Below are 55374 nucleotides of genomic sequence, written 5' to 3' on the forward strand. Positions count from 1 at the left end.
GGGCCGATCTGATCGGCGACTACGCCAAGCTGCTGCCGCTGCTGCTGTTCAACAAGCTGTTCGGCTGCCCGGCGGACATCGGCGACACCGTCACCGCCGCCGTGTCGGCGATCTTCGACGGCACGGACGCGGTGCGCGCCAACGAGGAACTGACCGCGTCCCTCATGGCGTTGATCGCGCTGAAGCGCCGGCGTCCCGACGACGACGTCACCTCGTGGCTGATCCAGCACCCCGCCGGGCTGACCGACGAGGAACTCAAGGACCAGCTCGTGCTGCTGATGGGCGCCGGCATCGAGCCGGAGCGCAGCCTCATCGGCAGTTCGCTGATGCTGCTGCTGTCCGGGGCGGCGGGCCGGGAGAGCGGCATGCCGATCGAGGAGGCGCTGGACCACGTGCTGTGGAACCAGACCCCGATCGCCAACTACGCCACGCACTACCCGGTGCGGGACGTGGACCTCGGCGGTCATGTGGCCGAGGCCAACACCCCGGTCGTCATCTCCTTCGCGGGCGCCAACGCCGATCCCGCGCTGGCGGAGGCACGCCGCGCGCACAGCAAGGGCGCCCATCTGGCGTGGGGCGCGGGCCCGCACGCCTGCCCCGCGAAGGACCCGGCGCAGGTCATCGCGACCACCGCGATCGAGCGGCTGCTCAACGCGCTGCCCGACCTGACGCTCGCCGTGCCGGAGAAGGAACTGGAGTGGCGGCCCGGGCCGTTCCACCGGGCGCTGGTGAAGCTGCCCGTGACGTTCGTCCCCACGCCGGCCACCCGGACGGCGACCGCGATGCGCGAGCGGGTCGCCGCGACGCCCGAGACCGCGCATCCCGCGGCCGTGCCCTCGTCCGAGCCCGCCCGGCAGACCCCGGCCCGCAAGAAGGGGTTCTGGAGCAGCTTCCTCGACGTCTTCCGGGTATGACGGCACGCCGGATCGCAAGAGCACGGCATGTGACAGGTGCAACACTCAACGACACATGACCCACATGGATGGAAGGGTAGGTTCCGGCGGTAAACGGTAACGTTCAGTCAAAGGAGCAGTACGTGGCCGCCGTTGGCGACATAAGCAGCACCACCAGTGAACGCCGGGCCGTCATCTCCCTCCTCCGGCACCTTCGTTCGCCGGAAGGGCAGGCCGACCCCCTGCCCGTGTGGGAAGGGCTGCGCTCCCTGGGGGACGTGGTGCGCGCCCCCTGGGGCGCCTACTTCGTCACCTCGTTCGAGGCATGCAGCCAGGTCCTGCGCTCCAGGAACTGGCTGGTGCCGGACTTCGCCTGGCAGGAGCGGCAGCCCGACCCGCGCCGCTGGCAGGAGCTCGCCACCCAGGAGCTCACGGGCACCCTGTCCCGCATCAACGCCCCGTCGCACACCTGCCAGCGCCGCGCCCTGGGCAACCCCTTCGACCGCGCCACCCTGGAGGGCATGCGTCCGACGGTCTCGCGGCTCGTCTCCGGTCTGCTGGACGATCTGGAGAAGCGCCTGCGTGCGGACGGCGAGGCCGACTTCGTGCAGACGGTCGCCGAACTGCTCCCCGTCCGCACGGTCGGCCAGTGGCTGGGCATCCCCGAGGAGCACCACGCGCACATCCTGGACTTCGCCCACCGGCAGGCGTACGCGCAGGAGCTGTTCCCCACGAAGGAGCAGCTGGCGCTCGCGGGGCAGGCCACGATGGAGATGCGGGAATTCTTCGGCGAGCTGATCCGCGACCGGCGGGCGCACCCCGGCGACGATGTCCTCACCGGCTGGATCCGCCACTGGGACGCCCACTTCGCGGACGACCCGGACGCCGCGGCGCGGGTGATCTATCACTTGACCATGTTCATCACCATCGCCTCGCTGGAGACCAGCGCGGTGCTGCTGACCAACGCGGTGCGGTTCGCGACGGAGGAACCCGCCCGCGCGGAGTGGCTGCGGGCGCACCCCGAGCACATCGACGACCTGATCGAGGAGACGCTGCGCTACGACCCCCCGGTGTGGCTCAACTCCCATGTGGCCGCCGACGACACGATCCTGGCCGGCACCCCGCTCGCCAAGGACACCACCGTGCACATCCTGTACGGGGCGGCGGCCCACGACCCGCGGCGCAACCCGGACCCGCACGTCTTCGACATCCTGCGCGACGGCGGCCACATCACCTTCGGCAGCGGCCCGCACTTCTGCCTCGGCGCCCCTCTCGCCCGGTTCGAGGCGCGGGAGGCGGTCGCCCAGATCCTGGAGCGCTTCCCCACCCTCCGCCCGGCCGGACCCCCCTCCTACGACAACTCCCGTCTCGTCTTCCGTCGCATCACGTCCCTGAAGGTGACCGCATGACCGCATCGCCCCTCGCCGAACTCCCCGCCGAACAGGTACTCAAGACCGTGCGCACCTACCGGCAGGGGCCTGTGCTCACGGTCGAACTCAACCTCCCCGAGGAGGGGAACGCGGTCGGCGACGCCATGCTCGACGACCTCCTGACCGTCCTCGACCACCAGGACCCGGGCGTACGGGTCCTGGTGCTGTCCGCGGCGGGCGACGCGTTCTGCCTCGGCGGCGACCGGCGCGAGTTCCCGCAGCACCTGGACGCCGATCCCACCGGTGACGGCATCCGCGTCTCCGGCAAGAAGGCGCTGCGGGTGTGCGAGGCCCTCACCGCCAACCCCGCCGTCACCATCGCCCGCGTCCAGGGCCGGGCGGTCGGCGCGGGCGTGGGTCTGCTGCTCGCCTGCGACCTGCGGGTGGGCGTGGACACGGCCACCTTCCGGCTGCCCGAGCTGGCCCTGGGCGTGCCGCCCGCGTGGGGCGGGCTGCTCCCCCGGCTGATCAGCGAGGTGGGCGTGGCGCGGGTGCGGGAACTGATCCTCACCGCGCGGGTCTTCGACGCCCAGGAGGCCCTGGACCTGTCCGTACTGCACAAGGTGGTGCCGGCGGACGCGCTCGACGACGCCGTCACGGCGTGGGCGAAGCCCGTGCTGCGGCGGCCGGCGTCGGCGGTGCGGGTCACCAAGGCGATGCTCGGCTCCCTCGCCGCCCCGACCCGGCTCGCCGACGTCTCGCTGTTCGACCCGGAACTGCTGACGGCGGTCCTCACCGGGCAGCGCGCCGCGGGCACCGCCCGCTGACCTGAGGGACACCGGGCGGCGGCACCCGCCTCGGTGAGCGCCGCCGGGGCCGGGGGCGCCCGCAGGAGAGGCGGCGCGCCGGGCGGGCCGCCCGCCCGGCGCTCGGTGCCCGTGCCCGCCTCGGCGCCGGCCGGCGCCCCGGCCGGCGCCGCTGCTGTCACCGCGCACCCGTGAACCCGGCCGACGAGCGGGGGACCGGCCGTCCCGGGACCGGTCCGCGCGCCGCGTCGGCCGAGCGCGGTGACGTGCGCCGCCCCGACGCCGGCCGCCGGCGGCGCGGTGGCGAAGGCCTTGCCGGACCGCGCCGGCCGCCGGTCACGAGCGCGCGGGCTCCCGTGGCCCCGGTCGTGATGCCTGCTCCTCGCTCCCCTGTGCGACGTGGGCGAGCGGAGGCGGGGACGATCACGTCGTCTGCGAGAATGGGCGGCGTTCACGGGGCGCCCGGCAAGGGGCGCCCGTCGTCGGTCCTGGAGCGTTCACGGTGTCGCCACAGCACGGAACCCGTTCGTCCGCGCACGGCGGGGGGCGGCCCCGGCGGCCCGCACGGACGGCGCCCCGCCCGGAGCGGGAACCGGCCGTCGTGAGGAGCGAGGAGCTGCGCGCCGACTGCTCGGCCTGCTTCGGCCTGTGCTGCGTGGCCCTGCCGTTCGCCCGTTCCGCCGACTTCGCCGAGGACAAGCCCGCCGGGCGGCCCTGCGGTCATCTGCGTGACGACTTCGGCTGCGGCATCCACGCCCGGCTGCGCGACGAGGGCTATCAGGGCTGCACGGTCTTCGACTGCTTCGGCGCCGGGCAGAAGGTCTCGCAGGTCACCTTCGGCGGCGCCGACTGGCGGCGGGACCCCGGGTCGGCGCCCGCGATGTTCGCGGTGTTCCCCGTCATGCGGCAGCTCCACGAACTGCTCGCGTACACCGCCGAGGCGCTGGGTCTCCCGGCGGCCCGTCCCGTGCACCGGGAACTGCGTCGGGCGCTGGCGCGGATCGAGGAACTGACCCGGGGCACCGCCGAGTCGGTCGTCGCGCTCGACGTGAACGCGCTGCGCGGGGAGGTCAACCCGCTGCTGCTGCGGGCCAGTGAGCTGACCCGGGCCCGGGTGCCGGGCCGCAGGAGGGACCACCGCGGCGCCGACCTGACGGGCGCGCGGCTCCCCGGGGCCGATCTGCGCGGGGCGAGTCTGCGCGGGGCGCTGCTGATCGGCGCCGACCTCGCCGGGGCGGACCTGCGCGAGGCGGATCTGACCGGCGCCGACCTGCGCGGCGCGGACCTGTCCGGGGCCGACCTCACCGGGGCCCTGTTCCTCACCCAGGTCCAGGTGAGCGCGGCGCGGGGCGACGCGGCGACGACGCTGCCGCCGTCGCTGGGCCGCCCCGCCCACTGGGCGCGCGAGGGGTCAGCCGGCGTCGTCGACGCGTAGCCGGACCTGCCGCTCCAGCCTGCGCAGACTGTCGTCGAGGGCACCGGTCACCTGCTCCTCGCCCGGATCGTGGCTGTCCTCGAAGAAGGAGAGGTGCACGGTCACCTCGCTGACTCCGTTGTCGATGCCGGCGACCTGGAGCCAGCCGGCGTAGCCGCCCCGCTCCCGTGTGCCCCACTCGATGCGCATCTGGTCCCGCTGGGCCCGCAGGAGGGCTGAGGTGTCCTCGTCGGTGCGGTCCTCGTGCACGGTCACGGCGGGCAACCGCCCGGCGCGCACATGCAGTTCCCCGGGCAGCCAGTCACCCATCTGGTCGACGTTCGCCGCCTGGTCGAAAACCCGCTCGGGCGGGGCCGGCATGGTGTGCGAGCGCTCGTACTCGGTCATCGGTGCACCGTCCTCGGTCGGTCACGGGCGTCCGGGGCCGGCCCACGGGGGTGGGCCGGCCCCGGCGCGCGGGTCATTCGTCGCCGAAGACGGCCTTCTGCACCTCGTTCGGACCGTCGAACCGCTCGGTCCCCGTCTCCGACAGCTTCTTCACGAGGTTGTCGTCGGCGCCGTTGCCCTTCGCCACCGAGACGAGATCGTCCTTGGCGGCCGGGTAGTCGGCGCCCTTGAGTGCCTTCTGCAGGTCGATCGGGCTGAGGTCGGCCATGGCGAGCCTCCCGTGGTGCTACCGGCGCGGCGTGTCCGCGCGGGGACCGGGCGAGTACCCACCGCCCGGCGAGCCGATTCCCCGTCCCCGCAGGTCCGGCCCGGACGACCGGCCGCCCCGCCCGTACGGGAGGACACCGATGACCTCCCCCGTGCGCCGGGGCCCACCTCGTACACGCCCCACCCGGGGGCACGACCCGGGAGACGAGGACCTCGCCCTGGGCGACGGCCGCTCCTCCGCCTCGACCCGGTTCCTCGCGGAGGGCCCCACGGGCTGACGGACTCGCGTGGTCGCGGACGGCCACGGGTGCGACGCTGGGGTGGTCAGGTTCCGGACGAACAGCCTGGAGGGAGACCGATGGGACGGGACGTCCCGGCGCTCACCTTCACCCGCGAGGACCGCCGCCGCTACCGGATCAAGATGCAGCAGTGCCTCGACGCGCTGGCGCAGATGCTGCGCGAGTCGCGTTTCGAGGCCGAGCGGCCCCAGGTGGGGCTGGAGATCGAGCTGAACCTGGTCGACGACCGCGCCGAGCCCGCCATGCGCAACACCGACGTGCTGGAGGCGATCGCGGACCCGGCCTGGGACACCGAGCTGGGACGGTTCAACCTCGAGATCAACATCGCGCCCCGGCAGCTCACCGAGGGCGGTCCCGACGCCTGGGAGTCCGAGATCCGCTCCGCCCTCAACCACGCGGAGCAACGCGCCCGCTCCGTCGGCGCGCACCTGATCATGACGGGCATCCTCCCCACCCTGCGGCACGAGGACGTCGGGGAGGGCGCCCTGTCGGAGAACCCGCGCTACCGGCTGCTCAACGACCAGATCTTCGCGGCGCGCGGCGAGGACCTGCACATCGAGGTGACCGGCATCGACCGGCTGCGCACCTACGCGGACACCATCACCCCGGAGGCCGCCTGCACCAGCACGCAGTTCCACCTCCAGGTCGCCCCGGAGGACTTCGCGGCGTACTGGAACGCGGCCCAGGCGATCGCCGGGGTGCAGGTCGCGCTCGCGGCCAACTCGCCCTTCCTGTTCGGCAAGGAACTCTGGCACGAGACGCGTGTCCCGCTGTTCGAGCAGGCCACCGACACTCGCCCCGAGGAGATCAAGGTGCAGGGGGTGCGGCCCCGCGTGTGGTTCGGTGAGCGGTGGATCACCAGCGTGTTCGACCTCTTCGAGGAGAACCTGCGTTATTTCCCCGCCCTCCTCCCCCTGTGTGACGACCAGGACCCCGCGGAGACCCTGCTGCGCGGCGACGTCCCGGACCTCGGCGAGCTGACCCTTCACAACGGCACCATCTACCGCTGGAACCGCCCGGTGTACGCCGTCTCCCGCGACAAGCCGCACGTCCGGGTGGAGAACCGGGTGCTGCCCGCCGGGCCGACCGTCGCCGACACGCTCGCCAACGGCGCCTTCTACTACGGCCTCACCCGCGGCCTGGTGGAGGAGGAGCGGCCGGTGTGGTCGCGGATGTCCTTCTCCGCCGCCGAGGACAACCTGCGGACGGCGGCCCGCTACGGCATCGACGCGCGGCTGTACTGGCCGGGCATGGGCGAGGTGCCGGCGGCGGAGCTGGTCCTGCGGCGGCTGCTGCCGCTGGCGCACCGGGGTCTGGAGCTCTCCGGCATGGACGACGCCTGGCGGGAGCCGCTGCTCGGCATCATCGAGCAGCGGTGTGTGACGGGACGCAACGGCGCCGTGTGGCAGAAGGAGATGTTCCACCACATCGACGCGACGGCGCACTGCGGGCGTCATGAGGCGCTGCGACGCATGACGCAGCAGTACATCGACTACATGCACCTCAACGCGCCGGTGCACACCTGGCCCGTGGAGTGAGGCGCGCGGGCTACGGGCCTGCCGTCCGCCGCCCCGCGCGCTCCCCTCAGCCGTCGGCGGTACGCCCGAGGAGGTCCGTCACCTGGCGCCGCACCGCCTCCCGCGCCTCCCCGGGCAGACCGCCCAGGGCCGTGCCGTCCAGGGCGTCGAGCACCTCACCGGTGTCCGGCGGCGCGGGGACGCTCTCGCCGACGACCTCGCCACCGCCGCGCACGGCGACGGACAGCCGCCGTCCGCCGTCCTGTCCGGCGTGCACGGCCGTGGCGACGACCAGGGGCGGCGGTCCGCCCGCGTCGCCGGGCGCCTTGTAGTAGGCGCTGGCCAGCGGGCGGCGCCAGCGGATGCCCAGCATCAGAGGGCGCTTGGCCACCACCTCCGCCAGATCCGCCTCGTAGGCGCCGTCCCGGTCCAGGACGGTCGCCCGGGCGTCCAGGACCAGCGCCGGGGGGAGCAGGCACCGCAGGGTGCTGCCCACGATGTTGCCGCCGACGGTGGCCGTCCGGCGCACGGCTCCGGTGCCCACGGAGGCGGCTGCGCGGTGCAACACCTCCGGCACGCGGTCGTCGACCTGGTGCAGCAGCACGGCGGCGCCCAGGGCCTCGCCGTCCACCACGGTGGCCTCGGGCAGCCGGCGCAGGGACATCGCCTGTTCCGGGAAGCCGTCGCGCTGCCACTGGGCCCACACGAGCGTGGCCCCGCCGACGGGCACCGCCCCCTCGGCCAGACACCGCTGGGCTTCGGGCAGGGACGTGGGCAGACGCAACAACACGGCGATCGACCTGCTTTCCGCGGCGGAAGGTGCAACCAGGGCGGGACGTACGGCACTTCACGGAGGAAGGGAGGACCGGTACCGCATTCTCCGCAGCGGCCCGGGGGCGCGTACAGGGCTCACGTGTCACGGGCGTGCTCCGATCAGGGACACCTTGCGCTCGGCCGTGTGTTTGCCCCATGGTTGACGCGCGTCACACGGCTCGTGACTCACCCCGATCTCTCGTACCGAAGCGGAGACCGCATGTTGAAACGCGCACTGCGACTCGTCCTCTCTATTGTCATGCTCATGGCTGGGCTGGCGGTGGGTTCCCTGGCCACCGCCGGGACCGCGCACGCCGACGGCTGCTACACCTGGAACCGCACCCTGTCCCAGGGCGCGTCCGGCGCCGACGTCACCCAGCTCCAGATCCGGCTGAGCGGCTACCCCGGTTACGGCGCCGTGCTGGCCGTCGACGGCGAGTTCGGCCCGGCCACCGCCGCCGCGCTCAAGCGCTTCCAGTCCGCCTACGGCCTGACCGCCGACGGCGTGGCCGGCTCCGCCACCTTCAGCAAGCTGTACGCCCTCCAGGACGACGACTGCACGCCGGTCCACTTCGACTACTCCGAGCTGAACCGCTGCAACTCGACCTGGGCGGGCGGCGCGGTCAGCGCCGCGACGGCGAAGGCGAACGCCCTGCGCACCATGTGGAAGCTGGAGGCACTGCGGCACGCGCTCGGCGACCAGCCGATCCGGGTCACCAGCGGCTTCCGCTCCCAGTCCTGCAACAGCGCGGTGGGCGGCGCGAGCAACAGCCGCCACCTGTACGGCGACGCCGCCGACCTCGGCGCGGGACCGCACTCCCTGTGCACCCTGGCCAAGCAGGCCCGCAACCACGGCTTCAACGGCATCCTCGGCCCCGGCTACCCGGGCCACGACGACCACACGCACGTCGACCACCGCGGCAGCCGCTACTGGTCGGCTCCGACCTGCGGCATCTGAGATCCGCGCGCACGCCCGAGAAGCACCGAGGGGGTCCCGCCCGGGATCCCCCTCACTCTCACGTATCCGTCGGTCGCGTCCCGCCCGGCTCGGCCCGCCGTTCCCGACGGAGGGCCGCGCCCGTCGCGAGAGCGCCCAGCCCCTCCCACGCCGCGACGCCGATGAACGCCTCCGGCGCCCTGCCGGTGCTCACGGCGACCGTGAACACCGTGCAGGTGAGCAGCCGGAAGGGCACCGTCCAGCGGAAGAAGGCCCGCCAGTCCGCGAGTGCGGCCAGGACGTAGTACACGCCCATGTTGAGCGCCGCCATCGACGACGCCGTCACGAACGCGGACGTGTGGTCACCGCTCCCCCGCCCGCCCGGCGCCGTCAGGCCCAGGAGCGACAGCTGAGCGTCCGGCGAGACCAGTCCCACCGCGCCGAGCGCGGCGGCGAGCACGCCGAACACGGCCATGGTCCAGCCCGAGGGCGAGCGGGGCAGGGTCACGGGTTCAGCCCACCGTCCCCTTCCGGTGTGCGGTGCGCGGAGTTGTCGCCGGTCGCGTCCGGGCGCGTGCCGGCCTGCGGGTCGACGACGTCGCGGGCCATGGTGACCACCCGGCGCTGAAGACGTCAACCTCCTGACACGGGTCAGGAGTTCACGACGCTCCGCTTTTGCTCAGAGGGCTGGGAGGGGATCAGGCAGTGGTGCCCCAGGACGTGCGGTGGGCGCAGTTCGCGTCGTGCTCGGTCGCGCACGACGTCCACCAGCGCTCGCAGCACGCCGCCTCCACCTCGGCCCGGGCGACCGCCGCGGCCGCCGCGTCGCGCCAGGCCGCCCGGCGGCCCTCGCGCTCGCGCAGGACGGCGACGGTCCGCCGTTCGTCGGCGATGACGGTCTCGCGGACCACGCCCAGGACGGGGGCGAGAGAGGCGGCGGCCATGGCGAGGGTGGTCCACGCGGGCACCGCCCCCCAGGTGCGCACGGTGCAGAAGGCGAGCCAGAGGGCGACGGCGATGTACATGACGGTGAGAACCCTGCTGCCCCTGCTCATGCTCGTCTCCCCTGCGGTCCGTCGGTCCGATGGGCATCGGATGCCCCGAAAGCGTCCGGGCATGACACCCAGTCGCGGTACGTCCCGGGGTTTCCCGAGTTCGTTGTCGCGTGGGCGCGTCGGCGCGGACGCCGGGGATGCGGACCGGTCGGATCGGGAGTGCGCTAGATTTTGCTCGCCTTTGACCGCGATCCTTCACGATCCCTCACGCTACGGAGCCGGCGCACCCCATGAACGACATCGTCAACGGACTCGGCCGGGCCAGTGCCTACGGTGCACTCGGCCTGCTCCTGCTGGTCCTCGGCATCTTCCTGGTCGACCTGCTGCTGCCGGGCAGGCTCGGCCGGCAGATCTGGCAGGAGCGCAACCGCAACGCGGCCGTGGTGCTCAGCTCCTCGCTGCTCGGCATCGGCGGCATCGTGTTCACCTCGATCTGGACGACGTACGACGACTTCGGCAAGGGCCTGGTGTCCACCGCGGTGTTCGGCGTGCTGGGGCTGGTGATGATGGCCGTGGCGTTCTTCGTGGTGGACCTGGTCACCCCCGGACGCCTGGGCGCCACACTGGTGGAGGTCGAGCCCCACCCGGCGGTGTGGGTGACCGCGTCCTGCAACATCGCCGTGTCCGCCGTCATCTCGGCGTCCATAGCCTGACCGGACCCGCTCCTCCCGTCCACGTGTCACCGCCCGGCCGGCGCCCGGGCGGGGCGCGGCGGCCGGGCGGCGCGCCCGCTGAGGTTCAGCCGCCGGCGCAGGTGAGGGGCGGGGGCGCGCCCGGCCCGCCGGTGACCGTGAAGCCGAAGGTGGCCGAGCCGGCCGGGGCGAGGACGCCGTTCCACTCGGCGTTGCGCACCGTGATCGTGCCCGTGGTGCCGGTGCTGCGGCCGTTCCAGACACTGCCGAGGGACTGCCCCCGGGCGAGCGTCAGCTCGACGGTCCAGCCGCGGAGGGCGGCGGAGCCTGCGTTGCGCACGGTCACCTCGCCCTGGTAGCCGCCGGACCAGCTGTTGACCGTACGGAAGGCCGCGGTGCAGCCGTCGCCCGGCGTGCCGGGGCCTCCGGTGTCGCCGCCCGGCCCGCCGGTGTCGCCGCCGTCGCCCCCGTTCCCACCGGTGTCGCCGCCGTTGCCGCCCCCGCTGGTGCCGCCGTCGGCGAGGACCGGGGTCTGCCAGTCCCGCCAGGCCGACAGGTCGGCGGACTTGGCGGGCGAGATCCGGAACACCCCGGAGGAGCCGCCGGAGTTGAGCAGGAACTTCTGGATGTTCTGCTGGAGCGGGGGGCGCCACTCCGGGCGGGCCGCGCAGTGCGTGCCGTCCTGGACGTCGGACCAGTAGCTGATGTCGCCGCCCGCGCCCAGCGCCTTGTAGACCTCGGCGCCGCCGAGCGCGGCCAGGCTGCCGGACCGGGCGCCCAGCCAGTCGACGTGCGGGTTCTCCATGATCAGAAGGCCGCGCGGGGCGATCATGCCCACGATCTGGTGGGTGTCCACCGGCAGGTTCGCGGGGCTGCCGGTGAAGGAGCCGAACGCGTCGCCCAGCCACGGCTGTTCGGAGTACGCGCTGCTGAGCGGCTGGGCCCCGCTCTCCTGCGGGATGCCGCGGAAGGCGCCGGTGCCCCCGCTGCCCGACTCGATCGGCATGGTGAGGGCGATCCGCTGGTCGAAGGCGCCGGCCACGAAGGCGCCCTTGCCGAACCGGGAGCAGCCGGTGACTCCGGTGGCGTCCGCGCGGAGCACGCTGCCGTCCGCCTGCTCGATGACGTCGATGACGCGGCTGACGCCCCACGACCAGGCCATCAGCAGTCCGGTGGGGCTGGAGGAGCCGTGGAGGGTGTAGAAGGCGCCCTGCTTGGCGGAGCGGGAGGTGCCCTCCCGGCCCAGCGCGTAGGGGTCGAGGGAGATGACGGCCGCGCCCGCGTTCTTGATGGCGGTGGTGTCCGCGCCGAGTCCGCCGAGCACCACGACGGCCGGGAACGGGCCGGTGCCGCTGGGGAGTTCGACCCCGGCGGTGAAGCTTGCGCTCCTGCCCTGGTGGCTGACCCGCACGGTGATGCCGGTACGGGAGACCGTTCCGGTGACGCTGTCGGGCCGGGCGGGCTTGTCCCCGTAGACGTGCCGCTCGGCGAGCTCCCGGATCTCCGCGCGGCGGCACCGCCAGTCCTCGCGGGTCGAGACGCGGGTGCCGTTCGCCTTGAGGAACGGGTCGGGGAGCTTGGCCCGGGAGGTCGTCGAGCCCGACGGGAGGACGGGGCAGTCGGCGCCGTCGTCCTCGACGCCGGGCGCGGCGGCCGCTGCGGGGACGAGCGCGTCAGGGGTGCTCCGTGGTGGGAGAAGCGCGACCAGGGCGAGGGCGACGGCAGCCGCGAGGACGGCAGCCGCCCAGGCCCGGAGCCGGTGTCCGGGCAGGCGCATCGGTACCTCCGAAAGGGGGGTGGGAGCGCTCCCAGACTAGAAATGCCCTCAGGGGCATGACAACAGCGTGGACAGAGGTGCGTGAAGTTGACTGTTTCGAAGCGTCACCGGAAGACACGAACGGCCGCTCGTCTGCGGTGACGCACACGGCCGGACGCGGAAACCGCACGTCCGGACCGGCCTGCCCGACCGAAGATTTCGCCCTGCTCCCGCACGGCACCGGCGCCCGGGGCGGACACCTGACGGGATCCGGCCGGCACCCGGTGGCCGTCAGGCCACCCGGCGCCGTTCCTGCGTCACCGCGCGGGCGGGGGCCTGGGGGACGCGGGTGGCCGTACGGACGCGGTACGTCGTGCGGTTGGGGTCGACGACCGGCTCGCCGAGCGTGATCCGGCCCGCCGCCTGCAGCTCGTCGCACTCGGCGGTGGGCAGCGCGGCGTAGCAGCCGCCTCTGCCGGTGGCCGGGTCGATCGGACGCCAGTAGCTGTACCGGCGGCGGCCGTTGGCGAACACCGTGACGTACGTCGGGGTGCGCGGGTCCGCGATGATACGCAGCACGTCGGCCGCCGTCCCGGGCGACGTGGGCGCGGCGGCCGGGACGGCCGGGGCGGCGGACGCCCGGGCGCGCCGTCGGCGGACGGTCGGCAGGTCGACGAGGGTGTGCGAGCGGTCGACGGTGGCAAGCATCTGAAGGACCTTTCCGGAGCCGGACACGAGACCGTCTACCCAGCACCGAGCCGGAGTTGATCTCCTTTTCCGATCATTGTGCAACCTCACACCGACAACGTGCGACGGTTTTCGGTCGTTCCCGGTCGACGTATCGACATAGTGATGTCATCAGGCATCGGCGAGCGGATCGTGACCCCAGTTCATCAGCGAGTGCCGCCAGCGGGTGTCGGCGACGTCGCCGGAGGGGCGCTGCGCGAGGTGGCGGTGGAGGTAGCCGACGACCTTGCGCATGTGGGCGTAGTCGTCCTCGGTGAGGTCGGCGCGCCTGGCGCGCAGAAGGGTGACGATGCGCCGTCCCGAGGCGTGCCCGGCCGACTCGCCGCCGTCCTTGTGCTGGCCCGCGCTCCGTGACTCGTCCGTCTCGAGCCACTTCTCCAGGTCGTCGGGCTTCATGTTGACCAGCTTCCGGAACTCGTCCCAGGTCTCCCCGTCGTCCGCGGCCACGGCCCTCACTTCCCCTTCTTCCTGAGCGCGGACGGCTTGTGCACCGCGGCCTTGCCGGATGTGTCGCTGCGCACCTCGTACTGCGGCTCCTCCTCGGAGGCCGCGACGGTGCGTCCGGCCGCCTCGGTCCGCTCGGTGATCTTCCGCTCGACCTCGCCCGTCGTCTCGCTGCCGTGGCTGCTCCAGGCGACGTGGTCACCCTCGTGCAGGTCCTCGCCGGACTTCTTGCCGTCCTTCACCATGACCGGCGCCTCCTCCGTGTCGACCGTGGGCCGCTTCCCACCCTGGCGGCAGCGACGGCCGCGCGCATCTCGGGCGGACGGCCGTCCGGGCCGGCCCCGGGGAGGGGGCCGGCCCGGACGGGTGGGGATCGGCGCGCCGGAGGGGCCGGACGGGCCGTGCGGGTCAGACGAGGTCGAACCGGTCGAGGTTCATGACCTTGTCCCACGCCGTGACGAAGTCCCGCACGAACTTCTCCTTGGCGTCGTCGCTCGCGTAGACCTCGGCGAGGGCGCGCAGCTCGGAGTTGGAGCCGAACACCAGGTCGGCGCGGGAGCCGGTCCACTTCACCTCGCCGGTGACGGCGTCGCGGCCCTCGAACGCGGTCCGGTCCTCGGACGTCGGCTTCCACGTGGTGCCCATGTCGAGCAGGTTGACGAAGAAGTCGTTGGTCAGGAGGCCCGGGGTCTCGGTGAACACGCCCTGGGACGACCGCTGGTGGGTGGCGCCGAGGACCCGCAGGCCGCCGACGAGCACCGTCATCTCGGGGGCGCTCAGGCCGAGCAGGTTGGCCTTGTCGACGAGCAGGTACTCGGCCCCCAGCCGGTTGCCCTTGCCCAGGTAGTTGCGGAAGCCGTCGGCGGTCGGCTCGAGCGCGGCGAACGACTCGACGTCCGTCTGCTCCTGCGTGGCGTCGACGCGGCCTGGGGTGAAGGGCACCTCGATGTCGAAGCCGGCGTCCCGCGCGGCCTTCTCCACGGCGGCGACGCCGCCGAGCACCACCAGGTCGGCGAAGGAGACCCGCTTGCCACCGGTCTGCTCGGCGTTGAACGCCTCCTGGACGCCCTCCAGGACGCGGATGACGCCCGTGAGGCGGTCGGGGTCGTTGACCTCCCAGCCGCGCTGCGGCTCCAGGCGGATGCGGCCGCCGTCGGCGCCGCCGCGCTTGTCGCTGCCGCGGAAGGAGGAGGCCGCCGCCCACGCCGTCGACACGAGGTCGGACACGGACACGCCGGCGGCGAGGACGCGTTCCTTCAGCAGGGCGATGTCGGCGGCGTCGACCAGCTCGTGGGCGCGCTCCGGCAGCGGGTCCTGCCACAGCAGCGTCTCCTCCGGGACCTCGGGGCCGAGGTAGAGGGACTTCGGGCCCATGTCGCGGTGGGTGAGCTTGTACCAGGCGCGGGCGAAGGCGTCCGCGAACTCCTCCGGGTTCTCGTGGAACCGGCGGGATATCTGCTCGTAGACCGGGTCGAAGCGCAGCGCCAGGTCGGTCGTGAGCATCGTCGGCGGGTGCTTCTTCGACGGGTCGTGCGCGTCGGGGATGACGGCCTCGGCGTTCTTGGCCACCCACTGCTTGGCGCCGGCCGGGGACTCGGTCAGCTCGTACTCGTACTCGAACAGGTTCTTGAAGAACCCGTCGCTCCACCGGGTCGGCGTGGCGGTCCAGGTGACCTCCAGGCCGGAGGTGATGGTGTCGGCGCCCTTGCCGGTGCCGTAGGTGTTGCGCCAGCCCAGGCCCTGCTCCTCCATGGAGGCGGCCTCGGGGTCGGGGCCGACGTGGTCGGCGGGGCCCGCGCCGTGGGTCTTGCCGACGGTGTGGCCGCCGGCGATCAGGGCGACGGTCTCCTCGTCGTTCATCGCCATCCGGCGGAACGTCTCACGGATGTCGCGGGCCGCGGCGATCGGATCGGGGTTGCCGCCCGGGCCCTCGGGGTTGACGTAGATGAGGCCCATCTGGACGGCGCCGAGCGGGTTCTCCAGCTCCCGGTCGCCGGAGTAGCGCCGGTCGTCGAGCCAGGTGGTCTCGGGACCCCAGTAGACGTCGTCCTCCGGCTCCCACACGTCCTCGCGGCCGCCGCCGAAGCCGAAGGTCTTGAAGCCCATCGTCTCCAGCGCCACGTTGCCCGCGAGGATCAGCAGGTCGGCCCAGGACAGGCTCCGGCCGTACTTCTTCTTCACCGGCCACAGCAGACGGCGTGCCTTGTCGAGGTTGGCGTTGTCCGGCCAGCTGTTGAGCGGGGCGAACCGCTGCTGGCCGGAGCCGGCGCCGCCGCGGCCGTCGCTGATGCGGTAGGTGCCGGCGCTGTGCCAGGCCATGCGGACGATCAGCGGACCGTAGTGTCCGAAGTCGGCCGGCCACCAGTCCTGCGAGGTGGTGAGGGTCTCGGCGATGTCCCGCTTCACCGCCGGCAGGTCGAGCGACCGGAACGCCGCCGCGTAGTCGAAGTCCTCGCCGAGCGGGTTCGCGGCCGGCGGGTTCTTCGCGAGGATCTTCAGGTTCAGACGGTCGGGCCACCACTGACGGTTGCCGCCGCCCTGGGTGGGGTGCGGCGCGCGGCCGTGCGCCACCGGACAGCCGCCTGCCTCCTCCGCCTTGGGATCGGTGACGATCGCGTCATGGTTCTCGGTCATGGAAGTCCTTCCGGGCGAAAAGGGTCCGCGCAGCTCAGCCACTGCGGGAGGGGGAACTTCCGGGGCGCGGGCCCCGGGAGACGGCTTCGGCCTCGTCGGCCCCGAGGCCGTGGCCGTCGGACGCGGTCCGGCAGGGCGCCTCACCGACCGCGCGGTCGATGTCGGCCACGACGCCGCGGGAACGGCACACCAGATGGCGAGGGGCGTTTCCGGCCCGTCCCTCATGGGGAAGGCGCCGCCCGCCGGTGCGGGGCGCCGCACCGGGCCCGCGGCGCTCGGCGCGTGCGGTCGTCGCGGCGACGGTCCCGACGCCGCGACGACCGCGATGGCGGACGGTGCCGGGGAGCGCGACGCGGGCGGCGGTCACGCGAAGCCCCGCACGGGGCGACCCCTCGGCGGTGGTCGAGACGGCCGGGACGCGGTCATGCGCCGAACCTACCGCCGGGAACGCGAACAGTTCCAGAGAACGAACGGATCCAGTCTTGGGACGTGTCCGGTAATGGTCGATGGCTCCCCGCTCGCGCGCCGGGGACACCGCTCACCTCCCCCGACGGCGTCCGGCCGGGGGGAGTTCACCGCAGGACGTCCAGCGCCCCCGGAAGGATCCTCGCCGTGACGGGCAGGGTCGCCTCGACCTCTCCGTCCGTGCCGTACGGCACGGCCCGGTCGGCCTCGATGCGGATCTCCTGGCCGCGCAGGACGCGCACCTGGGGGCGGTGCACGTGGGCGCCGGTGCGCAGTTCGTTCATCAGGGCGAAGAACAGCAGGCGGGGCGCGTCCCGGACCATGACGACGTCCAGCAGGCCGTCGTCCAGCCGGGCGTCCGGGGCGATGAGACGGCCGGATCCGTACGTGCCGGAGTTGGCGGCCACCACGGTGTAGCCCGTGTGGGTGTGTTCCGCACCGTCGACGGTGACCCGGTAGCGGGCCGGACGCCAGGTGGTGACGGCCCGCAGGCCGCCCGCGTAGTAGGACGCCGGACCCCGCAGCAGACGGGAGCGGTTGGCATGCCGGTTGGCGAGCGCGTCCACCCCGGCGTAGACGCTGCCGAGCACGACGGCGCGGTCGTGCGCGGCCGAGGTGACCTCGATGGTGTCGACGGGGCGCGGCTCGGCGTGCAGCAGGAGCGCGGCCAGGTCCTTCGGGTCCTGGGGCAGGCCGAGCGCGCGGGCGAAGTCGTTGCCCCGGCCGGCCGGGACCAGGCCGAGCGTGGCACCGGTGCCGCTGAGGGCGCCGCCGACGCAGCCGGCCATGCCGTCCCCGCCGACGGCCAGCACGGTACGGCCCGACCGCCCGGCGGTGAGCGCCAGTTCCCTGGCGTGGTCCAGACTCCGGCTGTACTCGGTCACCAGTTCCGCGCCCGCCTCGCGCAGATGCCGGGCGACGGCGAGCAGCACGGCGGCGGAACCGGCCGCGCCCGCGGCGGGATTGACGACGGCGGTGAACTGTCGCATCGGGGTGCCTCCGGGGCGGCCGACGGGATGGGGAGGGGGTGCGGGGTGCACTGGCGGGTGCGGTGGCGGGCCGCGGCGCCCCTGGAGGGAGGCGGTGCCACCGGGCAGGGCGGCCCGGACGGGCGGTACGGCAGGCCCTCGGCGGCCCGCACCGCGGTCCGGGAGGCGACCGGTGCCGGTCAGCCGGCCGGCAGCGGGGTGCCGGGGCCGGGCACGCCCGTCGGGTACGGCCGAGGCTCGACGGCGCGCGGCGCGTCGACGCCGAGCGGGCCCGCCTCGCGCGGACGCCGGGCGACGGCGAGCGGCACGGCGACGGAACCGGCCGCGTCCATGGTGGAGTCGACGGCGGGGGTGGCGTGGCGCATCGGGGTGCCTCCGGGACGACGAGGACGGGGAAGGCGCACGGAGCCCGGGCGGGGCGTGGTGACCGGCGGGGCCCCGGCCCGGTGACCCGTCCCGGGCGGTGCCCCCGGCATCACGGTCCGGGCAGGGGCGGCCCGGACCGTGGGTCTGCACCACCGCCCGGGACGGGACCGGCGCCGGTCAGCCGGCCGGCAGCAGGACGCCGGGGTTGAGGATCCCCGCCGGGTCCAGCCGGTTCTTCACCGCGCGCAGCGCGTCGACGCCGAGCGGGCCCGCCTCGCGGAGGTACCAGTCGCGGTGGTCGGTGCCGACGCCGTGGTGGTGGCTGATGGTGCCGCCGGCGGCGAGGATCGCCTCGTTGGCGGCGTGCTTGGCGCGCGTCCAGTGCGCCACCGGGTCCTCCCCCTGCGCGGACACCACCGTGAAGTACAGGGAGGCGCCGTTCTCGTAGACGTGGGAGATGTGGCACATGACCAGCGGCGGGGTGCCGGCCCCGGTGAGGGTGGCGGTGAGGGCGTCGCGGACGGCGGCGTACAGCCCGGGGAGGCGGGACCAGAACGTCGCCGTCTCCAGCGTCTCCACGAAGGCCCCGGCGTCGAGGAGGGCGTCCCGCAGGTACGGCGCGGCGTAGCGGCCGTGGGCCCAGCGCCGGCCGGGCTCCTCGCCGAGGGGGGTGCCGCCGCACTCCCGCAGGACGGCGGCGGCGCGCTCGCGCCGGTACGCCGTGTCCTCCTCGGTGCCCTCGTAGCCGGCGACGGCGGTGCAGCCGTCCGCCCGGAGGCCGCCGGCGCCGATCGCCCCGGGATGGGCGAGGCCGACGAGGGTCTCGGTCTCGTCGGACAGGCGCAGCACGGTGGGGCGGGGTCCGTCCTGGGCGAGCCGGCGCAGGGCGGCGGCGCCCGCGTCGAACGTGGGGAATCTCCAGCCTTCGTAGGCGCGGGTCCGCGGCACGGGGCGGACGCGCACGGTCACCGAGGTGATGACGCCGAAGGCGCCCTCCGAGCCGAGGAGGAGCTGGCGCAGGTCGGGGCCGGCCGCGGAGCGGGGGGCGCGGCCGGTGTCGAGGGTGCCCTCGGGGGTGGCGAGGGTGAGGGAGAGGACCATCTCGTCGAAGCGGCCGTACCCGGCGGAGGCCTGGCCGCTGGAGCGGGTGGCGGCGAAGCCGCCGATGGTGGCCCATTCGTAGGACTGCGGGAAGTGGCCCAGGGTGAAGCCGTGTCCGGCGAGGAGCGCCTCGGCCCGCGGCGCCCTCAGGCCGGGCTGCAGGGTGGCGGTGCGGGAGACCGGGTCGAGGTCGAGCAGGCGGTTCATGCGCCGCAGGTCCAGGGCGACGAAGGGGCCGCGCGCCTTCGGGGAGAGGCCGCCGACGACGGAGGTGCCGCCGCCGAACGGCACGGCGGTCAGGCCGTGTTCCGCGCACAGCCGGAGCACGGCCAGCACCTCGTCGTGCGTGGCGGGCAGCAGGACGGCCGCGGGGAGCGCGGCGGCGAGGTCGCCGGCGCGGATGCGCAGCAGGTCGGGGGTGGACTTGCCGCGGGTGTGCCGGACGCGGGTCTCGGCGTCGGTGCGGACGTGGGCCTCGTCGCCCAGCGCGGCGGCGAGGGCGCGGTGCGCGTCGGGGGCGAGCGGACTCGCGGGGACGGGCAGGTCCTCCAGGGCGACGGGCGCCGTCTGCCACGGCTTGACGCCGAGCAGGTCGCGCAGCAGCCCGGTCACCGCGTCGGGCAGCGGGGCCGCCCGTTCCGGGTCGCCCCAGCCGCTCCAGAGCATGTCCATGTCTGTCGTCCCCACGGGTCGGAAGAGAGCGATGCCGTCGCCCGACGGCCTCACGTGGCGTTACACTGTGACACATGACGCCTAACCGTCACAACAGCTCGGCAGGTTCGGACAACGACGCGGTGCTCGACGCGGTGCGCGACTGCGTGCTGGCCGTCGGGGTGCGCCGCACCACGCTCACCGACGTGGCCCGCCGCGCCGGTGTCTCCCGCATGACGCTGTACCGGCGCTGGCCCGACGTACGGTCCCTGGTCGGCGACCTGATGACCCGGGAGTGGATCGCGGTGGCCACCGGGGCCATGCCCGGGCGCAGAGCGGACGTGTCCGCGCGGGAGCTGCTCACCGAGGGACTCGTCGTCGCGGTGCGGGACTTCGTGGCCCACCCGCTCTTCCGCAAGATCCTCGACGTCGACCCCGAACTGCTCCTCCCCTACGTGCTGGACCGCCGCGGGGCGAGCCAGGAGGCCCTGCTGGAGCTGCTGGCCGGCGTGCTGCGCGAGGGGCACGCCGACGGCTCGGTGCGCGTCGCGCCCGTCGCACGGCAGGCGCGGTCGGTGCTGCTGATCGTGCAGTCCTTCACCCTGTCCCTGCGGACCATGACCGACGAGGACGACCCCGAGCTGACCGCCGAGGCGTTCCTCGGCGAGCTGCGCGGCATCCTGGAGAGGACCCTCACGCCATGACCCCCCTCAGCGGCTCGTCCCTGTCGGCCGCCCGGCGCGCCCGCGAACTGACCGGTTCCGTGAACGGCGACGCCGTGGACGTGCTGGTCGTCGGCCTCGGCGTGACCGGCGCGGGCGCCGCCCTGGACGCCGCGGCGCGCGGACTGCGGGTGGTGGCCGTCGACGCCCACGACCTGGCGTTCGGCACCTCCCGCTTCAGCAGCAAGCTGGTCCACGGCGGGCTCCGCTACCTGGCCTCCGGCCGCCTCGGCGTCGCCCACGAGAGCGCGGTGGAGCGCGGGATCCTGATGGAGCGCACGGCGCCCCATCTGGTCCGCGCACAGCCGTTCGTGCTGCCGCTCACCCCGCTGGTGTCGCACGGTCAGGCGGCCCTGGCGCGGGCCGGTCTCCATGCCGGGGACACCCTGCGGCTGGCGGCGCGCACGGCGCGGGCCACGCTCCCGGCGCCGCGCCGGCTCTCCGGGGTGGAGACCCGCCGTCTCGTGCCCGCGCTGCGGCTCGACGGTCTGCGCGGCGGACTGCTGTCGTGGGACGGGCGGCTCACCGACGACGCCCGGCTGGTGACCGCGCTGGCCCGGACGGCCGCCGCGCGCGGCGCGCGGATCCTCACCCGCGTCCGGGCGCTGGAGCTGACCGCGACCGGTGCGCGGGTCCGGGACGAACGCACCGGCGAGGAGGGCGAGATCCGCGCTTCCGCGGTGATCAACGCCACCGGGGTGTGGGCGGGCGGCCTCGTCGACGGGGTCCGCGTCCGCCCCTCCCGCGGCACCCACCTCGTGCTCCGCGCGGAGAGCCTCGGGCGGCCGGCCGCGGGACTGCACATCCCCGTGCCCGGGGAGACCAACCGCTTCGTCCTGGTCCTCCCCCAGGACGACGGCCGGGTCTACGTCGGCCTCACCGACGAACCCGTGGACGGCGACGTCCCCGACGTCACCGAGGCCCCGGAGACGGACATCGGCTTCCTGCTGGACGTCCTCTGCTCGGTCCTGCGCGTACCGGTGCGCCGCGACGACGTGGTGGGCGCGTTCGCCGGTCTGCGCCCCCTGCTGGACACCGCGCCGGAGCACGCGGACGCGCCGCCGCGGACCGCCGACGTCTCCCGGCGCCACGCGGTGCTGACCTCGTCGGAGGGCGTCGTCACGGTGGTCGGCGGCAAGCTCACCACCTACCGGCGGATGGCCGAGGACGCCGTCGACGCGGCCGTCCGGCTCCGGGGTCTGGCCGCCGGCCCGTCCACCACCGCCTCCCTGCCCCTGGTGGGCGCGGCTCCGCCGCACGCCCTCGCCGGCCTGCCCGCGCCCCGCCGCCTGGTCCGCCGCCACGGCACCGAGGCGCCGGCGGTCCTGGCGCTCGCCGAGCGGGACCCCCGCCTCGCCGGGCCGGTCCTGCCCGGCCACCCGGTCACCGGCGCGGAGGTGCTGTGGGCCGTGCGGCACGAGGGCGCGCTGGACGAGGAGGACGTCCTGGACCGCCGTACCCGCATCGGCCTGGTCCCGGCCGACCGTGCCGCGGCGCTGGACGCGGTGCGCGCACTGCTGGCGGAGGACCTCCCGCGGAGCGCCCGCCGCCCCGCGTGACGGTCGCCGCCGGATCGGCGGCCTCGTTCGTGCCGGTCCGCGAGACGTGCGGCATGCCCGGTGAGAAGTACGGCCTGCTCCGCGAGGCGTGCGACGACGAGGCGCGGCGCACAGCCGGGCCGGGCGGCCGTGTCGCGTCGCGTCGAGGAGCCGGAGAAGCCGCACCGGGCCGCCACGGCCAGGGGCGAGGGCGAGCACCCGGCGCGGGCTTCCCCTTCCTCAGCCGCCGTGCACCCCGACCTCGCGCAGCGAATACCCCCACCGCGTCCCCCGGTCCAGGAACCGCAGGCGGACGTGACGGGCCTCGACGGGGGTGAACACGGCCGTGTCCAGCCCGCCGTCGCCCGCGGTCGTGGACCATGCGGTGCGCCAGTGCGTGCCGTCGGCCGACACGTCGACGCGGTACGAAGTGCCGTACGCGCGTTCCCAGTCGAGGGTGACGCGTCCGACCCGGTGGGTCGCGCCGAGGTCGAGGTCCAGCCACTGGTCGTCGGTCCGGTCGCCGGCCCAGCGGGTGCTCCGGTCGCCGTCCACGGCCCGGGCGGGCGCGTAGTCGGTGAACGGGTTCCACTCGGTGGAGGAGGCCGTCGCCCGGGCGTCCCGGGCGAGGTTCTCCGCCGGGCGGTGCCGTTCGGTGGCGCCCCACGTCCCCAGGTAGGACTCGGCGCCCCGGAAGAGGTCGTCCACCACGTCCTGCCCGCCGACGCGCCGGATGTCCTCGATCCAGTCGGGCACCAGCCCGTAGTGCGCCGCTCCGTCGGTGTTCAGGTCCCAGGTGCGCTGCCCCGTGGTCTGCCGGTCGAGGACGGAGCCGCCGTCGGCGCTGCGGAAGGGGTAGCGGACGGGGTCCGGGGCGTCCGCCCCGCGCGGGGCGGGCCAGCCGCCGACTCCGTTCATGTCGGTGCCGAAGCCGTAGCCGACGCCGTACGCGTCCCGCAGTTCTTCCGTGCGCCCGGCCTCGGCGACGAACCGCTCGGAGCCGTTCATGTACTGGGCGGTGAACCCGCCGAGCCGGTAGAGGCGTTCGGTCCAGTCCAGGTCCATCCAGCTGTGCGAGGAGAGGACGCCCGGGTAGGACGCGGCCTCGAAGAGGTCGAGGACCCGGCCGGCCGCCTTGACGCTCATGTGGTCGATCTCGAGCATCATGGCGCGTCGCATCAGGCCGCGCACGGCGTACTCGCCGAGGTCGGTCAGCCCGCGCACGTTGCACCGCGCGTCCGCGTCGTAGGCCGGGACCTCCACGCCCGCGGGGAGGCGCCGCTCGGCTCCGGGGGCGGCGGCGAGGCCGATGGGGTTGTCGTGCTGCGGGCCGGTGCACGGCTCGGTGCGCCAGAAGGTGCCGGTGGACAGGAACTGCCCGACGTTGACGGCGGTGCCGAGCGCGCCGGAGTCGAAACGCACCCCGCACAGCGCGTTGTCGAACTTGTGGCACAGAAACATGCTGCGCACGCCCAGGTCGTACAGCTCGTCGAGGCCGGCGTCGATGTCGTCCCGGTCGCACTGCGCGACGTCCAGGATCTGCTTGCAGCCGAAGGGCTCCGACATCTCGACGCCGAGCACCACGGCCAGCTTGCCCTGCTCGATCACCTCACGCGCCTGCGCGCTGTCGGTGACGATCCGGAACCATCCCTTGCCCGGCCCGCCGTACATGGCGTCGACGTAATCCTGCATCCGGTGGGTGAGCCGGGCCTGGAGGCGGATGGAGGTCATCTCGTCGCAGCCGCGGTCCTTGAAGAAGTACACCGAGCAGATGACGCCGTTGGTGACGAGGTCGTTGACCAGCACGCGCTGGCCGCCCCGCCAGGCGCGCTCGATCCAGGCGTAGTAGTTCTGCTGGTGGGTCAGCGAGTCGTGCGCGGGCCAGTCGGCGAAGGTGGGCCAGCCGTCCGGGTCGTGGCGGCCGTCACCGCCGTTGGTGAGGAAGTCGAAGACGGCGAGGGAGCCGTCGGGATAGTGCTCGGGACAGTCCTTGAGCGCGTCCGCGATGCCCTTCTCGGAGAACGCCTTGCCGCAGATGAGCCGTCCGCCGAAGGCCTCGTTGGACATGATGTGGTTGTGCGCGTCGACGAATCCGCGCACCCGGCCGGCGGAGTCGGTCCCCTTGAACGGCTCCCCGGTCACACCGATCCGCGAGTCCGGGGCGGGCCTGGCGACCGGGTCCCACCAGGGGCCGTCGGCGGCGGAACTGGAGGTGGGCGTGAGCGCGGCGGCCAGGACGAGGAGGAGCAGCGTCACGACCCCGAGGGGTCGTCCTGTGCGAGAAGTGGTCACCGGCGGGTCCCTCCGTCGACGGAGCGGTCATGACCGGGCTCGCCGTGCGAGGCGTCACGATCCGCGCAGATCCCCCCTCGGGGAGCGTCGCTATTTGTGCGTACGCCGTCAAGACTGTGCGCACGCCCGCGTCCGCCGGCCGGGCGGGGCCACGGCCCTTCCGCCCGTGGCCCCGCCCGTCCGCCGCTACGGCGTGAGCCGCGCGTCCGCCCAGTCGGCGTGGTCGGAGTCGACGCCGTCCCCGCCGTCCAGCACCCGCAGGGTCAACCGCCGTACGCCGGTGACGTCCACGTCGACGCGCAGGGCCGGGCCGGCGCCGCCGAGCACCTCGGTGGTCAGCAGGCTCCGGCCGTCGCCGAGCACCTCGAAGGCCACGGTGCCCTTGCCGCCGACCTCGTCGTCGACCCCGACCACGGCCGCGAACCGCCGGTACCGGCCGTCGAGTCCGACGACCACCTCGCCGGCCGCGTGCGTCCCGAGGCCCTTGTCGTACACCGCGCCCCGCAGGGTGAGCGACCGTCCGTCGGCGAGGTCGCGCTCACCGTTGGACAGGTCGCGCTCGACCGGCCCCCACCCGTTGCGCTCGGTGATGAACGGCAGGTCGCTCACGTAGGTGACGCCCGGCTCCGGCACGAACACCCGCACCGGGCGCTCCACCCGCAGCACCCCGGAGCCCGGCCGGTGGGGCGTGCGGTACTCCGCGCGCACGGTCAGGTCGTAACCGCCTGGCCGCACGTCCGACGGCGCCCGCACGGTCCAGTCGCCCGACAGCTCCTCCCCCGTGGGCAGTCCGGCGGCCGTGGGGTCCTCGCCGTCGACGGCCCAGCCGTCGGGGACGCCGAGCGTCAGCCGGACCTCCGTGGCGGGCCCGGACTCCTCCACCGCGAACCGGCCGGTGACGGCGACGGAGCCTCCCGGGTCCGTCTCGGCGCGCGCCGGACCGGCGGTGAGCGCGGTGAGCGGCAGCCTGGTCACCGGCCGGTCGCAGGTGTCGCGGCCGGGCGTGAACCGGCAGACCTGCGCGGCGAATCCGCCGTGCTCGGCCGTCGGCACGTCCAGGGCGTCCCGGCGGGTGACGAGGTGCCGTTCGCGCAGCAGCCCGCCGTCCTCTCCGTCCCGGACGACCTCCGCCAGCCAGCGCCCGCCGCCCAGGAAGTCCAGCGGCACCCGCTCCGTCCCGGCCGCACCGGCGTGGACGCCGCCCAGGAACCAGCGGTCGCCGTGGCGCCGGGCGAAGGTCGCGCTCTCCCCGGGCCGCCCGGACAGCAGTCGCGTCTCGTCCCACACGGCCGGCACCTGCTCCAGGAACCGGGTCAGCTCCGGCCGCTCCCGGTAGGCGGCGACCGAGCCGGCGAAGTTCTGGAAGCCGGACTCGAAGACCACCGACAGCGCCAGCTCGGCCGCGTCGGAGACGGTCCGGGCGCCGAACTGGAAGCCCATCGGCGTGTAGTCCATCGAGCCGACCACGTTGCGGGTGTACGGCAGCGCCGTCAGCCCCGCCGCGGGCACGGTGCCCTGCTCGGCGCCGTACACCGCCTCCAGGGTCATCACGTGCGGCCAGGTCCGCTGGACGCCCTTGGGCAGGGTCGCGCCGTGGAAGTTGACGAGCAGCCGGTGCCGGGCGGTGTCCCGGAGGACGGCGTCGTACCAGCGGAAGCGCTCCTGGGAGTCGGAGTCCATGAAGTCGATCTTCAGTCCGGCCGCGCCCCACCGCTTCACCCGGGGCAGGAACGCGGCGCGCTCGGCCGCCGTGTCCAGGTCGCTGTAGTGCACCCAGAGCAGGACGTCGACGCCCCGCTGCCGGGCGTACGCGATCAGCTCGGGCATCCAGTCGGTGGTCTTCCAGCCGTCGTCGACCAGGGTGTACGGCCAGCCGTGGGCCGCGGCGAGGTCGACGAAGCGCTGCTGGGCGGCGAGGTCGCGCTGCGCGGCGCCGAAGCCGTCCAGCCAGGACCAGGCGACCTTGCCGGGCCGGATCCACGAGGTGTCCGCGATGCGCGACGGCGGGGCGAGGTCGTCGACGAGGGTGGACTCCGTGACGGTGGCGAGGTCGCCGACGACGGCCGTCCGCCAGGGCGTGGCCAGCGGCCCCCGCGAGGTCACCTCCGGGTCCGCCAGGCGCACCGCGTAGTGCCCGTCGCCCTCGTGGAGCAGCCGGCTCGCGTCGTACCGGCCGTCGACGTCCGACTCGGTGAGCAGGGCGTACGTCTCCCCGGCCCGGAACAGCGCCGGGTAGGCGTAGGCGCCGGCGGCCGCGCCCGCCGCGGTGGCCGGGGCGTACAGGCGCTCGTAGTTGACCGAGTAGGGCGTGAGCCAGGCCCGCGCGGCGGCGGGCGGCCGGAACGCGGACGCCTCCCGCCGCACCGTGACCGTGCCGGGGCCGGGCAGGACGTAGCGGTAGGCGACGCCGTCGGCGGCGACCCGGACCACCAGGCCGAGGCGGGCGCCGTCCCGGCCGGTGAAGGTGAACCGCGTCTCCGTCATGCGCGCGGTGCGGCGGAGCCGTTTGCCGGTGGTCATGACGTACCGCTCGGTCACCTGCCGGGTGTGCCGGGACTCCGCGCGCAGTCCCGAGGTGAGGTCGGCCGCGGAGGTGACGATGCCGAGGGGGGCCGGTTCGAGCACCGTGGTGGCGCCCTTGCGCGCGGTCAGGGTGAGGGTGCCGTCCGCGGGGTCGAGGCGCACGACGGCCGTGACGCCGTCCCGCGGCGCGCCGGGCTGGTGCACGGTCCAGGCACCGCCCCGCCCGGCGGCCTGCGCGGGCGCGGTGAGGGCGGACAGGGCGAGCACGGCGGAGAGCAGCAGGGTGAGGAGGGTGGCGGGGAGCGTCCGGAGCGGGCCGCCTGGCGCTGAGCGCGACGATCTGGGCACGAGGGCCTCCGTCCAGGGGTGACATCGTTGTCGGGCTGAGTCGCGGGACAACCCTTCCCACTCACCCGCTCCTCAACCGCCGTGTGTCACAAGGCGGTTCGACGACGGCTCAATCCCTCTCGGTCTCGTAGTGCAGCGAGATGGAGCGCAGGACGTCGGCGGACGACACGTCGGTGCGGCCCTCGTCGTGGATCTCGGCGAGCTGGACGAAGGCGAAGGTGAGCGCCGAGGTGATCTGCACGATGGCCGGCCCGAGCTTCTCGGTGACGATCTCCGCCACCTCGCGCGCGGTGGCGTCGGCCGGGAGCTGGATGCGCGGCAGCATGTCCTCCAGCAGTCCGGCCACCGCGCTGTCGGCGGTCACGTCGGCCTCCGGGTCCGCGCGCAGCCGGCGCCGCATCTCCAGGGCCTCCGTGAGGATGCCGACGCTCCGCTGCATGATCTCGCGCTGCTCCATGCGGCCAGCCTTCACACCGACTGGCCCGGCCAAACGCGTTCTGCCTATCATCCTGGTGCATGCGGCTTTCCTCCGGTTCGTCCCCTTCGAGGGCGGACCGGGAGTGTCCCCGTCCGAGTGAGTGATCCATGTCCCGCACCGGCTCCAAGGACCACGGCGACGAGCTGCTGACCAGGCTCGGGACGCTGACGGCCCAGGCCCGTGCGGCGGCGGAGGTGCAGCGCTCCCGGGTGGAGCTGGCCGTGGCCCTGCAGCGCGGGATGCTGCCGAGGGGGCTGCCCGCCGCCGACGGCGTACGGCTCGCGGTGCGGTACGTGCCCGCCAACCAGGGCCTCAACGTGGGCGGCGACTGGTACGACGCCTTCACCATGCCCGACGGGCGGATCGGCCTGTCCATCGGCGACGTGCAGGGCCACAACATCGAGGCGGCCGCCTTCATGGGGCAGGTCCGGGTCGGGCTGCGGGCGCTGGCCTCCGTGGACAGCGACCCGGGCGAGCTGCTGGCGCGGACGAACGAGCTGCTGCTGACGCTGAGCTCGGACCTCTTCGCGACCTGCACCTTCCTGCGCCTCGACCCGGAGACCCGGCTGCTGGAGAGCGCCCGCGCCGGTCATCTGCCGTGCGTGTGGGCCACGGCGGACGGGCGGTCCGGCGTGACGGACGACGAGGGCGGTCCGCCGCTGGGCGTGCAGTCCGGCGCGGTGTTCCCGGTGACCCGGTACCGGCTGGACTCCGGCGGGGTGTTCGTGATGGTCACCGACGGGGTCGTGGAGGGTCCGTCGCTGCATCTGGACGAGGGGCTGGAGCAGGTCTCGCGGCTCGCGGGCATCGCGGCGGTGGCGGGCATGGACGCGGACGCGCTCGCCGCCGCCGTGATCAAGGGCGCGACCGAGGTGGGGCACGACGACGACGCGGCGGTGCTGGTGATCGGGCACGACCGGCCGGGCGGTCAGCCATAGGGCCGACAGCCCCGCGCCTCTCACCTCGCCGTCGCGGCCGCCTCGGTGTGTGATGGCAGGTGTGGTGGCTCGCCAGGATCTCCGTACACCGGCCGTCTACGCGCTCCAGACGCTGGCCGTCGCCGCCTGCTGCTACGCCGGAGGCCGCCTCGGGCTGCTGTACGAACTGACCGTCGGCGGTTCGGTGGTGTCCCCCGTCTGGCCGCCGACCGGGGTCGCCGTCGCCTCCCTGCTGCTCTTCGGACCGCGCTGCTGGCCGGGCATCACCCTGGGCGCGCTGCTGGTGCTCGTCCACCTCACGTCGTTGGAGTGGTCGTCGCTGGGCGTGCTCCTCGGCGCCACCGTGGCGCCGCTGTGCGCGTACCTGTTGCTGCGCAGGGCGGGTTTCCGCACCGGCCTCGGCCGATTACGCGACTGCCTCAGCCTGGTGTTCCTCGGCGGGTTCGCCGCCATGCTGATCAGTTCCACGACCGGCACGCTGGTCCTCCTCGGCACGGGTGACCTGCCGGCCGGGCGCTTCTGGCCGGTGTGGCTGGCCTGGTGGGTGGGCGACGCGATGGGGGTGCTGCTCGTCGCCCCGGTGCTGCTGATCCTGCCCCGGATGCGCTCCCCCGTGCACTGGAGGCGCTGGAAGGAGGCGCTGAGCCTGGTGGTGGTCGCGGGCGTCCTCGTGCCGTTCGCCACGCACGGCTCGGCCAGTCTGCTGTTCTCCGTCTACCCGCTGCTGATCTGGGCGGCGCTGCGGTTCGAGCTGCCCGGCAGCGTGCTGTGCGCCCTGTTCGCCTCCCTGATGGCCACGGACGCGGCGACCGAACGGGCGGGCACGTTCGCGCGTCTGTCGGAGCCGCAGATCATGGTCAGTCTGCAGGCGTTCAACGCGGCGGCGGCCCTGACCTCGCTGCTGCTGTCCGCGGTGATCACCGAGCAGCACAACACCCGGCGGTCCGTGGAGCGGGCGTGCCAGGAACTGGTGGAGGTGCTGGAGCATCTGACGGCGGGCGAGTCCGCCCTGCCCGGACGGCCGCAGCGGGAGGAGGACCCCGGCGCGGGCTGAACGCTCGGCGTGCGCGAGCGGCGTGCGCGAGCGGCCGGGCCGACGCGACCCGTTCTCCGACCGCGGGGTGCGGTCCTCCGGTGCGTACGACGACAAGGCGCTCGACGCGGGCTGGAGCGGTTCACCGCCTCACCGCCGGCCGTGCGCGACCTGCCGTACGGCAGCGGCCTCGCCGGGCGGGTCGCGGTCCCGGTGCCGACGCCGCACGCCGAGAACGGCCCGACCGCGTGCGTCGGGCACGAGGCGGCCCGCCGCTACGCGGTGCGGGGCGCGCACCGCTGGCGGTGGCCCGCGCGGACGTTCACCGACGAGCACTCCGTGCCGAGCGACGCCGAGTACGCCGTCTCACCGGCGACACCGGACCGCTGGGTGCGCACGGGGCAGTGGCCGGTCGCCGCGGCCGGTCACCGGGGGCGCCCCGCGTTCGACCGTGTGCACGCCACCGCGTCCTCTACAACCCGGAGTACCGGCCGTCGTCGTGTGCCTGCCGGGCGGACCCCCTCCCGGGCGGCACGTCCCGGCCGGCGACGACGGCCGCGCGGGGGATGGGCTGGAGCCGCGTCCCGGGGGCAGGCATCACCCCCCTGGCCTGCCGGCCCGTCCGGGGCGGTGGTCAGGTGCGCAGGGACGCGGCGTCGCCCATGACGACCACCGGGTGCAGCGCGGGGTCGAGGGCGAGCAGCAGGTCCCGCATGTGCTGTTCCCTCAGGCTCACGCAGCCCTGGGTGGGGCCGTCGTGGTCGACGTGCAGCCAGATGCCGCCGCCCCGGTCGGCGCCCAGCGGCCGGGTCAGGTCCAGCGGGGACGTACCGGGTACGCGGTTGTAGTCGATGGCGACGACGTAGCCGAAGGACCCCTCCAGCGGTTCGCCCTCGAAGCCGGTGCCGCTGACGACGAATCCGTCCGACCGGTCGTAGGGCAGCCGGGTGCCGGGGTCGGGGAGCAGTCCGCCGGCGTCGGAGAGGGTGTAGACGCCGATGGGCGAGCGCAGGTCGCCCGCCCGGTGGTCGTCGGTCCAGCCCTTCAGCGCGTTGCGGGCGGGCCAGGCGGGGCCGGCCTCCCAGCCGGTGCCGGTGTGCCGGTACAGCACGGCCTCGGAGTGGTTGGCGTTCCGGTCGCGTCCGGTGACCACGAGCACCTGGCGTGCGCCGGCCGGGATCCAGGCCCGGGTGCGGGGGCCGAGGCCGGGGATGACGGCGGGCGCCCCGGCGGCCGGGCGGCCCCGCGCGGTGCCGGCCGCTCCGGCCGCCGGGGCGGTCGCGGACGGGTTCTCGCGTGCGGTGCCGCCGGTGGCGGCCGGGTCGTCCCGGACGCCCGTGCCGCTGTCCGTCCCGCACCCGGTGAGGGCGGCGAGGAGGACGAGGACGACGGCCCGCAGCCACACCCCGGTGCGGAGGCGGACGGGTCCGGCGGACGGCCGCCGGGCGGCGCCGGACGCGACGCGGGGCGCACGGTCCGGGCAGTCGATCATTGAAGCCATGCCCTCAGCGTGACTTCGTCTTCCCGTGAACGCCTCGGCTCCCCGCGCGCGTCCGTGCGAAGTCCCTCGTCCGCGCCGCCCGCGACCGGCGCCGCCCGCGGCACGACGCCTCCCGGCAAGGGACCGTACGGGCGACGGGACCGCACCCTCGCGTGGGGTGCGGTCCCGCCGGACGGAGCAACCGGCGTGTGAACGCCTGCCGGCCGGTCACGAAGGTGACGCCCGGTTCGGTCGGCACGTCGCCTTCCGCCGAACCGGTGAGGGTGGCGTGCGTCGGGGTGGCGCCGCCCCGGACCCCGCCCCTGACGGGGATGCCGGCGCCGTCGTCGGACTCGCTGACGGTGACGTCCGGGATCCGCACGTCCGGCAGGGCGCCCCCGCCCGTCGTGGACCGGACGCCGTCGTACGCCGAGCCGTGGAGCACGGTGCCCGGGCGGTCCCGATAGGCGCCCGTGCGCCCGTCGTCGGCGTGGGCTGCCACGAAGGAGTGAATCGTGCAGGAGGCCTCGACGGGTGGCCCCAGTGCCGGACCGGTCCCGTGGGCCGGTGGCTGACCGGGGCTCCCTCCCGCGTCCTCGCCGTCCGCCTCGAGCGCGGACGGCCGGGCCGCGTTCCAGCAGGCGTGGCGGTCGCCCGGACGCGCAGACGCCGTACGTGGCGCTCCGGGACGTCGAGGGGGACGGTGTCGCCGCGGTCGGGGTCGAAGCGGTGGGCGGTGAGCGGAGCCCCCTCGAGTCCCGCGGACGTCAACCGCGCAGCCCTTCGGGAGTGTGCGGAGGAGAAACGGTCAACCCCACCGGCCGTACCATGACTGGCCACCGGCAGACCCCACGACGAAAGGACACCCGCATGTCCGACCACTCGACCGTCGCCACCACCGATCTCACGTCGCAGTACGTCACCCAGGTCGCGAACGACCTCGAGCGCAACGCCAAGGAGCAGGAGCGGGTCAGCGCCGAGATCGCGGAACTCCAGGGGCAGTTGGCCGCGCTCCAGCGCGACCACGCCCTGCTGGTGAAGGTGCGGCAGGCGCTGGACCTGGCGGCCGCGCCCGCGAGTGCCGCGGCGCCTGTCGTTCCTGCGGCGGACGCCGGGGGCGGCGTCGAACCCGCCTCGGTCACCGAGCCCTCGGACGAGCAGCAGGCCGACGAGCCGGCCGAGGAGGCAACCGTGTCCGGCCAGGCCACCGTGCCCGCTCCGCGCAGCCGCAGCGGCCTCGGGTCCGGGGCGGAGAAGCCGAAGCGGGCCCGGAAGAAGGTGCCGGCGGGTACTGCGGCCAGGTCCGGGGACGTCTCCTCGACGAAGGCCGGGGGCACGTCCGCCGACGCGGCGAAGCCCGCCCGTGCCACGTCCGCGCGCAAGCCGGCCACCGCGAAGCCCGCGGGGAAGGCGTCGGCGGTGAAGGCACCGCGCAGGGCGACGGCCTCGGCGAAGGCTTCGGCGCCTGCCAAGGGCGACGCGCCGAAGCTGGTCGACCTCGTCCGTCGGCATCTGGACGAGCAGAACGAGCCGCGCTCGGCGGCGGAGGTCGCCGCGGCGCTGGGCGAGGCGCATCCCGGACGCACCGTCAAGGTGACGGTGGTCCGCTCCACGCTGGAGGGGCTCGTCGCGCGCAACCAGGCCCAGCGCACCAAGCAGGGCACCTCGGTGTTCTACACCGCGCCCGACGGCGGCACGCCGGCCCCGGAGCGGGCGTCGGACGCGCGGTCCTGAGGCCGGCCGGCCTCGTTCACGGGCGCGGGAGCCGTCCTCCGCCCGGACGACCTCCACGGCGCCGTCGTCCACACGCACATCGGTCACCGCCACCGCCCGCTCCGGGTGCGGGGCGTCCGGGCCGACGGCGAGGGACGTCCTGGCGCGGCCCTCCGGTCCGTCGGAGCGCCTCCCCGACCGGGACGGGCGGCCCGGCAGGTGCAGCAGGGCGCTGCCGGGGGTGACCCGACGCCAGGCGGCCATGAGCCGCCTGCCCCGGCGGGCAGTTCGAACGGGACGCTCAGGCGAGGAAGGCCAGCCTTTCGCGTCGGACGGGGTGCAGGAAGCCCTCCCCGGAGACCCAGCGGGCGACCTCGGAGACGGCCGTGTCGGCGAGCCGGCGCCACTCGTTGCCCCGCGAGCCGACGAGGTGCGGGGTGAGCAGGACGTGCTCGCAGTCCCACAACGGGTGGTCGGGCGGCAGGACTTCGGGGTCGGTCACGTCGAGCACGGCGCGGATGCGGCCGGCCACGGCGGCGTCGGTGAGCGCGTCCTGGTCGACGACCGCGCCGCGTGCCGTGTTGATGAGCACGGCGCCGGGCCGCATGGCGCCGATCAGGTCCCGGGAGACCAGTCCGCGGGTCTCGGGCAGCAGCGGGGTGTGCACGCTGACCGTGTCGCCGCGCCGGAACAGTTCCGCGAGTCCGACGGTGCGCACACCGAGCCGCGCGGCCTCGTCGTCGTCGACGTACGGGTCGTGCAGCAGCACCTCGACGTCGTGCGGGCGCAGCAGGTCGATCACCCGGCGGCCGGTGAGGGACGCGGACAGGATGCCGACGGTACGGCGGTGGTTGCCGACCGAGCGGGGGGTGCGCAGCCAGTCGGCGCGGACGCGGGCGGTGCGGTAGTCGCGGGCGCTCTCCAGCACCCGTTTGCCGGTGAGCAGGATCATCGCGAGGGTGTACTCGGCGACCGGCACGGCGTTGGCCGCGGCGGCGGACGACACCTCGACGCCGCGGTCCCAGCAGGCGTCGGTGACATGGCCGCGGACACTGCCGGCGGTGTGCACCACGGCCCGCAGCCGGGGCGCGCTCCGCAGCACGTCGTCGTCCAGGGGCGGACAGCCCCAGCCGGTGACGAGCAGCTCGCGGTCGGCGAGCGCGGCGCGGGCGGCGGGCGTGGTGAGGTCCTCCAGCACCGTCGGGGCGAGGTCGCACAGGGCGGCGAGGGCGGCACGGGTCTCGGGGTCGAGGACGGCCGCGGCGACGTCCGGGGACATGGCGAGGGCGGCGCGGGGACGGGGGCCGGGCGTGGGCTCGGTCATGTGGGGCGGTGACTCCTTGCGTGGGCGTTCACTGCACGACGCCGGCGGTCGGACCGCTGCGCCGGAAGCGCTGGAACGGGCCGAGGGCGAGGACCGGCGGCACCACGGCGAGCAGCGATCCCGTGACGGCCACGGGGCCGTGCTCCGGCGGGGCCGGGGCGGAGCTGCTGCGGGCGTCTCCCTTCCGCTTCCGTGGGCCGCTCAGCGGCCCGCGCTCGCGCGGCTCACTCGAGCACGACGGTGACACCACAGCGTTCGAGGTGCGCGACGACCTCCTCGAAGTAGGAGAGACCGTTCTCGAGGTCGTACACCACGTCCGCGAGTGCACGGCGGGCGACCTCGGAGTCGTGCCACATCAGCGTGAAGGGCGGGACGACGCCGAAACCGCCGCCCAGGCAGTCCCCGAAGGCGTTCCACTCCCGTCCGAAGTAGCGGCCGGGTCCGAGCAGGGCTTCGGCGAGGGCGCAGTGCAGGCCGGGGACGTCCGTGACGAACCGGCCGTCGAGCCGGTGGACTCCTGCGCGAGGAGGTGTCTCACCGGGACGTCCCGCCCCCACTCGGCGTGTTCCTCGACGTGCACTCGCCCCCCGCCTCCTCCCGTGCCGGCCGGTCACGCCTCGCGCGTGCGGATGGTCATGCCCGGTCTGCGGCGGTGGACGGTGAGATAGGTGAGGCCGTCCGGGCCCGCTGCCAGGGCGCGGGTGGATCCGTGGGGCAGCCAGGTCAGGGTGCCGGTGGGCAGGGGGTGTTCGCCGTCCGGGGCGGTGAGCGTGCCGTGGCCGGCGAGGACCAGCAGGAGGACGTCGAGGTCGGGCTCGCGGTGGGTGTCCACCCGGTGACCGGGCGGCAGGCGGACGACGTTGGCGTCGAGCTGACGGCCTGACTCGGCGAGCCGCCACAGCGCGCCGGCGGCCCCGTCGCCGGCGGCGGCCAGTGCGGCCGTGTCGCAGAGGATCCGAGGCAGGGGTGCCTCGCCGTCCGGTGTGCCGGTGTGCTCCGACGTCATGGATCGCCGCCGTCCGTCCCGATTTCCCGGCCGCGCCGGGGGTCACGCGCTTGCTGTCGTGCGGGAACCTAGCACGCGGCCGGGGCCAGGGCGGCGAGCCGGTCCGTCAGGGGGCGGTCGGTGTCCTCGGGACGTTCCTGCCGGCCCCGGTGGCCGCAGCTCTTCAGGATGTGCGAGGCCACCAGGCCGGGCAGCGTGACCGGGAGGACGTCGATCGCGTCGGCCAGTTCACCACCGACGCACAGGGACGGCTGGGCCGGCGGAGCCCCGTCGTACGCGGCGAGGTCTTCCCGATCCCGGTCCGCGGCACGGTGGCGGGCCGGCGCCCCGCTCGACCTCGTGCACTCGGACTCCCCAGAGAGCGGCTCGGGTTCGGTCTCGCCGAGCCACCTGGACAGCCGGTCCGCCGGGAACCGTCGCGGAGGGTTCCGCCCGGCCCGGCGAAGTACGGCGAGGGCGCGCCGGGTGCGGGCATGGTGTCGGCGGACAGGGCCGCGTGGACCCCGGCGAGCCGGCCCCGTACGCCGGGTTCGATCCCGGCCTCGGCGCGGCCCGGTTCCTGGAAGCAGGAGACGTGGAACTCCTCGTCGCCGCCCATCGACGCGAAGGCCGTGCCGGGCCTCGGCCCGCCGCGCGGGGCGTAGGGCACGCTGAGCGTCGCCACCGCGCGGAAGGCGTCCGGCCGTATGAGGGCGGCGTCCGTGGCGACGGACGAGCTCCCGTCGTGGCGGTTCCGCACATCCCGTGCCGCGCACCCGTGTTCCGCCGTCAGCCGCCGAACGCCGCCGCGTTCTCCCTCACCCACCGGGCGAAGGTGCGGGCCGGACTGCCGGTCACCTTCTCCACCGTCGGCAGCACCGTGCGACCGGCTTCCGGCGGATCGGTGCGCATCGTCAGGAAGAACTCGATGTCCTCGTCCGAGTAACCCTCCCGGTGCCACTGCGCGACGATCTCGTCCCGGGACAGCTCGACGTAGCGCACCTCGCGGCCGAGCACCTCGGCGAGGACACGCACCTTGTCGGACGGCGTCAGGGCCTCCGGCCCGGTGAGCCAGTACTCCCGGCCGGCGTGCCCGTCCCGGGTGAGGGCCACGGCGGCGACCGCGGCGATGTCCGCCTCGTGCACCATGGCGCTCCTGGCCTCGGGGAACGCCTCACGGACCACGCCTTCGGTCCTGACCGACTCCGCCCACTCCAGCGCGTTGGACATGAACTCCACCGGTGACAGGCGCGTCCATTCCAGGCCGGCGGCCTCGACCGCCCGCTCCAGCGGGCTCTGCTCCACATCGCCCCCCAGCACGGTCACCCGGCGCACGCCGGCCCGGCGCGCCAGGCCGGCGATCTCCTCGCCGTTGGTCAGCGGGGAGAAGTCCCCGCCGTCGAAGCTGATCAGGTGGGCGGCCGTCACCCCGTCGAACACCCGGGCAAGGCTCGCGGTGTCCGCCAGGTTCCCGGCGACAACCTCCGCACCCGCCGGGAGACCGGCCTTTGCCGGGTCGCGGGTCAGCGCGCGCACCGGGTGGCCGGCCGCGAGCAGCTGCTCCACGAGGGGACGTCCGACATGGCCCGTGGCACCGGTCACGAGAATCGTCATGGGAATCTCCTTCACGTCGTGCCGCCGACGCTAGGAACCCTCGCGGTCACCTCCTGGCCGCGATCGGTGCGAGACTCCCGCCATGCTGGACACCTCGGCGCGGCTGCTGCGTCTGCTCGGTCTGCTGCAGACCCGACGGGACTGGTCGGGTCGGGACCTGTCGGACCGGCTCGGGGTCAGCGCGCGGACCGTGCGGCGCGACATGGACAGACTGCGCACCCTGGGCTACCCGATCGAGGCCGTCGGCGGTGTCGGGGGCGGTTACCGGCTGGGGACGGGCGCCTCGCTGCCCCTGCTGCTCCTCGACGACGAGGAGGCGGTCGCCGTGGCGGTAGGGCTGCGGACGGCCGCGTCGGGCGCCGTCACCGGCATCGCGGAGACCTCGGTCCGGGCCCTGGCCAAACTGGACCAGGTGCTGCCGTCCCGACTGCGCCACCGCGTCAACACGCTCGACGCCGCCCTGGTCACCGTGCCCGTACCGGGCCCCACCGTCGACCCGTCGACGCTCGGCACCATCGCCTCGGCCGTACGGGACCGTCACCGGCTGCGCTTCGACTACGTCTCCCACGACGGCGAGCGCACGGTGCGTGACGTGGAGCCGTACCGGCTGGTGCACGAGGCGCGCCGCTGGTACCTGTTCGCATGGGACACCGGACGGTCGGACTGGCGCCGGTTCCGGGTCGACCGGTTGGAGCTGCGGGTGCCCGCCGGCCCCCGCTTCGGCTCCCGGCCGCTGCCGGCCGAGGATCTGGTGGCGTATCTGTCGGCGGGCCGTACCACCGACCGGTACCGCTACCGGGCCGTGCTGACGATGCGCGGGTCGGCGACGGAGGTGGCCGCCGAGGTGCCGACGACGCTCGGCACGGTGGAGCCGGTCGACGACGCGTCGTGTCTGTTGCGCATCGGCTCCGACAGTCTCGATCATCTGGCGGTGTGGGTGGCCACGTTCGGCTTCGACTTCGTGGTGCACGAACCGCCGGAACTGGTGGAGCGGCTGCGGACGCTGACCGCCCGGCTGCGGCGGGCGGCCTGGCCCGGGGGCGAACCGGTCGAAGCCGGCCGCTGACCGCGATCAGGAGGCCCGCGGTCGCCCTCCGGCGGTGCTCGTGGACGGCGTCGTCCGCTCCCTGCGGGAGATCGAGCGGCGGGGGGCCACGGGCGTCCTCGCCGTGAAGTGCCTCTCCCCGCTCGGCCCGCGCGAGGAGGCGGGGAGGCGGAAGTGACGGGCGAGGGCGCCCGCCCGCCGCGGTGCGCGGCTGCGGACGCCGGACGGTGCGGCGTCCGCGTCGTCCCGGTCGGCGCCGGCTGACCGCCCGGTGCGGGTCGGCCACCCCGTGTCCGCCGTCCGTACCCGCGTGCCGGTCCGTCGTTTCGTCGTTCCGCGCTGTGCAATGATCCTGGCGGGCCCGGGGGTGCGCGTGCGCCGTGGTGTCGTCGGCGGGCTCCGGCACACGAGAGGAATGGACGGACGTGACCGCGCAGGGACCGGACGACGGCGGAGCGCCGCGGGATCGGGAGGACGGCGTGCCGTCCCTGCCGGACGACGTCTGGCAGCGGTTCCTCATGGACAGCGAGCACGCCATCCGCACGTCCGCGCCGAAGGAGCCCTCCGCACGGCAACGGGCGGCGGGGCGGTCCCCGCACCCGGCGCCTCAGGCACCACCGCGGCCGCCCCGCCACGACACCGCGGACGCCGTCGGCGACCTCTGGCACCCCGACGACCCCTGGGAGGGCCCGGCCTGGCGTGAACTCGACGGGCGCGCCCGGCTGCGCCGGGTCGGGCGCGTCGTGGGGACGGCCACCGCGATCGCCCTGGCCCTGGGCGCCTGGTCCCGGCTGTCCACCGGCACCGGCGCCCCTGCCGAGGGGCCCGGCGACACCGTGCTCCAGCAGTCCGAGGAGGCCCCCGTGACGCTGCCCCCGGGGACGTCCGTGCCGGCGGGGCTCACCACCCCGTCGGCCACCGGGATCCAGACCGGCTGACAGGTCCGGCCGACAGGTCCGGCCGAAAGATTCGGCCGACGGACCCGGCCGGCAAGGCCGCCTGACGATCCGGCCGGCACGCCGTCGCCCCGCGCCGTGTGATCACGACGCGGGGCGGACACCGTCCGCTCAGCCGCCCAGCGCCGCCAGGACGACCGCCTCGGCCTCCTCCTGCACCCGGCGCAGGTGTTCGGGGCCCCGGAACGACTCGGCGTAGATCTTGTACACGTCCTCGGTCCCCGACGGGCGGGCCGCGAACCAGGCGTTCTCCGTGGTCACCTTGATGCCGCCGATGGACGCGCCGTTGCCGGGCGCCTCGGTGAGCACCGCGGTGACCGGCTCCCCCGCCAGGGCGGCCGCGGTGACCTGGGCCGGTGAGAGCTTCGCCAGGCGGGCCTTCTCCTCGCGGGTCGCCGGGGCGTCGATCCGCTCGTAGGCGGGCTCCCCGAAGCGCTCGGTCAGTTCGGCGTAGTGCCGGGACGGCGTCTTCCCGGTGACCGCGGTGATCTCGGAGGCGAGCAGCGCCAGGATGATGCCGTCCTTGTCGGTGGTCCACACCGAGCCGTCGCGGCGCAGGAAGGACGCCCCCGCCGACTCCTCGCCGCCGAAGCCGAGCGTCCCGCCGATCAGTCCGTCCACGAACCACTTGAAGCCGACCGGCACTTCGACCAGCTCGCGCTTCAGGTCGGCGGCGACGCGGTCGATCATCGCGGACGACACCAGGGTCTTGCCGACGCCCGCTCCCGAGGGCCACCGCTCGCGGTGCGCGTACAGGTAGCCGATCGCGACGGCGAGATAGTGGTTGGGGTTCATCAGGCCGGCGTCCGGGGTGACGATGCCGTGCCGGTCGGCGTCAGCGTCGTTGCCGGTCGCGATGTCGAAGCGGTCGCGCTGTCCGATGAGGGACGCCATCGCGTGCGGCGACGAGCAGTCCATGCGGATCTTGCCGTCCCAGTCGAGCGTCATGAACCGCCAGGTGGGGTCGGTGAGCGGGTTGACCACCGTGAGGTCCAGCCGGTGCTCCTCGGCGATCCGGCCCCAGTAGGCGACGGACGCGCCGCCCAGCGGGTCGGCGCCGATGCGGACGCCGGCCGCGCGGATCGCGTCCAGGTCCAGCACGTTCGGCAGGTCGGCGACGTACGTGCCGAGGTAGTCGTACCGGCCGGTGCCGGGCGCGGCGAGGGCGCGGGCGTACGGGATGCGGCGGACGTCCTTGAGTCCGCCGCGGATGATCCCGTTGGCGCGTTCCTGGATCCAGCCGGTGGCGTCCGAGCCCGCGGGCCCGCCGCTGGGCGGGTTGTACTTGAACCCCCCGTCGGCGGGCGGGTTGTGGGACGGGGTGACGACGACGCCGTCGGCGAGTCCCGTGCCGCGGCCCCGGTTGTGGGTGAGCACGGCGTGCGAGACGGCCGGGGTGGGGGTGTAGCCGTCGGCGCTGTCGACGAGCACCGTCACGCCGTTGGCGGCGAACACCTCCAGGGCGGTCACCCGCGCCGGTTCGGAGAGGGCGTGGGTGTCCGCGCCGAGGAAGAGCGGTCCGTCGGTGCCCTGTGCGGCGCGGTACTCGCAGATGGCCTGGCTGGTCGCGGCGATGTGGTCCTCGTTGAACGCGGCCGCCAGCGACGAGCCGCGGTGCCCCGAGGTGCCGAACGTGACGCGCTGCCCCGGGTCGTCCGGGTCGGGGCGGAGCGCGTAGTACGCCGTGACCAGCCGAGCGACGTCGACGAGATCCTCAGGGCCGGCCGGACCGCCCGCTCGCTCGTGCTGCATGTGCCCACTCCTCCGCAAAAGGTCGGTTGTCACGCTTGCGGAGACATCTTTCCCCGCCGGGGCGTCGCCGCGCGAACGGGGTCCGCTCCGGCCCCCGGTGCCGTCAGATACGTCCGCCGGTCATCCGGGTCAGGGGCCCGTGGGTGTGACGCTCCGCACGACGGCCCACCGCGTAGGAGGCGGCCGTCAGCGCGGTCAGTCCGGCGGCCGCGCCGGCGGCGACCAGCCTGCGGTTGGCGATGACCGTCCAGGCGGTCTTGGCGCCCGCGGCGACCTGCCCGGAGGCGGTGACGACGGCCCGGCGGCCGGCCTCCACGCCCTTGACGGCGGACTGGGCGGCGCCGTTCGCCGCGCGGGCCGCGCGCTGGGTGCCGGACGCGGCCGCCGACGCGGCGTCGGTCGCCTTGCCCGCGGCGCCGTCGGCGGCGCTCTTCGCGGACCCGGTCGCCTTGTCGGTGGCGTTCGCGGTGGCCGACTTGGCCTTGGACGCCGCGGACCCGGCGGTCGAGGTCTTCCGGTTCGTGTTCTTGTTCTGTTCGGTCATGGACACCTGTTTGCCGCAGTCACGGGCGGCAAACACATCCGGTCACGAGGCGCTGCCCACGGTCGGCGATCGTCAACGCACCGGAAGCGGGCGGTGTTTGAGATTCCCGCCCCGCGCCGGGCTGTACCCGGCCGCAGGGGGTAGAGAGGTAGTCGGAGGACGGCGGGGACGCACCGCCGACGCTACCGAGAGGAGCTGTCATGCCCGGCATGGTGGAGCGCATCAAGCAGTTCGCCCGGAGTCCGCAGGGACGCCGCACGACCGAGCAGCTGCGGCGGGCCGCGTCCGACCCCCGGCGGCGGGCGCAGGCCCAGCGGCTGCTGGGACGGCTGCGCGGCGGCCGGCGCTGAGCCGGCCCCTCGCCCGCGCCGTCCGGCACGCACCCGTGCGGACGGCAGGCCGATGACCGGAGATGACCGGAAAGGACTTCATGAAGGAATCGTCGGTCCGCACCGTGGGATGGGCCCGCTCCCTGCCGATGGGCCAGGGGGTCAAGGCGGCCCGTGACTGGGCGCAGGAGCACCTCGCCTCCCTGGGGTGGGACGAGACCGCTCCCGAGACGGTCCACGACGTGCTGCTCACGGTGTCGGAGCTGGTCACCAACGCACACGTGCACGCCGGTACCGACGCGCAGCTGGTGATGTCGTGGGACACCCGCTGCCTGCACATCTCGGTGCACGACGGGTCCGCCTCCCTGCCCACGCCGCGCGAGCCGAGCGAGGAGCGGGTCGGCGGGCGCGGCATGCTGCTGGTCGACGTCCTGGCCGACACGTGGGAGGCCCGCCCCTGTCCCCACGGCAAGACGGTCACCGCCTGCTTCCGGTCGCCGGAGGCCGACGCCTCCGGATGATCGCCCCGGCGCGGGGCGCGGACCCGGCACGGCCTACGATCGGTCGGGCCGACCCCCGCAAGGAGCCCCGCACGGTGACCGCCGTACTGCCCCCGTACCCCGCCACGCCCGCCCTGCCGGCTCCGCGCCGGCTGACCCGTACCGAGGACGGTGAACGGCTGCACGCCCTGCTGTGGACCGCCGGGCCCGAACGCCGGATGATCAGCAGCGCGGTGCTGGGCGGCGGCATCGGCGAGCGGGCCTGGGTCCTCAACGCACAGGTGGCGCACGGCTACCGGCGCACCGACCCGGAGCGGCACCTCGCCTCCCTCGCCGCGGACGCGGGCGTGCGCGGTCCGGGAGTGGGCCTGATGACGGCGGCCGACGTGTCGTCGTACGCGCACGCGCGTGACGCGGGGGCCGAGGCGTTCGTCACAGCGGGGATCGACGTGCGCGGCTGGGCCGCGTGGCCCGGTGAGGGCGCGGCGGGCGCCCCGGATCCCGGCACCGTCAACGTCGTGGTGGCCGTGCCGGCCGCGCTGTCCGACGCGGCCCTGGTGAACGCGGTGGCCACCGCCACGGAGGCGAAGGTCCAGGCGCTGGTGGAGAGCGGGTACGACTGCTCCGGCACCCCCACCGACGCGGTGTGCGTGGTCGCCGACGCTCCCGCCCCGCACCGGGAGGCGCACGCGTTCGCCGGGCCCCGGTCGCTGTGGGGGGCGCGGCTGGCACGCGCCGTGCACCGGGCCGTACGGGACGCCGTGACCGCGGCCGACCGGGACCGTCCCGCCGTCCGCCGCCGGACATGAAACACCTGTTCCGGGGTACCCGGCGCCCCATGGACTGCCTGGTCGAGCAGGCAGGTTGCTTCGCGGGCACAGATGGGGGACCGTTGCCGCCGTACCTGCTCACGCCGACGAGAAAGGGGGTGGGTGCGCGGCGCGCACCTCGTTCGTGATTCCTTCCCCCGGTTCCGGCGCCGGTCCGTGCGATACGCGCGACGGATCCGTTCCCACGTGGGACGACGCGCCCTGCCCTGTGCTGGTGCTGGACACCTGCGGCCGGATCGTCGGCCGCAACCGCGCCGCCCGCCGCCTCACCGCGGCCTCCCTCGCCTCCGACACCCCGCCGTCCTGGCTGGCCGACGCGCACCGGCGCCAGGTCGCCGGAACCGACGGCCCGACGGCGGACGCGCCGGCCGGGGCCTTCGGCGACCGCTCCTACGAGGCCCGGCCCTCCCCCACCGGAGACGGCCACGTGGCCTGGTGGCTGTTCGACCGTACCGATCTCGTGCGGGCTCAGGCGGCCGTGCGGGAGACCCGTGAGCGGGCCGACGCCACCTCCGACCTCTTCAGCACCCTGCTGTCCTCCCTCAACGTGCCGCGCTGCGCGGAGGTCGCCGCCCGGATGGCCACCGACCACCTCGCCGAGGCCGCCGTGCTGATCACCCCGCCGATCGGCCACCGGTACGCCGTCACCCGCGCCCTGCGCGGGCAGCGGGTGGTGCGGGAGACCCGGCAGATCGACCCGCTCACCGTCCCCGGCCTCGACGAGGCCCTGCGCGGCTTCCCGCCGGTGCCGGCCCGCTGGATCAACCCGGACGCCGTACCGGACTGGGTGGTCCCCGAGGGCTTCTCCGGGCCGGTCGGCTCCGTGCTGGTCACGCCGCTGCCCGGGCACGGGGTGCCCGCCGGCGCCCTGATCCTGCTGCGCTCGGACACCGAGAAGGGGTTCTCGCCCGAGGAGGAGGTCTTCGCCCGGCTGTTCGCCTCACGCGCGGGCACCGCCCTGTCGGCGGCGCGCCTGTACAGCGAGCAGACCGCCATCACCGGCACCCTGATGCGGGAGCTGCTGCCGCCGCCGCTGAGCCGCGTGCACGGCGTCGACTACGCGGGCCGCTACCGCACCGCCATGGACCACGAGCGGGTCGGCGGCGACTTCTACGACGTCCACCCCGGCCCGGACGAGTCCGCCGAGACGTTCGTCGCGCTGGGCGACGTGGCCGGCAAGGGACTGGACGCGGCGGTGCTCACCGGGAAGATCCGCAACACGCTGCACGCGCTGCTGCCGCTCGCCTCCGACCACCTCCGGGTGCTGCGCATGCTCAACAGCGCCCTGCTCACCTCCCACCACGCCCGGTTCGCCACCCTGGTGCTGGCCTCCGTGAACCGCCAGGACGGCGGCTCGGTACGGCTGCGGCTCACCAGCGCCGGGCATCTGCCGCCGCTCGTGGTGCGCACGGACGGCCGGGTCGAGGAGATGCCCACGCAGGGCACCCTCGTGGGCGCGCTGCCCGAGGTGACCGCGCGCACCGTGGAGACCGTCCTCGCCCCCGGCGACACGTGCCTGCTCTACACCGACGGCATCACCGAGGCCCGCGGCGGGCCCCTGGGCGGCGAGCTGTTCGGCGAGGAGCGGCTGCGGCAGGCCCTCGGGGGATGCGGCGGCATGCCGGGCGAGGCGCTGGTGGAACATGTGCAGATGCTGGCAGCGCAGTGGCTGGAGCCGGGCAGCCGGCACGACGACATGGCCGTCGTCGCCATCGGCGCCCCGCGCAACGGCCACCCGGCGGACGACGGCGCACCGGCCGGTGAGCACGGACGAGCACGGAGGAAGGCATGAGCGGTCCCCGGTCCTCGGCCGGTGAACTGGGCGAGGCGCTGTGGAAGGCGGTCATCGAGGGCGACGAGTACGACGCCGTCGACGTCGTCCGCGGCGCCCTGGCGGACGGCTGGCAGGAGGAGGACCTGCTGCTCGACGTGGTCGCGGCGGTGCAGGCGAGGGTCGGTGTCGAGTGGGCGGCCGACCGCATCAGCGTCGCCCAGGAGCACGCCGCCACGGCGATCAACGAGCGGGTGATCACCGCCCTCGCGCATCTGTCCCCCGGCATCCGGCCGGCAACCCGCCGGGGCCGGGTCACGGTGAGCTGTGTGGACGGCGAATGGCACGCGTTCCCGGCGCGGCTGGTCGCCGAGACGCTGCGGCTGCGCGGCTGGCAGGTGGACTACCTCGGCGCGCAGACGCCGACGCCGCACCTGGTCGCCCACCAGCACCACACCGACTCCGACGCCGTGCTGCTGTCCGGGTCGATCCCCACCCACCTGCCGCGGGCGCACACCGCCATCACCGCCTGCCGGTCGGTCGGCGTGCCGGTGGTGGCGGGAGGCAGGGCGTTCGGCGTGGACGGGCGGTACGCGCGCGCCCTGGGCGCCGACGGGTGGGCCCCGGACGCACGGGGCGCCGCGGCCGTGCTGGAGGCCGGGCTGGACAGGCCCACGGGCGTCCGGCAGGCCGTCGACGACCTGCCGCACCTGGCCGACCAGGAGTACAGCATGGTCGCCCAGTCGCGCGGCCGGCTGGTCAAGGAGACGCTGGCGGAGCTGGAACGCCGTTTTCCGCCGATGCGGGAGTACAGCGAGGCGCAGCGGGAGCGCACGGCGGAGGACCTGGCGCACGTCGTGGACTTCCTGGCCACCGCCCTCTACGTGGACGCCGTGGAGGTGTTCACCGACTTCCTGGGCTGGACGGCGGACGTGCTGTCCGCGCGCAACGTCCCGCCGCACTCCCTGGTGACCGGCCTGGACATCCTCGCCGACCATCTGCACGACTTCCCGCGCGCCCTCGGCATGGTCCGCGCCGGCGCCGCCCACCTGACCGGCAGGACCGACCCGGCGGTCACGGACACGGTGGTCTGACGGGAGGGGGGCGTGAGCGTCACGCTCCCCGGGGCATGAGCGGTCGCGCTCCCCTCCTGTCCCGTCACCTCCGGCGCCCCACCGCCCCCGCCAGTCCGCGCAGCACCGCGCTGCGGCCGCGGTCGGGGACCGTCCAGAGCGGCTGGCCCCGTACGCCCCAGCGTTCCAGCAGGGCGTTCGCGGCGAGGAAGCCGGTGGTCGCCGCGCGTTCCATCAGGGCGACCGGCAGGGACGTGCGGACCAGGTCGCCGGCCACCATCAGGCCCGGGTCGGGCGTGCGGACCGTGGGCCGGTCCTCGTAGCCGCCCACCGGGAAGAGGGGGCAGTCGGTGCCCCACTCGTGGCGGGCGTCGACGATCGCCGCGCTCCGGGTCTCCGGGTAGATCCGGTGCAACTGGTCGAGCAGCCGCTTCTGTTCGACCTCCGGGGACGACTCCGGGGGCAGGGCGTAGGCGTGCAGTTCGACGACGGATCCGCCGGTGCGGGCGGCCCAGCGGGCGGCCTCGTCCTCGTACCGTTCGAGGACGCTGACGTTGTCGAGGGTGCCGTAGCCGCTGGTGCCGAGGAAGCCGGGCCGGCCGGGGGCGACCGGGCGGTCCAGCCAGAGGCGGGAGACCAGGAACGGCGGGGCGTTGCGCAGCCGGGCGATCCGCTCCCGCCAGGGTGTGTCGCCGAGCCGGACGGAGCGGTCGACGAGGGCGCGCAGCCCGACGGCGTCCAGGGCGAGCACCACGGCGTCGTGGCGCTGCTCGTCCCGGTCGGTGGCGACCGCGTACCCCCCGTCGTCCAGGGGTTCCACGCGCGCGACGGGGGTGGAGGTGCGCAGGGTGGCGCCGTGCCGGTCGAGCAGGGCGGCGAGCGGGTCCCACAGGGCCGCGGGGAAGGGCGCGGCCGGCACGTCGAACAGCAGGCCCTCGGAGGAGCCGAGGAAGTAGATGTGGAACATCAGCGCCATCTCGGCCGCCGACAGCAGCCGCGGGTCGGCGAAGAAGCTGCGCGAGAACACCTCGAACGCCAGGTGCCGGGCGCTGCGCGGGAAGCGGACCGCGTCGAGGAAGTCGTGCGCGCTGACGGAGTCGAGGCGTTCGTACACCTCGGGCACGCGGACGTCGAGCAGCGGCAGCGCGGCCGCCGCGTCCATCCGGGGCAGGTCGCGCAGCGGGAAGGACGGGCTGAGCGCGGCGAACCCGAGCGCGCTCCACGGCGGGGTGCGGGGCACGTGCCGGAAGCTGTCGCAGGTGCCGTCGCTGTGCCGCAGCGGGTAGTCGGGCAGCGGGGTGAGGCGTTCCAGGGCGGGGTCGGTGCGCCGGAGCAGGCCGCGCAGGTTGTAGTACTGGCGGAAGAAGGCGTGGAAGCCGCGGCTCATCGTCGCGGGCGTGCCGTCCTTCAGGTCGACGGGCCAGCCGCCGACGCGCCCGCCCAGGTAGGGGCGGGCCTCGTAGAGGGTGACGGCGACGCCGCGTTCGGCGAGGGCGGTGGCGGCGGCCAGTCCGGCGATGCCGCCGCCGACGACGGCGGTGCCGGGCCGGCGGTCGCCGTCGACGCGCGGCGCGCCGGGCGGGGGCATCAGCACGCGGGCGCGGCGGTCGCGTCCGCGGCGGGCGGCGGCGGGACGGTGCGGGCGGGTCATCGCGCGGACTCCGTGGCGGTGAGGGGCCGGCGCCCGGTGAAGGTGTGGGTGATGCCGGTCTGCCAGCCGGGCAGCGGCAGGCGGCGCACGCGCTCGAAGCCGTTCGTCCGCAGCCGGTCCGCGAACCGGTCGGCGGTGTCGAACTCCACGACGCTGCGCCACAGATGGCGGTACAGGTCGCCGTCCCCGAGCAGGGTCGCCACGGGCTGGACGACGCCCCGGCAGACCAGGGTCCACACGGCACGGTCGGTGCGGCGTCCGCCGAGGGTGTACTCGTGCACCGCGAGACGTCCGCCGGGCGCGAGCAGTGCGCGCACGCTGCGCAGGACGGCGTCGGGGTCGGTGACGTTGCGGAACAGGTAGGCGGCGAAGACCGCGTCGAAGGGCCCGGTCACGCCGGCCTGCGCGAGCCGTTCGGCGGGCGCGTGGGTGAACGTCACGTTCGGCGGCCAGGTCTTGGCGGCGGCCCGTTCCAGCATGCCCGCGGAGGCGTCCACGGCGGTGACGTCCGCGCCCGGCAGCACCTCGGCGAGTGCGGCGGTGGAGGCGCCGGTGCCGCAGCCGAGGTCGAGCACGCGCAGCCCCTCACCGCCGCGGGGCAGGCCGAGCCGGCGTGCGGAGCGGCGCAGATGGGCGTGGTAGCCGGGGTTGGCGGCGACCAGGGTGTCGTAGCTGCGGGCGGCGTGGTCGAAGGCGGCGGCGAGGTTCTCGTCGCGCAGGAGGGTCATGGGGTCTCCGGGGTGGCGGGGGCTGGGCGTGTCGGGGCGGTCAGGGGCCTTCGTAGGGGCGGCGGGGCAGGCCGGGCAGTTCGAGCGCGGAGCGGAGCATCGGGCCGACCGGTGCGTGCAGGCCGACGGCGAGGTCCTCGTGCAGGCGGGTGTCGCCGTCGAGGAACCGCAGCAGCCGGCGCATGGGGACGCGGTCGAAGAGCCGGCAGAACAGGGCGGGCCCGTCGGCGCGGCCGCCGGCCAGGGCGCGCAGCAGCACGGCGTCCATGGCCCGGGAGCGGGCCGAGTGGGCGGGCGGCGGCGTCGGGCGGCGGCCCTCGCGCAGGGCGGCGGCGACGGCCCGGGTCTGCCGCTGGAGACCGGCGAAGGTGTAGCCGGTGGAAGGGCGGGTGGCGCCGCCCGCGGCCCCGATGCGGAACACGGACTGGCCGGTCTGCCGGGGCATCACCGCGTCGGTCATCGGGATGACGCCCGTCTCGGTGGACAGCACCTCGAGGTCGCCGAGCCGCAGCACGTCGTCCGTGTAGTGCCGTACGGCCGCCTCGTAGGCGTCGGGGGTGAGGGGCCGGGGGGAGAACTCGGTGTACTCCACCAGGGCGTCGTGCCGGCCGAGGGGCAGGACGTAGCCGAAGGACAGGCCGTCGGCGGGCTGCGGGGTGCGGAAGTCCATCAGTTCGGCGGTGCCGGGTTCGAAGGCGGGCCGGGCGGTGCGCACGAACCAGCCGTGGAAGTGCTGGAGCAGCGTGGTGCGGGCGGCCGGCAGGCTGCCCGGCGGACGGGAGTCGAACACCCAGCGGGCCCGGACGGCACGGGCGCGGCCGTCGCCGTCGCGCAGCCGGACCAGCGCGCCCTGAGGCACGTCCTCCACGGTGTCGACGGTGCCCTCCACGCGCCGTACGTCCGCGCGGTCCGCCAGGTCGCGGGCGACGAGGAGCTCGAAGTCGTCGGAGCGGATCATCTTGTAGCGCAGCGGCGTGATGTCCCCGTCGATGCCGCGCCCGGCGGGGTCGCGGACCCGCAGGCGCCGCCAGGACGCGGTGACCGCGGCGTCGAAGCGGCCGGGGCCCGCCTCCCAGAAGCACCAGGTGCGGCGCGGCGGCCGCAGCGGTCCGGGCGGCGCGTCCAGCAGGGCGACGGACGGCGCACGGTCCCCGCTGCCGGGCCCGGCCAGCCGGTGGGCCAGGGACAGCCCGGCCGCCCCCGCCCCGACGATCGCGACGTCCGCGTCCAGCACGCCGGCACCACCCTCCTCCGTACGACACGACTCCGTACGCGTCCGCATGACCAGTTGTTTCCGTCCGTGTGCCCGGTCGGATCCGGGTCACTCTGAGGTGAGACGACGGGCACGACCGGGAAGGCATGCGCCGGTCGTCCGGCGTACCGGAGCGATGCGCATGCCGAGGAGAGGAAGACACCGGATGCTCCCCACTGGGGCCAAGGAACACCGCGCGGCGTTCGGGCCGCGCGCGCCGCGCCCGGCTCACCCGCCGGGACCCACCGTCCGGGTGCCGTCCGTCCGCGTGACGGCGGGGCCCGCGGACGGCCGTACGGCAGGGCGCCGCGTGCCGGGCGGGTACGCGGCCGGAGCGGGGGCCCGGCGGTGACCCGTACCGTTCCGGGGCGCACGGACCACGTCGTCGTCGTGGGGGCCGGGCTGGCCGGTCTGTCGGCGGCGCTGCACCTGCTCGGCGCGGGCCGGCGCGTGACCGTCGTCGAGCGCGACGGACTGCCGGGCGGCCGTGCCGGGCGGATGGAGCTGGACGGGTACCGGATCGACACCGGTCCCACCGTCCTGACCATGCCCGATCTGGCGGACGAGCCGTTCGCCGCGGTCGGGGACAGCCTGCGCAAGCGGGTGGAGCTGGTGGAGCTGCACCCCGCCTACCGGGCGCGGTTCGCCGACGGCAGCAGCCTCGACGTGCACACCGGGGCCGAGGCGATGGCCGCCGAGGTGGAGCGGTTCGCCGGGGCCCGGGAGGCGACGGGCTACCTGCGGATGCGGGACTGGCTGGAGCGGCTGTACCGGGCGCAGATGCGCCGGTTCATCGACGCGAACTTCGACTCGCCGCTGGGCCTGCTCCACCCGGACCTGGTGCGGCTGGCGGCGCTCGGCGGCTTCGGGCGGCTGGACGCGCGCATCGGGAGCTTCCTGAAGGACGAGCGGCTGCGCCGGGTCTTCTCCTTCCAGGCGCTGTACGCGGGCGTCCCCCCGGCGCGGGCGCTGGCCGCGTACGCGGTGATCGCGTACATGGACACGGTCGCCGGCGTGTACTTCCCGCGCGGCGGCATGCACGCGCTGCCGCGGGCGATGGCGGACGCCGCCGCCGACGCGGGCGCCGACCTGCGGTTCGGCCGGGAGGTGACCCGGCTGGAGCGCTCCGGCGGCCGGGTCACGGCGGTGGTCGCGGGCGACGAGCGGATCCCCTGCGACGCGGTCGTCCTCACCCCCGACCTGCCCGTCGCCTACCGGCTGCTCGGCGGGGCGCCCCGGCGTCCGGTGCGGCTGCGGCACTCCCCCTCGGCGGTGGTGCTGCACCTCGGCACCGACCGGACCTGGCCCGAACTGGCCCACCACACCCTCTCCTTCGGGAAGGCGTGGCGCGGCACCTTCGACGAGCTCACCCGCGCCGGGCGGCTGATGAGCGACCCGTCGCTGCTGATCACCCGGCCCACCGCCACCGACCCGTCGCTCGCGCCGCCGGGACGCCATCTGCACTACGTCCTCGCGCCGTGCCCGAACACCGACATCGGGCCGGGCGCGGCCGAGTGGACGGAGCTGGCGCCGCGCTACCGCGACTCGGTGCTGCGGGAGCTGGAGGGGCGCGGTCTGACCGGGCTGGCGTCCGCCGTCGAGGCGGAGTGCGTGGTCACGCCCGCCGACTGGACGGCGCAGGGACACGCGGCCGGTACGCCGTTCGCCACCGCCCACACCTTCGCGCAGACGGGCCCGTTCCGGCCCGGCAACCTGGTGCGCTCCGCCGAGAACGCGGTACTGGCCGGCTGCGGCACCACCCCCGGCGTCGGCGTGCCGACCGTGCTGCTGTCGGGGAAGCTGGCCGCGGCACGCGTCACCGGCGCCCGCGGCCCCGCCGGACCTGCGTCCACCTCACCTTCCGCACAGGAGGTCCCGTATGACCGAGCGTGAACTGGACGCGGCGGGCGTCACGGATCCGGCGCTGCGCGAGGCGTACCGCCACTGCCGCCGGCTCAACTCCCGGCACGGCCGGACGTACTTCCTCGCCACCCGGCTGCTGCCCGTGGAGCGACGGCCCGCCGTGCACGCCCTGTACGGCTTCGCCCGCTGGGCGGACGACATCGTCGACGCGCTCGGCACGGGCGCGGACACCGCCCGCCGGGACGCCGAACTGGCCGCGCTGGAGAGAGAGCTGGCGAAGGGGCTGCGGGACGGGGAGAGCGCCGAGCCGGTGGTGCGGGCCCTCGCCGACACGGCGCGGCGGTACCGCATCGACCACGCCCACTTCGCCGACTTCATGACCGCCATGCGGTCCGACCTGGTGGTCACCGACTACGCCGACTACGCGGCCCTGCGCCGGTACATGCACGGGTCGGCCGCGGTGATCGGGCTGCAGATGCTGCCCGTCCTCGGCACGGTCACCGACCGCGAGGCGGCGGCCCCGCACGCGGCGGCCCTCGGCGTCGCCTTCCAGCTGACCAACTTCCTGCGGGACGTGGGCGAGGACCTGGACCGGGGGCGGGTGTACCTGCCCGCCGACCTGCTCGCCGCGCACGGTGTGGACCGGGAGCTGCTGCGGTGGAGCCGCGACACCGGCCGCCGTGACCCGCGCGTCACCTCGGCGCTGCGCGCCTTCGAGGGGCTGACGCGGGGCGTGTACCGGCAGGCGGCGCCGGGCCTCGCGATGCTCGAACCGGTGTCCCGCCCCTGCATCCGCACCGCGTTCGTCCTGTACGGCGGGATCCTGGACGCGGTGGCCGAGGACGGGTACGCGGTGCTGCACCGGCGGGCGGTGGTGCCGCGCAGGCGGCGGACGGCGGTCGCCGCGGACGGACTGGCCCGGGTGGCCGCCGCCCGGCTGCGGGCCCGCCGCGCCGCCGCCCGGGCGCCCGGCCGCCCTCCGCTGACGGCGGCGGAGCCGACGGCTCCGCGGGTGGTCGAGGAGGTCGCGTGAGGGCGGGTGACGGACGCGGACGCCGGCGGCTGCCGCTCTCCCTGCGCCGCGACGCGGTGGCGTGGGAACGGCAGCGCCCCACCTGGCGGGAGGCCAGGCCCGCCCTGATCGCCGGCGCGCTGAAACGGGCGCAGGCACGCCCCTCGGGCAACTGGTACGTCGTGGGCGCCTCCCGCGACGTGGGCGGTGACCGCCCGCTGGGCCGGACGGTGGCGGGACAGGAAGTGGTGGTCTGGCGGAACGCGGAGGGGCGCGTGGTCGCCGGGCCGGGCGTCTGCCCCCACCTGGGCGCGCCGCTGCGGGACAGCCCGGTGCGCTGCGGCACGCTCGTCTGCCACTGGCACGGACTCTCCCTGAACGGCGGGACGTTCGCGGGCTGGGAGCCGTTCCCCGCGCACGACGACGGGGTGCTGGTGTGGGTACGGCTGGACGCGGTCGGCGGTGAGGAGCCGCTCGACGCGCCGGTCGTACCGCGCCGTCCGCTCCCGGCGCGCGCCCTGACGGCGGTGTACGCCGGGGTGGGCGTCTGCGAGCCCGAGGACGTCGTGGCGAACCGGCTGGACCCCTGGCACGGGGCCTGGTTCCACCCGTACTCGTTCGTCGACCTCACGGTGGCCGACGCGCCGGACGGTGCGAAGAGCTCCGACGGTCCGGGCGGGGACGCGTTCACCGTGGACGTGTCGTTCAAGGTGGCGGGCCGTCTGGTGGTGCCGGTGCGGGCGGTGTTCACGGCTCCCGAGCCGCGCACGGTCGTCATGCACATCACCGAGGGCGAGGGGGTCGGATCCGTCGTCGAGACCCACGCCACTCCCCTGGGCCCGGACGCGTCGGGCCGGCCGCGCACGGCGGTGATCGAGGCGGTGGTGGCGGCCTCGGACCGCCGCGGCTTCGCCCTCGCCCGGGCCGCCGCCCCCCTCCTCCGCCCCCTCGTCCGCACCGCCTCGGCCCGCCTCTGGCGGGACGACCTCGCCTACGCGGAACGCCGCTGGGCGCTGCGGTCGACGGGAAGGTTCCCGGGCGCGTAGCCCCCGGCCCGCCTCGTGAACACCCGGGGCGGGCCGGGCACGCCCCCGGGGTGACTTCTCCGTCCCGCCGGACGGCGGACGCCGCGGCGGGAGTGCGGTGAGCCGGACAGCGGCCGGTGAACGGGACGAGCAGCACCGGGCACCACGGGCGCGCCTGCCCGAAGGCCGTTCGGGGCGGCCGTCGACGGGGTCCCCCGCCGCGTCCCGGAGACCGACCGGCGTGCCCCGCTCAGACACTCGGCCCGGACACCGGCCGGCGGACGGAACGAGCCGCGCGAGTCGTCGCGGGTCCGCCCGTCACGCCCCCGCTCCACCACCGCGCCAGGCAGCGGCCGACCGCCCGCCCCGGCCAGAATCACCCGCCGGCCAACCGGCACGACTCCCGCTCAGACGCTCGGCCCAGGCACCGTCCGCGCACCGGCCGACGGGCGGAACCAGCCGCGTAGTCGTCACGGGGACGCCCACCACGCCCCCGCTCCGGGCAGCAGCCCGCGGCTCCTCCGACCGGGGCGCCCCCGAACCGACCGGCGTGACTCCCGCTCACGGGCCGCGCGTCCCGCGGACCGGGTCCGCACCCGCCCCGGGCGGGGCCCCAGGGCCGGCCTCTCACCCGCCCCGTGCCGTCGCCTCCGCGTCCGCGCGTCCCCCTCCGCCCAGGAGTTCCGTGTGGGGCAAGGACGCACGGGCTTCCAGGCGGGGCAGGTAGTGGCGGGTCGCCCTGGTGACCACCGACGGCATCGCGGCCCGCACGGGCTGGCCCAGGCGGAGCCAGCGGGGGTAGTACACGGCCGTGCTGCGTCGTTCGACCGCCGTGGCGAGGCGGGCCGCGGCGCGGTCGACCGGGTACACGTTCCGCACCGGCCACGGCATGTGACCCCGTAGTTCCCGCATCACGGTGTGACGGTCGGCGTCCTGGATCAGGTCGGTGCCGATCCAGGTGAGGTAGCCGAGGCCGACGGCCACGCCGAGGTGGGCGACCTCCGCGCGCAGGGAGTGGGCGAAGGCCTCCACCCCCGCCTTGGAGGCGCAGTACGCGCTCATCATCGGGGCGGCGCCGATGGCGGCCAGCGAGGAGACCTGGAGGTGGTACCCCCCGGTCGCCGTCAGGTCCGGCAGGAACGCGCGGGCGGTGGCCGCGCTGCCGGTGAGGTTGACGTCGATGATGCGCCGCCACCGCGCGGGATCGGAGTCGGCGAACAGCCCGCCGTCCGTCACGGCGGCGTTGGCGACCACGACCGAGGGGCGACCGAGCCCGGTCCGGACCGCGTCCGCCGCCCGCGCCAGCGCCGCGTCGTCGGTGACGTCGACCTCGTGCGCGAGGGCGGGCCCGGGCAGCGCGTCGGCGAGTTCCCGCAGCCGCTCGCCCTCGTGGCCGAGCAGCGCCACCCGCATGCCGCGTCCGGCGAGGTCGCGGGCCAGGGCGGCGCCGATCCCGCGCGCGGCCCCGGTGATGACGGCGGTGCGTCCCCGCAGCGGGCCGCCGCTCATCCGCCGTCACCGCCCTTCCCGCCGGTCACCTGCGGGTCGGTGTCGGGGCGGGCGGTGTGGTGCGGGTGGCCCGCGGTCCTGCGGGCCTCCTTCATCTCCGCCTCGAAGAGGTGGTCGCGCCCGTCGGCCAGCTCCTCCACGGCGGCCTGCTCCAGCTCCCGGAACGGCCGGTAGTAGGTGCGGTCGTACGCCTCGACGATCTGGAACGTCCAGTGACCGGGGATCACGTTGCGGCCCAGCACCTGGGTGCGCACGGTCTCCGCCCAGTCCGGGTGTCCGGCCTTGTGCAGCAGTTCCACGGCCCGGTCCAGTTCCAGGTCGGCGGTGCCGGTGAGCTGGTGGAAGCTGTAGAGATGGCCGCGGGCCCGCTCGGTGGTCTCCAGCGCCTTCGACAGTGATCCCAGCGCCTCGACCGTCTCGTCGCTGACGCCCTCCGGGCGCCGGTGCCCGCGGTCGGGGCCGTCGTCGGGCTGTCCGTCGTGTCCGCTCATCGTCGCGCCTCTCCTTCGGGGTCGGTGTCCGGCCGGCGGCCGGCGGGGGTCATGCGGGCCGTCCGCCCCGGTCGGGCTGCCGGCGTCCGGTGCGGTCGCGGTGGGCCAGCAGCCGCTGGGCGCCGACCAGGCCGGGCGCGAAGGACCGGCGCAGGGCCGCCCGCGCGGCGTTCGCGCCGGGCGCGCCGTGCACGCCGCCGCCCGGGTGGGCGCCGGCGGACGCCAGGTACAGGCCCTTGACGGGGGTCTCGGGCCGTCCGGTGCCGGGGGACGGGCGGAAGAACAGCTGTTGGTGCATGGCGGTGGTGCCGCCGTTGATGGCGCCGCCGTGCAGGTTCCGGTCGAGGGACTGGAGCGTGGACGGGGCGAGGATCCGCCGGGCCCGGATGCGGTCGCGGAAGCCGGGCGCGAACCGCTCCACGTGGCGTTCGACGCGGTCGGCCATGCGTTCCTGCTCGTCCTCGTCCCAGGAGCCGGTGAGGCCGTCGTCG

The 55374-nt window shown here is 75.1% G+C and carries 52 protein-coding genes and 1 pseudogene (2 of these 53 only partly in view); 23 read left to right on the plus strand and 30 right to left on the minus strand.

Annotation, left to right across the window (positions count from 1 at the left end; translation table 11 throughout):
- From ACWH4W_RS23375 to ACWH4W_RS23390, 4 genes are all read left to right on the plus strand, one after another.
- On the plus strand, positions 1–914 hold the 3' portion of the coding sequence (locus tag ACWH4W_RS23375; protein WP_473077815.1) for a cytochrome P450 family protein. Its footprint begins 436 nt before the window's first position; only the last 914 of its 1350 coding nucleotides appear in the window; its start codon lies beyond the left edge, outside the window; the stop codon is at positions 912–914.
- Positions 915–1036: 122 nt separating this feature from the next.
- Entirely contained in the window at positions 1037–2302 is a 1266-nt protein-coding gene (locus ACWH4W_RS23380) for a cytochrome P450 (RefSeq protein WP_473077816.1), read from the plus strand.
- Positions 2299–3090 carry an enoyl-CoA hydratase/isomerase family protein gene (locus tag ACWH4W_RS23385; RefSeq protein ID WP_473077817.1) on the plus strand — a complete coding sequence of 264 codons (792 nt, stop codon included), beginning with the start codon at positions 2299–2301 and terminating at the stop codon, positions 3088–3090. Before ACWH4W_RS23380 ends, ACWH4W_RS23385 begins: the two co-directional genes overlap by 4 nt.
- Before the next feature lie 481 nt (positions 3091–3571).
- Entirely contained in the window at positions 3572–4504 is a 933-nt protein-coding gene (locus ACWH4W_RS23390; protein WP_473077818.1) for a pentapeptide repeat-containing protein, read from the plus strand.
- Here the strand turns inward: ACWH4W_RS23390 and ACWH4W_RS23395 are convergent.
- Together ACWH4W_RS23395 and ACWH4W_RS23400 are read right to left on the minus strand one after the other, a co-directional pair.
- The gene (locus ACWH4W_RS23395; protein ID WP_473077819.1) at positions 4481–4891 is read right to left on the minus strand and encodes an SRPBCC family protein; all 411 of its coding nucleotides are present in this window, start codon (positions 4889–4891) and stop codon (positions 4481–4483) included. The genes ACWH4W_RS23390 and ACWH4W_RS23395 overlap by 24 nt on opposite strands.
- Positions 4892–4964: 73 nt before the next feature.
- Positions 4965–5159 carry a DUF2795 domain-containing protein gene (locus ACWH4W_RS23400; RefSeq protein WP_473077820.1) on the minus strand — a complete coding sequence of 65 codons (195 nt, stop codon included), beginning with the start codon at positions 5157–5159 and terminating at the stop codon, positions 4965–4967.
- 357 nt (positions 5160–5516) lie between these two features.
- Between ACWH4W_RS23400 and ACWH4W_RS23405 the strand changes: the two genes are divergently transcribed.
- On the plus strand, positions 5517–6995 hold the full coding sequence (locus tag ACWH4W_RS23405) for a glutamate-cysteine ligase family protein (RefSeq protein ID WP_473077821.1): 1479 nt from the start codon (positions 5517–5519) through the stop codon (positions 6993–6995).
- Positions 6996–7041: 46 nt separating this feature from the next.
- Here the strand turns inward: ACWH4W_RS23405 and ACWH4W_RS23410 are convergent, their stop codons facing one another.
- Positions 7042–7764, minus strand: coding sequence for an FAD binding domain-containing protein (locus tag ACWH4W_RS23410; protein ID WP_473077822.1), 723 nt, complete (start codon positions 7762–7764; stop codon positions 7042–7044).
- 243 nt (positions 7765–8007) lie between these two features.
- On the opposite strand from ACWH4W_RS23410, the gene ACWH4W_RS23415 reads away from it, so the two are divergent.
- A complete protein-coding gene (locus ACWH4W_RS23415) occupies positions 8008–8745 on the plus strand; it encodes a D-Ala-D-Ala carboxypeptidase family metallohydrolase (RefSeq protein ID WP_473077823.1) in 738 nt (245 codons plus the stop codon).
- 58 nt (positions 8746–8803) lie between these two features.
- Here ACWH4W_RS23415 and ACWH4W_RS23420 read toward each other — a convergent pair whose 3' ends face one another.
- Together ACWH4W_RS23420 and ACWH4W_RS23425 are read right to left on the minus strand one after the other, a co-directional pair.
- Positions 8804–9199 (minus strand): hypothetical protein, encoded by a 396-nt coding sequence (locus ACWH4W_RS23420; protein ID WP_473079242.1) that lies wholly within the window; start codon positions 9197–9199, stop codon positions 8804–8806.
- Between the two features lie 223 nt (positions 9200–9422).
- Positions 9423–9779: a hypothetical protein gene (locus tag ACWH4W_RS23425; RefSeq protein ID WP_473077824.1), complete on the minus strand. Its 357-nt coding sequence runs from the start codon at positions 9777–9779 to the stop codon at positions 9423–9425.
- Between the two features lie 230 nt (positions 9780–10009).
- Here ACWH4W_RS23425 and ACWH4W_RS23430 point away from each other — a divergent pair, with 230 nt between their 5' ends.
- Complete coding sequence (locus ACWH4W_RS23430; protein WP_473077825.1) at positions 10010–10432, plus strand: DUF350 domain-containing protein; 423 nt, start codon at positions 10010–10012, stop codon at positions 10430–10432.
- An 85-nt stretch (positions 10433–10517) separates the two neighbouring features.
- Here ACWH4W_RS23430 and ACWH4W_RS23435 read toward each other — a convergent pair whose 3' ends face one another.
- The 8 genes from ACWH4W_RS23435 to ACWH4W_RS23470 all read right to left on the minus strand — a co-directional run bounded on the left by ACWH4W_RS23435 (position 10518) and on the right by ACWH4W_RS23470 (position 19585).
- Positions 10518–12188, minus strand: coding sequence for a glucuronyl esterase domain-containing protein (locus tag ACWH4W_RS23435; protein ID WP_473077826.1), 1671 nt, complete (start codon positions 12186–12188; stop codon positions 10518–10520).
- 270 nt (positions 12189–12458) lie between these two features.
- Entirely contained in the window at positions 12459–12875 is a 417-nt protein-coding gene (locus tag ACWH4W_RS23440) for a hypothetical protein (protein WP_473077827.1), read from the minus strand.
- 150 nt (positions 12876–13025) lie between these two features.
- Positions 13026–13370, minus strand: a complete 345-nt coding sequence (locus ACWH4W_RS23445; RefSeq protein ID WP_473077828.1) for a DUF3140 domain-containing protein — start codon at positions 13368–13370, stop codon at positions 13026–13028.
- Positions 13367–13603 carry a hypervirulence associated TUDOR domain-containing protein gene (locus ACWH4W_RS23450; protein WP_473077829.1) on the minus strand — a complete coding sequence of 79 codons (237 nt, stop codon included), beginning with the start codon at positions 13601–13603 and terminating at the stop codon, positions 13367–13369. Before ACWH4W_RS23450 ends, ACWH4W_RS23445 begins: the two co-directional genes overlap by 4 nt.
- 163 nt (positions 13604–13766) lie before the next feature.
- Positions 13767–15992 (minus strand): catalase/peroxidase HPI, encoded by a 2226-nt coding sequence (gene katG, locus ACWH4W_RS23455; RefSeq protein WP_473077830.1) that lies wholly within the window; start codon positions 15990–15992, stop codon positions 13767–13769.
- 572 nt (positions 15993–16564) lie between these two features.
- Positions 16565–17446: a diacylglycerol/lipid kinase family protein gene (locus tag ACWH4W_RS23460; protein ID WP_473077831.1), complete on the minus strand. Its 882-nt coding sequence runs from the start codon at positions 17444–17446 to the stop codon at positions 16565–16567.
- A gap of 179 nt (positions 17447–17625) precedes the next feature.
- A complete protein-coding gene (locus ACWH4W_RS23465) occupies positions 17626–17811 on the minus strand; it encodes a hypothetical protein (RefSeq protein ID WP_473077832.1) in 186 nt (61 codons plus the stop codon).
- Between the two features lie 178 nt (positions 17812–17989).
- Positions 17990–19585, minus strand: coding sequence for an FAD-binding oxidoreductase (locus ACWH4W_RS23470; RefSeq protein ID WP_473077833.1), 1596 nt, complete (start codon positions 19583–19585; stop codon positions 17990–17992).
- 74 nt (positions 19586–19659) lie between these two features.
- Here ACWH4W_RS23470 and ACWH4W_RS23475 point away from each other — a divergent pair, with 74 nt between their 5' ends.
- Both ACWH4W_RS23475 and ACWH4W_RS23480 read left to right on the plus strand, forming a co-directional pair.
- The gene (locus tag ACWH4W_RS23475) at positions 19660–20268 is read left to right on the plus strand and encodes a TetR/AcrR family transcriptional regulator (RefSeq protein WP_473077834.1); all 609 of its coding nucleotides are present in this window, start codon (positions 19660–19662) and stop codon (positions 20266–20268) included.
- On the plus strand, positions 20265–21845 hold the full coding sequence (locus ACWH4W_RS23480) for a glycerol-3-phosphate dehydrogenase/oxidase (protein WP_473077835.1): 1581 nt from the start codon (positions 20265–20267) through the stop codon (positions 21843–21845). The genes ACWH4W_RS23475 and ACWH4W_RS23480 overlap by 4 nt, the downstream gene beginning before the upstream one ends.
- Before the next feature lie 219 nt (positions 21846–22064).
- Here the strand turns inward: ACWH4W_RS23480 and ACWH4W_RS23485 are convergent, their stop codons facing one another.
- From ACWH4W_RS23485 to ACWH4W_RS23495, 3 genes are all read right to left on the minus strand, one after another.
- Positions 22065–24116: a discoidin domain-containing protein gene (locus ACWH4W_RS23485; RefSeq protein WP_473077836.1), complete on the minus strand. Its 2052-nt coding sequence runs from the start codon at positions 24114–24116 to the stop codon at positions 22065–22067.
- Between the two features lie 186 nt (positions 24117–24302).
- Positions 24303–26987, minus strand: coding sequence for an NPCBM/NEW2 domain-containing protein (locus ACWH4W_RS23490; protein WP_473077837.1), 2685 nt, complete (start codon positions 26985–26987; stop codon positions 24303–24305).
- A 109-nt stretch (positions 26988–27096) separates the two neighbouring features.
- A complete protein-coding gene (locus tag ACWH4W_RS23495; protein ID WP_473077838.1) occupies positions 27097–27444 on the minus strand; it encodes a hypothetical protein in 348 nt (115 codons plus the stop codon).
- Positions 27445–27572: 128 nt separating this feature from the next.
- Here ACWH4W_RS23495 and ACWH4W_RS23500 point away from each other — a divergent pair, with 128 nt between their 5' ends.
- A complete protein-coding gene (locus ACWH4W_RS23500; protein ID WP_473077839.1) occupies positions 27573–28403 on the plus strand; it encodes a PP2C family protein-serine/threonine phosphatase in 831 nt (276 codons plus the stop codon).
- Positions 28404–28464: 61 nt separating this feature from the next.
- On the plus strand, positions 28465–29457 hold the full coding sequence (locus tag ACWH4W_RS23505; protein WP_473077840.1) for an MASE1 domain-containing protein: 993 nt from the start codon (positions 28465–28467) through the stop codon (positions 29455–29457).
- Positions 29458–30070: 613 nt separating this feature from the next.
- On the opposite strand, the gene ACWH4W_RS23510 is transcribed toward ACWH4W_RS23505, so the two are convergent.
- Positions 30071–30928, minus strand: a complete 858-nt coding sequence (locus tag ACWH4W_RS23510) for a hypothetical protein (RefSeq protein ID WP_473079243.1) — start codon at positions 30926–30928, stop codon at positions 30071–30073.
- Positions 30929–31786: 858 nt separating this feature from the next.
- On the opposite strand from ACWH4W_RS23510, the gene ACWH4W_RS23515 reads away from it, so the two are divergent.
- Positions 31787–32650 carry a hypothetical protein gene (locus tag ACWH4W_RS23515; RefSeq protein WP_473077841.1) on the plus strand — a complete coding sequence of 288 codons (864 nt, stop codon included), beginning with the start codon at positions 31787–31789 and terminating at the stop codon, positions 32648–32650.
- 280 nt (positions 32651–32930) lie between these two features.
- Here ACWH4W_RS23515 and ACWH4W_RS23520 read toward each other — a convergent pair whose 3' ends face one another.
- The 5 genes and pseudogenes from ACWH4W_RS23520 to ACWH4W_RS23540 all read right to left on the minus strand — a co-directional run bounded on the left by ACWH4W_RS23520 (position 32931) and on the right by ACWH4W_RS23540 (position 36552).
- A complete protein-coding gene (locus ACWH4W_RS23520) occupies positions 32931–33953 on the minus strand; it encodes a hydroxyacid dehydrogenase (protein WP_473077842.1) in 1023 nt (340 codons plus the stop codon).
- A 224-nt stretch (positions 33954–34177) separates the two neighbouring features.
- A complete protein-coding gene (locus ACWH4W_RS23525) occupies positions 34178–34510 on the minus strand; it encodes a barstar family protein (protein WP_473077843.1) in 333 nt (110 codons plus the stop codon).
- Positions 34511–34563: 53 nt separating this feature from the next.
- Positions 34564–34959: an AraC family ligand binding domain-containing protein gene (locus ACWH4W_RS23530; protein WP_473077844.1), complete on the minus strand. Its 396-nt coding sequence runs from the start codon at positions 34957–34959 to the stop codon at positions 34564–34566.
- 68 nt (positions 34960–35027) lie between these two features.
- Positions 35028–35686 (minus strand): annotated as a pseudogene (locus ACWH4W_RS23535) (alpha/beta hydrolase); the annotation flags it as partial.
- A gap of 41 nt (positions 35687–35727) precedes the next feature.
- Complete coding sequence (locus tag ACWH4W_RS23540) at positions 35728–36552, minus strand: NmrA family NAD(P)-binding protein (RefSeq protein ID WP_473077845.1); 825 nt, start codon at positions 36550–36552, stop codon at positions 35728–35730.
- An 82-nt stretch (positions 36553–36634) separates the two neighbouring features.
- On the opposite strand from ACWH4W_RS23540, the gene ACWH4W_RS23545 reads away from it, so the two are divergent.
- The 3 genes from ACWH4W_RS23545 (at position 36635) to ACWH4W_RS23555 (ending at position 38535) form a co-directional block, all read left to right on the plus strand.
- On the plus strand, positions 36635–37618 hold the full coding sequence (locus ACWH4W_RS23545) for a helix-turn-helix transcriptional regulator (protein WP_473077846.1): 984 nt from the start codon (positions 36635–36637) through the stop codon (positions 37616–37618).
- Between the two features lie 34 nt (positions 37619–37652).
- Positions 37653–37775 (plus strand): hypothetical protein, encoded by a 123-nt coding sequence (locus ACWH4W_RS23550; protein ID WP_473077847.1) that lies wholly within the window; start codon positions 37653–37655, stop codon positions 37773–37775.
- A 247-nt stretch (positions 37776–38022) separates the two neighbouring features.
- On the plus strand, positions 38023–38535 hold the full coding sequence (locus ACWH4W_RS23555) for a hypothetical protein (RefSeq protein WP_473077848.1): 513 nt from the start codon (positions 38023–38025) through the stop codon (positions 38533–38535).
- A gap of 129 nt (positions 38536–38664) precedes the next feature.
- Here ACWH4W_RS23555 and pgm read toward each other — a convergent pair whose 3' ends face one another.
- Together pgm and ACWH4W_RS23565 are read right to left on the minus strand one after the other, a co-directional pair.
- On the minus strand, positions 38665–40305 hold the full coding sequence (gene pgm / locus ACWH4W_RS23560; protein ID WP_473077849.1) for a phosphoglucomutase (alpha-D-glucose-1,6-bisphosphate-dependent): 1641 nt from the start codon (positions 40303–40305) through the stop codon (positions 38665–38667).
- Positions 40306–40408: 103 nt separating this feature from the next.
- Positions 40409–40849, minus strand: a complete 441-nt coding sequence (locus tag ACWH4W_RS23565) for a hypothetical protein (protein ID WP_473077850.1) — start codon at positions 40847–40849, stop codon at positions 40409–40411.
- 200 nt (positions 40850–41049) lie between these two features.
- Here ACWH4W_RS23565 and ACWH4W_RS23570 point away from each other — a divergent pair, with 200 nt between their 5' ends.
- The 5 genes from ACWH4W_RS23570 (at position 41050) to ACWH4W_RS23590 (ending at position 45373) form a co-directional block, all read left to right on the plus strand.
- Complete coding sequence (locus ACWH4W_RS23570; RefSeq protein ID WP_473077851.1) at positions 41050–41199, plus strand: hypothetical protein; 150 nt, start codon at positions 41050–41052, stop codon at positions 41197–41199.
- An 80-nt stretch (positions 41200–41279) separates the two neighbouring features.
- Entirely contained in the window at positions 41280–41699 is a 420-nt protein-coding gene (locus ACWH4W_RS23575) for an ATP-binding protein (protein WP_473079244.1), read from the plus strand.
- 74 nt (positions 41700–41773) lie between these two features.
- Positions 41774–42487 (plus strand): adenosylcobinamide amidohydrolase, encoded by a 714-nt coding sequence (locus ACWH4W_RS23580; RefSeq protein ID WP_473077852.1) that lies wholly within the window; start codon positions 41774–41776, stop codon positions 42485–42487.
- 235 nt (positions 42488–42722) lie between these two features.
- Positions 42723–44300: a PP2C family protein-serine/threonine phosphatase gene (locus ACWH4W_RS23585; protein WP_473077853.1), complete on the plus strand. Its 1578-nt coding sequence runs from the start codon at positions 42723–42725 to the stop codon at positions 44298–44300.
- Positions 44297–45373: a cobalamin B12-binding domain-containing protein gene (locus ACWH4W_RS23590; protein WP_473077854.1), complete on the plus strand. Its 1077-nt coding sequence runs from the start codon at positions 44297–44299 to the stop codon at positions 45371–45373. Before ACWH4W_RS23585 ends, ACWH4W_RS23590 begins: the two co-directional genes overlap by 4 nt.
- Before the next feature lie 64 nt (positions 45374–45437).
- Here the strand turns inward: ACWH4W_RS23590 and ACWH4W_RS23595 are convergent, their stop codons facing one another.
- From ACWH4W_RS23595 to ACWH4W_RS23605, 3 genes are read right to left on the minus strand one after another with little or no spacing between them, the layout of a single operon-like run.
- Positions 45438–47003, minus strand: a complete 1566-nt coding sequence (locus ACWH4W_RS23595) for an FAD-dependent oxidoreductase (protein ID WP_473077855.1) — start codon at positions 47001–47003, stop codon at positions 45438–45440.
- On the minus strand, positions 47000–47731 hold the full coding sequence (locus ACWH4W_RS23600) for a methyltransferase domain-containing protein (protein WP_473077856.1): 732 nt from the start codon (positions 47729–47731) through the stop codon (positions 47000–47002). The genes ACWH4W_RS23595 and ACWH4W_RS23600 overlap by 4 nt, the downstream gene beginning before the upstream one ends.
- 40 nt (positions 47732–47771) lie before the next feature.
- On the minus strand, positions 47772–48965 hold the full coding sequence (locus ACWH4W_RS23605) for a lycopene cyclase family protein (protein ID WP_473077857.1): 1194 nt from the start codon (positions 48963–48965) through the stop codon (positions 47772–47774).
- A gap of 366 nt (positions 48966–49331) precedes the next feature.
- On the opposite strand from ACWH4W_RS23605, the gene ACWH4W_RS23610 reads away from it, so the two are divergent.
- From ACWH4W_RS23610 to ACWH4W_RS23620, 3 genes are read left to right on the plus strand one after another with little or no spacing between them, the layout of a single operon-like run.
- Entirely contained in the window at positions 49332–50876 is a 1545-nt protein-coding gene (locus ACWH4W_RS23610; protein ID WP_473077858.1) for a phytoene desaturase, read from the plus strand.
- Positions 50863–51879 (plus strand): phytoene/squalene synthase family protein, encoded by a 1017-nt coding sequence (locus ACWH4W_RS23615; RefSeq protein ID WP_473077859.1) that lies wholly within the window; start codon positions 50863–50865, stop codon positions 51877–51879. The genes ACWH4W_RS23610 and ACWH4W_RS23615 overlap by 14 nt, the downstream gene beginning before the upstream one ends.
- Positions 51876–52904, plus strand: coding sequence for a Rieske (2Fe-2S) protein (locus ACWH4W_RS23620; protein WP_473077860.1), 1029 nt, complete (start codon positions 51876–51878; stop codon positions 52902–52904). The genes ACWH4W_RS23615 and ACWH4W_RS23620 overlap by 4 nt, the downstream gene beginning before the upstream one ends.
- Positions 52905–53510: 606 nt before the next feature.
- Here ACWH4W_RS23620 and ACWH4W_RS23625 read toward each other — a convergent pair.
- The 3 genes in view from ACWH4W_RS23625 to ACWH4W_RS23635 are tightly spaced (at most 49 nt apart) and all read right to left on the minus strand, a layout consistent with a single transcriptional unit that may run on beyond the window.
- The gene (locus tag ACWH4W_RS23625) at positions 53511–54392 is read right to left on the minus strand and encodes an SDR family oxidoreductase (protein WP_473077861.1); all 882 of its coding nucleotides are present in this window, start codon (positions 54390–54392) and stop codon (positions 53511–53513) included.
- The gene (locus ACWH4W_RS23630) at positions 54389–54883 is read right to left on the minus strand and encodes a hypothetical protein (protein ID WP_473077862.1); all 495 of its coding nucleotides are present in this window, start codon (positions 54881–54883) and stop codon (positions 54389–54391) included. The genes ACWH4W_RS23625 and ACWH4W_RS23630 overlap by 4 nt, the downstream gene beginning before the upstream one ends.
- A 49-nt stretch (positions 54884–54932) precedes the next feature.
- On the minus strand, positions 54933–55374 hold the 3' portion of the coding sequence (locus ACWH4W_RS23635; protein WP_473077863.1) for a phytoene desaturase family protein. Its footprint extends 1202 nt past the window's final position; the window shows 442 of its 1644 coding nt (coding positions 1203–1644); its start codon lies beyond the right edge, outside the window; the stop codon is at positions 54933–54935.

Source organism: Streptomyces sp. DSM 120436, from assembly GCF_055778765.1.

What these genes read in the sequence shown, in the direction of transcription:
- ACWH4W_RS23385 (WP_473077817.1), top strand. Translation starts at nt 2,299, where the DNA reads ATGACCGCATCGCCCCTCGCCGAACTCCCCGCCGAACAGGTACTCAAG.
- ACWH4W_RS23395 (WP_473077819.1), bottom strand. Translation starts at nt 4,891, where the DNA reads ATGACCGAGTACGAGCGCTCGCACACCATGCCGGCCCCGCCCGAGCGG.
- ACWH4W_RS23400 (WP_473077820.1), bottom strand. Translation starts at nt 5,159, where the DNA reads ATGGCCGACCTCAGCCCGATCGACCTGCAGAAGGCACTCAAGGGCGCC.
- ACWH4W_RS23405 (WP_473077821.1), top strand. Translation starts at nt 5,517, where the DNA reads ATGGGACGGGACGTCCCGGCGCTCACCTTCACCCGCGAGGACCGCCGC.
- ACWH4W_RS23415 (WP_473077823.1), top strand. Translation starts at nt 8,008, where the DNA reads ATGTTGAAACGCGCACTGCGACTCGTCCTCTCTATTGTCATGCTCATG.
- ACWH4W_RS23420 (WP_473079242.1), bottom strand. Translation starts at nt 9,199, where the DNA reads ATGGCCGTGTTCGGCGTGCTCGCCGCCGCGCTCGGCGCGGTGGGACTG.
- ACWH4W_RS23425 (WP_473077824.1), bottom strand. Translation starts at nt 9,779, where the DNA reads ATGAGCAGGGGCAGCAGGGTTCTCACCGTCATGTACATCGCCGTCGCC.
- ACWH4W_RS23430 (WP_473077825.1), top strand. Translation starts at nt 10,010, where the DNA reads ATGAACGACATCGTCAACGGACTCGGCCGGGCCAGTGCCTACGGTGCA.
- ACWH4W_RS23435 (WP_473077826.1), bottom strand. Translation starts at nt 12,188, where the DNA reads ATGCGCCTGCCCGGACACCGGCTCCGGGCCTGGGCGGCTGCCGTCCTC.
- ACWH4W_RS23440 (WP_473077827.1), bottom strand. Translation starts at nt 12,875, where the DNA reads ATGCTTGCCACCGTCGACCGCTCGCACACCCTCGTCGACCTGCCGACC.
- ACWH4W_RS23450 (WP_473077829.1), bottom strand. Translation starts at nt 13,603, where the DNA reads ATGGTGAAGGACGGCAAGAAGTCCGGCGAGGACCTGCACGAGGGTGAC.
- katG (WP_473077830.1), bottom strand. Translation starts at nt 15,992, where the DNA reads ATGACCGAGAACCATGACGCGATCGTCACCGATCCCAAGGCGGAGGAG.
- ACWH4W_RS23460 (WP_473077831.1), bottom strand. Translation starts at nt 17,446, where the DNA reads ATGCGACAGTTCACCGCCGTCGTCAATCCCGCCGCGGGCGCGGCCGGT.
- ACWH4W_RS23465 (WP_473077832.1), bottom strand. Translation starts at nt 17,811, where the DNA reads ATGCGCCACGCCACCCCCGCCGTCGACTCCACCATGGACGCGGCCGGT.
- ACWH4W_RS23470 (WP_473077833.1), bottom strand. Translation starts at nt 19,585, where the DNA reads ATGGACATGCTCTGGAGCGGCTGGGGCGACCCGGAACGGGCGGCCCCG.
- ACWH4W_RS23475 (WP_473077834.1), top strand. Translation starts at nt 19,660, where the DNA reads ATGACGCCTAACCGTCACAACAGCTCGGCAGGTTCGGACAACGACGCG.
- ACWH4W_RS23480 (WP_473077835.1), top strand. Translation starts at nt 20,265, where the DNA reads ATGACCCCCCTCAGCGGCTCGTCCCTGTCGGCCGCCCGGCGCGCCCGC.
- ACWH4W_RS23495 (WP_473077838.1), bottom strand. Translation starts at nt 27,444, where the DNA reads ATGGAGCAGCGCGAGATCATGCAGCGGAGCGTCGGCATCCTCACGGAG.
- ACWH4W_RS23500 (WP_473077839.1), top strand. Translation starts at nt 27,573, where the DNA reads ATGTCCCGCACCGGCTCCAAGGACCACGGCGACGAGCTGCTGACCAGG.
- ACWH4W_RS23510 (WP_473079243.1), bottom strand. Translation starts at nt 30,928, where the DNA reads ATGATCGACTGCCCGGACCGTGCGCCCCGCGTCGCGTCCGGCGCCGCC.
- ACWH4W_RS23515 (WP_473077841.1), top strand. Translation starts at nt 31,787, where the DNA reads ATGTCCGACCACTCGACCGTCGCCACCACCGATCTCACGTCGCAGTAC.
- ACWH4W_RS23520 (WP_473077842.1), bottom strand. Translation starts at nt 33,953, where the DNA reads ATGACCGAGCCCACGCCCGGCCCCCGTCCCCGCGCCGCCCTCGCCATG.
- ACWH4W_RS23530 (WP_473077844.1), bottom strand. Translation starts at nt 34,959, where the DNA reads ATGACGTCGGAGCACACCGGCACACCGGACGGCGAGGCACCCCTGCCT.
- ACWH4W_RS23540 (WP_473077845.1), bottom strand. Translation starts at nt 36,552, where the DNA reads ATGACGATTCTCGTGACCGGTGCCACGGGCCATGTCGGACGTCCCCTC.
- ACWH4W_RS23545 (WP_473077846.1), top strand. Translation starts at nt 36,635, where the DNA reads ATGCTGGACACCTCGGCGCGGCTGCTGCGTCTGCTCGGTCTGCTGCAG.
- pgm (WP_473077849.1), bottom strand. Translation starts at nt 40,305, where the DNA reads ATGCAGCACGAGCGAGCGGGCGGTCCGGCCGGCCCTGAGGATCTCGTC.
- ACWH4W_RS23565 (WP_473077850.1), bottom strand. Translation starts at nt 40,849, where the DNA reads ATGACCGAACAGAACAAGAACACGAACCGGAAGACCTCGACCGCCGGG.
- ACWH4W_RS23570 (WP_473077851.1), top strand. Translation starts at nt 41,050, where the DNA reads ATGCCCGGCATGGTGGAGCGCATCAAGCAGTTCGCCCGGAGTCCGCAG.
- ACWH4W_RS23575 (WP_473079244.1), top strand. Translation starts at nt 41,280, where the DNA reads ATGAAGGAATCGTCGGTCCGCACCGTGGGATGGGCCCGCTCCCTGCCG.
- ACWH4W_RS23590 (WP_473077854.1), top strand. Translation starts at nt 44,297, where the DNA reads ATGAGCGGTCCCCGGTCCTCGGCCGGTGAACTGGGCGAGGCGCTGTGG.
- ACWH4W_RS23595 (WP_473077855.1), bottom strand. Translation starts at nt 47,003, where the DNA reads ATGACCCGCCCGCACCGTCCCGCCGCCGCCCGCCGCGGACGCGACCGC.
- ACWH4W_RS23600 (WP_473077856.1), bottom strand. Translation starts at nt 47,731, where the DNA reads ATGACCCTCCTGCGCGACGAGAACCTCGCCGCCGCCTTCGACCACGCC.
- ACWH4W_RS23615 (WP_473077859.1), top strand. Translation starts at nt 50,863, where the DNA reads ATGACCGAGCGTGAACTGGACGCGGCGGGCGTCACGGATCCGGCGCTG.
- ACWH4W_RS23625 (WP_473077861.1), bottom strand. Translation starts at nt 54,392, where the DNA reads ATGAGCGGCGGCCCGCTGCGGGGACGCACCGCCGTCATCACCGGGGCC.
- ACWH4W_RS23630 (WP_473077862.1), bottom strand. Translation starts at nt 54,883, where the DNA reads ATGAGCGGACACGACGGACAGCCCGACGACGGCCCCGACCGCGGGCAC.